The organism is Pseudonocardia sp. T1-2H (genome assembly GCF_038039215.1).
Lineage (GTDB): Bacteria > Actinomycetota > Actinomycetes > Mycobacteriales > Pseudonocardiaceae > Pseudonocardia.
In genome coordinates, this window is sequence record NZ_JBBPCL010000001.1 from 6,536,562 (window position 1) to 6,592,409 (window position 55,848).

A 55,848-nucleotide genomic window follows, 5' to 3' on the forward strand; every position below is an offset into this window, starting at 1 on the left:
GGCCGGCCTGGCGATCTCCGAGAAGGTCCGGCTGCGCGAGCCGATCTTCGCCGACGCGTTCCGGTTCCTCGCCGAGCAGACCACCACGGCGGTCCCGAAGCTGACGATCCCGTCGCCGAGCATGGTCCACTACCGGGGCGGGACCGCGGCGATCGACCGTGGCGTGTACCCGGACGTCGAGGAGTTCTGGAACGACCTCTCCGCCGCCTACGCGGACGAGGTGCGGGCCCTCGCGGAGCTCGGCTGCCGCTACCTCCAGCTCGACGACACCAGCCTCGCGTACCTCAACGACCCGGCCCAGCGCGCCGAGATGGCCCTGCGTAGTGACCCTGCCCGCCCGGACGACGCCGAGCACCAGCACCTGCGCTACATCCGGCAGATCAACGCGGCGATCGCGGACCGGCCGTCGGACCTGTTCGTGACCACGCACATGTGCCGCGGGAACTTCCGCTCCTCCTGGGCGGCCGAGGGCGGCTACGACTTCGTCGCCGAGGCGCTCTTCGGCGAGCTCGCCGTGGACGGCTTCTTCTGCGAGTTCGACGACGAGCGCTCCGGCGGGTTCGCCCCGCTGCGCTTCGTCCCGCCGGGCAAGCAGGTCGTCCTCGGGCTGGTGACGACGAAGAACGGCAGGCTGGAGGACGCGGACGCCCTCAAGCGCCGGATCGACGAGGCCGCGAAGTACGTGCCGCTGGAGCAGCTCTGCCTCTCCCCGCAGTGCGGCTTCTCCTCCACGGTCGAGGGCAACTCCCTCACCCTGGACGAGGAGATCGCGAAGCTGCGGCTGATCGTCGACGTGGCGCAGGACGTCTGGGGCTGACGCCCCCTGTGCGCGAACAACGTTGTTCCCGCGACGGTTTCCGCGCACGAGCGCGGCAGCGCAGGATTGCGGCGTTCGCTGAGGCGACGTTCCCGCGCACGAGCACCGGAGGTGCCCATGGAGGGACCCGCAGGCTGGGGGGTTCCGCTGTACAGGCGCGCGCTCGACGGCGTCCCGGCGGGCGCGTCCGTGCTCGACGTCGGCTGCGGGCCGGGCGCCTTCGCGGCGTTCGCGCTGGACCGGGGCCTGCACGTCACCGGGATCGACGAGGACCGGCGGGCCGTCGTCGCGGCCACCGCTGCGGTGCCGCGCGCGGAGTTCCGGGTCGGCGACGCGCACCAGCCGGGCTTCCCGGACGGGTCGTTCGACGTCGTCGCCTGCATCCAGGTCCTCGCCCACGTCACGAACCCGCTGAAGGTCCTGCGCGAGGCCGCCCGGGTGGCCGTGCCGGGAGGACGGATCGTCGCGACCGTCTGGGGCCGCGAGGAGGAGTGCGACGTCCGGGCCTTCGGGGACTCCCTCGCCGCGTTCCTGCCGCCCCGCGACGGCCGGCGCACGCCGGGCGGGCCGCCGCCGCTGACCGAGCCGGACCGGTTCCGCAAGATCGCCGGCCTGGCAGGACTGGACGTCGTCGCCCTCGACGAGGTGACCTGCGCGTTCGACTACCCGGACGAGGACGCGCTGCTGGGCCCGTTGCTGCTGTCCGACATCGGCCGCTACGCCGCGGGCCGTGCCGGACCCGCGGTCGTGCGGAAGACGGCAGCCGCCGGCCTCGCGCGCTTCCGCACGGAGACCGGCGGCTACCGGCTGAACAACCTGTTCCGGGTGCTGCAGGCGCGCCCGGAGGGGTCGTGAGCGGAAACCGTCGCCCTGGCAACGATTTCCGCGCACAGGCAGCGTCAGCTGCGTCCTGCCGCCGCCGCCGAGTAGCGGGTCTGCAACAGGGACTTGCAGTACTCGCCGTTGGTCTCGATCCCGACCCGCTGCAGCCGCGCGCGGCGCAGGTGCAGCGGGACCTGCTCCGTCGTCACCCGGCTGCCGTCGAGGTGCAGCAGCAGCGGGGCGTCGTCGTCGCAGGGCAGGCCGAGCCAGCGGCGACGCTCGCGGAGGCGGGTCAGCTCCTCCGACGGAGGCACCTCGCCGAGCGTGAGCTCCGCCAGCTTCTCCGGGAACACCCCGGCGTCCACCAGCGGCCGCGCGACCCGGTCCTGACCGGCCATCGCCGCCTTGGTGAGGAACGTGCGCCGCAGCTCGTCGAGCTCCGCCGTCGCCTCCCCGCCGAACGACCCGACGAAGCCCGCGTGGGCCGCGACCCCGCCGTTGATCTCGTCGGACGCGTGGTGATCGGCCAGGGTGACCGTCGCGTGCCGGACCCCGGGGACCGCGGACACCGCGTCGTAGGCGTCCGCGACCATCAGGAACGAGAAGTTGGGCGCGCAGAAGAACGTGGGCAGCCGCAACCCGACGGCGACGTCCCCGTCGGGGGAGACGGTGCACGACTCGACGAAGTCGAGGTCCGTGATGGGCTCGTCCAGCTCCGGGTCGAGCACCGTCTCCAAGGCCTTCCACACGGCCTGCCACTGCCTCGACTTCTCGGGGGCAGGCAGACCTGTCACGCCCGGGCTCCCGCCTTGTCCTCCACGAGCTCCTCGCCCGGCTGCATCGCCTCGTCCGCCGAGGTGGGCAGCTGGCACTCCGCCGGCACCGGGATGTCGTAGAGCTTGGCGGCGTTGAGGCCGAGGATCTTCTTCTTCGACGCCGTGGTGAGCCGCGGGTAGTCGGTGAAGGCGTCGTCGTCCGGCATCTGCCAGTCGACCAGGCCCTCGACCTGCCACTTCGGCACCCAGATGTTGTAGTCGCTGCCGAAGGTCATCTTGTCCTCGCCGACCCAGAACAGCAGCTCGCCCATGACCTTGGCGAAGAACTTCGGGCGGGCGTGCATCAGGCCGCCGACCACGACCGACAACCCCGCGTAGACGTTGGGCTCCTGCACCGCCATGAAGCAGAAGTCCTCGATGCGCGGCAGCCCCACGTGCTCGACGATGAAGTTGAGGTCCTGGAAGTCCGTCGCGGCGTGGTCGACGTCCGCGACGTCGAACGCGTCCTTGTCCAGCGGCCAGATCGTGGGGCCCTTGTGCACGTGGATGTTCTTGACCCCGAGCTCCTGCGCGGCCTGCAGGAAGTGGTACGCCTCGGGGTCGGTGAGCTTGTAGCCGCGCGAGTCGCCGTTCCACTCCGCGGTGTAGAGCTTCACGCCCTTGTGGTGGTACTTCGCGCAGTCGGCCTCGAGCTGCTTGAGCCCGGCGTCGCCCTCACGCGGGTCGAAGCGGCCGTTGACGATCAGCCGGTCACCCCACTTCTCGAGGAGCTGCGCGTTCTGGTCGACGGTGTTGAAGCCGTCCTTGTACCACTCCTTCAGGTACGTCGACTGGAAGATCGCGTAGTCGACGTGGCCCTCCTGGAACATGTCCCGGTCGAAGTCCTCGGGGCTGACCTTGAGGTAGTGCTCCCAGTCCCAGTGCGTCTCGGGCGGGCCCAGCTGGTGGTAGCCGTAGAAGCAGTCGATCCAGCCCTTGGCGAACTGCTCCTTGCCCTCGACCCAGTTCTCCTTCGACGCATCCCAGAAATGGCTGTGGGAGTCGACGATGAAGTACTTCTCTCCGTCTTTCTCGTACATGTGGTGGTGTCCTTCCGTTCAGCGCCAGTGCTGGTCAGGGACGTGCGACGAGATCAGGGAACGAGGATCGCGCGGCCGCGGACGCGGCCGGCGTCGAGGTCGTGCAGCGCGTCGAGCGCGGCATCGAGCGGGTACTGCTTCGTGTGCAGCGTGACCTTCCCGGCCTGGGCCAGGACCATCAGCTCGGCGAGGTCGTTGTAGGTGCCGACGATGTTGCCGATCACGTTCTTCTCGCCGGCCACGAAGTCCAGCGTCGGCGCGCGGAACTCGCCGCCGTAGCCGATGACGTACTGGTAGCCCGCCGGCGCGGTCATCTTCCAGGCGTCGAGCTCGGCGCCCTGCTCGGCGACGAAGTCGAAGACGACCTCGGCACCCTTGCCGTTCGTCAGGTCCAGGACTGCCTCGACGTGCGTCCCGTCGGCCTCGACGGTCTCGTCGGCCCCGATCTGCTTGGCCAGGTCCAGCGCGTCCGGGTTCTTGTCGACGACGATGATCCGGGTGCCGGTGATCGCGGCGAGGGACTGGATGCCGATGTGGCCGAGGCCGCCGGCGCCCTGCACCACCGCGGTGGTGCCCGGGTAGAGATGCGGGACGGCCTTGCGCACCGCGTGGTAGGCGGTGATGCCCGCGTCCGCCAGGGCGGCGACGTCGGCGGGATTGGTGTTCGGGTCGAGCTTCACGCAGGCCCGGGCGGTGGTGCGCAGGTACTCGGCCATGCCGCCGTCGTTGTTGGACAGGCCCGGGAAGAACGCGTTCTCGCACTGCATGTCCCGGCCCGCGCGGCAGGCGAGGCAGAGCCCGCAGCTGGGCTGCGGGTGCAGGATCACGGTGTCCCCGACGGCGACGTTGGAGACGCCCTCGCCGATGGCCTCGACCCAGCCCGCGTTCTCGTGGCCGATCACGTAGGGCAGCTCGGGATTCATGGCCTCGGCCCAGTCACCGTTGATGATGTGCAGGTCGGTGCGGCACACGCCCGCGCCCCCGACCTTCACGATGACGTCCAGCGGGCCCTGCAGGGTGGGTTCGGGGATGTCGTCGATCGTCGGATCGGAGTGGTACTCGTGCACCCGGACGGCTCTCACGTCCGCACCTCCTTCTCGCTCGGCACTGTCTTCTTCTCGCTCGGCACTGTCTTGGAAGCTCGGGACGGGTGTGCTCCCGGTCACGCTGATCACAATCCGGGCTGGCATGGCTCACAAGGCCGCTGATTCCGGTGAGCGAGAAAACGGGCATATCAGTCACCGAACTGAGGTGCGGGGGAGTCGGAAGCCGATCTCCCACGCCGGTGAAACGGGCGCTGAGCTGCGGGAACGGGTGAAGACCTGCGGATCTCGCGCTCGCCGCCCGAGGTGTCTCATCCTGCGACGCCCTGGCCTCCGGACAGGTTCCGGTCCGACGGGTGAGCCGAGGTTTCACGTGAAACATCGCGGAGCAATAGCTACTCGTGAGTAACATCGCGGCCATGGCAGACGACGCGAGCTGGGTGGCCGAGGCGATGGCGGCCTCCGTGCCCTGGGTGACGACGGCGGGGATCCAGTTCGGCGCGATCACCACCGAGAGCGCCGTGGCGACCCTCCCGGACCGGCCGGAGCAGCGCAACCACGTCGGCGGCCCGCACGCGGCCGTCCTCTTCGGCCTCGGGGAGACGGCCTCGGGGGCCGTCGGTCTGGCCGCGTTCGGATCCACGATGGACCGGGCGACGCCGCTCGTCGTCCGGTCGGACATCGGGTACGTGCGGCTGGCGAAGGGCCCGATCACGGCCGAGGCGGTGCTGGAGCGCCCGGCGGCGGAGGTGCTGGCCGAGCTCGACGCCGGGGTGCGGCCGGAGTTCACAGTCGGGGTGGTCCTGACCGACGGCGAGGGCAGGGAGACGACCCGGATGCGGGTGGTCTGGACGTTGCGTCCCCACCGAGGGTGAGGTTTCGCCGGAAATACCCCGGGTAGGACGAGGCGTCCCCCGGCGATCGTCGCTAGCGTCGCGCCAATGCGAACTGTCATCGCCGGAGGACACGGGAAGATCGCGCTGCGGCTCGCCACGCTGCTGGCCGGCCGTGGCGACGAGGTGGTGGGCGTGGTGCGCAACCCGGACCACCGCGAGGACGTCGAGGCCACCGGTGCCACGTGCGTCGTGCTGGACCTGGAGTTCGCCGGCGCCGAGGATCTTGCGCCGCACCTCGAGGGCGCGAACTCGGTGGTGTTCGCCGCGGGCGCGGGCCCGAACAGCGGCGCGGCGCGCAAGGACACCGTGGACCGGGCCGCCGCCGAGCTGCTCGCGGACGCCGCGGCGCAGGCCGGGGCGGGCCGCTACCTGCTGGTGTCCTCCACCGGGGTCGACGCCGAGCCGTCCGCCGACCGCGGCGACGTCTGGGCCGCCTACCTCAGGGCGAAGAAGGCTGCCGAGGAGGCGATCCGCGCCACCGATCTGGCCTGGACGATCCTGCGGCCCGGCCTGCTCACCGACGCCCCGGGCACCGGACGGGTGCTCCTCGCGCCGCCGCCGGTCGAGAAGGGCGAGATCAGCCGGGACGACACCGCGGCCGTCCTCGCGTGCCTGCTCGACACCCCGTACACCGCCGGGATGGTCCTCGAACTGCACGACGGGGACCAGGAGATCCACGAGGCGGTCGCGAGGCTGCGGCCGTGAGCTCCGCCGACGCCCGCCAGGAGTTCGACGTCGTGGTCCTCGGCGCCGGACCCGCCGGGGAGAACGTCGCCGACTACGCCCACCGGGCCGGACTCTCGACCGCGGTCGTCGAGTCCGCGCTGGTCGGCGGCGAGTGCTCGTTCTGGGCCTGCATCCCGTCGAAGGCGCTGCTCCGCACCCCCAACGCCGTCGCCGCCGCGCGCCGGCTGCCCGGGGTGAGGGCGGATTTCGACCCGTCGGCGGTGCTCGCCCGCCGGGACCGGTTCGTGCACGACTACGACGACTCCGGCCAGGCCGAGTGGCTCGGCGGAGCGGGGATCACCCTGGTCCGGGGCTGGGGCCGGCTCGCGGGGGAAAGGCCGTCGCCGTCGACACCGGGGACGGCACGCGGACGCTGACGGCGCGCCACGCCGTCGTCGTCGCGACCGGGAGCACGCCGGTCACGCCGCCGATCCCCGGCATCGACACCGTCCGGACCTGGGGATCACGGGACGCGACCGGGGCCAAGGAGGTCCCGCGCCGGCTCGGCGTGCTCGGCGGCGGGGTGGTCGGGGCCGAGATGGCGCAGGCGTTCGCCCGGCTCGGCTCCCAGGTGACGATCATGGTGCGCGGGGACCGGCTGCTCGCCTCCTACGAGCCGACGGCCGGGGAGCGGGTCGCCGAGGCGTTCCGCTCCGACGGCATCGACGTCCGGCTGGACCAGGGGCTCGACGCCGTCGCGAAGGCCGGGGACGCGATCGCCCTGACCCTCGGCGAGGAGACGATCGAGGTCGACGAACTGCTCGTCGCCACCGGGCGCAGGCCCAACAGCACGGACGTCGGCGTGGACACCGTCGGGCTGAAGCCCGGCGATGCCCTGACCACGGACGACTCCGGTCTGGTCCGGGGCGTCGACGGCGAGTGGCTCTACGCGGCCGGTGACGTCGCGGGCAAGGTCCCGCTCACGCACATGGGCAAGTACGAGGCCCGGATCGTGGCCGCCGCCCTCGCCGCCCGGGCCGGCGGGAGGCCCGTCGCCGAGGGCCCGTGGGGCGAGCACGCCGCCACGGCGGACCGCGTCGCCGTCCCGCAGGTGGTGTTCACCGATCCCGAGGTCGCCCACGTCGGGCGGACGGCCGAGCAGGCCCGCGCCGGGGGAGTCGTCGACGTCCGCACCGTGGAGATCGACATCGCGGTGGCCGGCTCGTCGCTGCACGCGGACGGCTACTCGGGCACGGCGGTGATGGTCGTCGACGGGACGCGGGAGCTCGTCATCGGCATGACGTTCGTCGGCCAGGACGTCGCCGAGCTGCTGCACTCCGCGACGATCGCGATCGTGGGCGAGGTGCCGCTGAACCGGTTGTGGCATGCGGTGCCGGCGTTCCCGACCATCAGCGAGGTGTGGTTGCGGCTGCTCGAGGCGTACCGGGCGGGTGATCACCGGAGCGGTCCGGCCTAGGGAGCGGTCTGGCTCAGCGCCGCGGCGAGACCGATCGTCACCGCCATCAGCGCGACCTCCAGCCCGGCCCACCTCAGCACCGGGAGGGTGCCGCTGCGGAGGCGCCGGCGGGCCAGCCCGCCGAGCGCGGCGAGGAGCGCCAGGCAGAGCGTCTTGGCCACCAGGAGCCGGCCGTAGCCACTGCTCAGCAGGTCGCCGAGGCTCGGGAGCCGGAGGAACGCGTTCACCAGGCCGGTGATCGTCAGCATGACCAGCGCGGCGGTCGCGATGCGGGAGAAGCGGGGCAACGCGCGCTCGAGCAGGAGGCCGTGGCGCGCGACGAGCACGAGCGTCGCGCCGAGCCCGCCGACCCACAGCGCCGCCGCACCCACGTGCAGCGCCACCATCACGACGGCGAGCTGGTGGTCCGGCGAGGAGCCGGTGTGCCCGGTGACGGCCGGGGTCAGCGTTCCCAGCAGCGCGACGACGAGCAGGACGCGCGGGGGCACCGCGTCCGGCCTCCGTAGCCGGACGACCACGCAGCCGAACACCGCGGCGGCGCAGAGCACGGTGAGCACCAGCCCGCGGCCTGCGGCGAGACGGGTCGCCCACAGCGTGACGTCGTCGGCGCCGAGCGATCCGACGGGGCGGCCATAGCCGTCCGCGGCCCGGAAGAGGATCGAGATCAGCGCCGTGACCAGCCAGAACCCGGCGACGGGCAGCATCGCCTGGTCCGCCCGGCGGACCACCGCGCCGCCGTCGCGGGCGTACCGGCCGGCCGTCGGCACCAGGATCCCGGTCAGGCTCAGGCCCACGCAGGCCACGGCCGCGGTCTCCATGGCCGATCGGCTCGCCAGGGCGCCGACCTCGATCGAGCCGGTGAGCGAGCCGACGGCGAAGGCGGCGACGAGCGCCGCGGCGACCGCGAGGCCCGCCCACACGACCGGCGCGAGCCGGTCGACGGCAGCGGGCCTCGTGGTCGAGCGGGTCATCCCTCGGAACCCCCGCGGCCGAGCCGCATGGCCACGACGACGCCGGCGGCCACCAGCACCACCGCACCGACGATCCACGGCCAGACGGGGGAGCCCCCGGAGCCGTTGTTCTGCTGGGCCACGGGCGCCGGCGAAGCCTCGGCCGGAGCCGGGGCGGCCGCCACCGCGCTCGACGCGGGCTGGGCGGCCGCCGGTCCGGGCGCGGTCAGGGTGAAGGCGATGCTCCCGCTGACCGGGTGCCCGTCGTCGGAGAGAACGCGGTAGCCGACCTGGTAGCGGCCGGCGGGCCCGAGCGGGTTCACCGCGACGCTCACGGTGTCCCCGTCGGCGAGGACCTCGCCGTTCTCGTAGTGCGTCTTCCCGTCCGGGCCGATCACCGTGAGCTCGTTGAAGCCCTGCTGCATGGTGTCGCTGAAGGTGACCGAGACCCTCGACGGGCCGGTGGCCAGGCTGGCCCCGTCCGCCGGGTCACTGCTCTCGAACTCCGCGTGCGCGAACGCCGGGGAGGCGCCGAGCAGGAGCGCCAGGGCCGCGACGAGGCCGACAGCCGCGCCGCGCAGGGTCGTGCGCATGCTCACTCCCGGCCTCCCGTCGTGGTGGTGGTCGGGCCGGTGGTGGTCGAGCGGCGGTTGCGCATAGCTGCGCCGCCGCCGAGCCCGAGGCCGAGCGCGCCGAGCAGCAGGCCGCCACCGCCCAGCCAGCGGGCGGTCGTGTCCGCGTCGCCGCTGCTCGCGGGGGTGGCGTCCGTGGCGTGCCCGTGGCCGCCGTCCGCGGCGGCCGGGGTCAGGGTGACGGTGGGCGCCGGGTGCTCCGGCTCCGCCGCGCCCGGCGCGGCCGTCTGGTCCCAGGCGACGACCTTGCCGTCGTCGTAGGTCTGGATGGCGGGCAGGACGAGGGTGGTCGTGTCGTCCGGCAGCGGGCCGACCGAGATCGGGAAGTCCACGAACTGCCCCGGACCGATCTTCGTGCCGGGCTGCGCGGTGAAGGTGACGGTGCTGACGGCCTTGGTGACCGTGGACTCGCCGCGCTGGATCGGCTTCGGCAGCGGGTTCGTCACGACCTCGGCCGTCCAGCCGGGCTGAGGGGTGGTCCGTGCCGAGCCGACCGGATGGTCCGCGGGGAAGGTGACCTGCAGCTTCACGGTGCCGGCGGTGTCCGACTCGTTGGGCACGCGCAGGCTGATGACGGTGTACCCGCCCTGGGTGGCGGTGCCCGGCTGGGCGGTGACGTGGGCGAGGGCGGGGGCGGCGCCGACGAGCAGCAGGCCCCCGGCCACGGTGGCGACGGCCGCGCCGCGGCCGAGATTCTTGATCATTTCTGAGGTGTCTCCGGGTGACGTCCGCGCACGCCGGGGACACCGGCGTCACGCGGGAGGGATGAGAGGGATCCGAGGACGGATCCGGACCGGAGGCCCACGGCGGAGCAGGGCGGACGTGACGGCCCGGGCCGTGTGCCCGACGACGCCGGCGGCCGGGACCGGCAGCGTGACCGGCGGGACGTCGACGGCGGGTGGGGCGAGCCGGCGCGGCAGCGCCCGGCGCAGACCCGCGAGAAGCAGGCCCAGCAGGACGTCGACGTCCCGGAGGAGCGCGGCCGTCACCAGGGTCGCGACGGCGTGCATGACCAGCATCGACGGGCCGGACGGGCCGGCGGCTTCCGGGTGATCGTGGCCGAGGACGACGAGCAGCTCGTGCAACGCGAACTGGCCGCCGCCGAGGACGAGCAGCAGGCCCACCGGGCCGCGCGTCCGCTCCGCGAGCCCGACCGTGGCCAGTGCCAGGAGCGGGCCGAGGACGACGAGCATTCCCAGATCGGGGAGGGTGCCGCCGCCCGCGAGGTGGCCCAGCGCCGCCAGGAACGTACCGAGCGACGCCAGCACGGCGCCCCGCATCACCGGGCCGGCCCAGGGGCCGGCCCCGGACGAGGAGCTCCGGGGTCGCATGACCCCAGACGGTAGCCGGTGGGGGATCCGGAGGAACCCCCTAACCCGAAGGGGTGGCCGCCTACCCCCGGATGCCGAGGTGATCCAGCAGTTCGATCTCGACGCGGTCCAGCTCGCCGGACACGGCCCGGAACGCGGTCCGGCGGCGGGCACCGGGCATCTGCTCGGCCGCCCGGATCGCGACGGCGAGGTCCGCCAGCCGCGGCCGGGTGTCCTGCGCGAACCGGCGGGCGGCGCCGGTGGCCCGGACGTCCTGGCCCGACTCCAGCTCGTCGAGCGCCTCGGCGATCCGCGAGATGCGGGCGTGCAGCGTCCCGCCGCGGCCGGTGTAGCGGCCCAGCTGGTCCGGCGGCACGCCGAGCCGGCGGGCCTTGTGCAGGTCCCAGCGCTCGCGCGCGACGCCCGCCCCGGCGATGGCGTAGGGCACCAGCAGGGGTGCGACGGCCTTGCCGACCCCGATCATCCGCTTGGCGCGGGCCGGGGTAGGCCTTCCGGACGGCCCTGCCGACGTCCTGGGAGGTCTGCGCGACCTCCGCGAGGCCCTCGGCCGCACCGGACTTCTTCTTCCGCAGTCCCATGTGCTGCCGTCCTCCTGGTCCGTCGTGCCGGCCTGCCGGGAACGGTCGGCGGGACCGTTCTCGGTGATCGCAGGCAGCTTAGGGGGCGGGGGAGGTGGTGGCAGGCGCGGAGGTTGTCGGTGGCGGTCTCTACCCTCATGCGTGTGACGGCGACGATCTCCGGGCGGGGTGACCCCCGGCCGTACCGGGCCGAGGGCCGGGCGGTCTTCCTGGACGCCTCGGCGATGACGCGTTGCCGTCGCCGCATCCATCTGGACAACGACCCGCAGGCGGCCTCCGAGCCGCGGGCCCTGCCGGACCCCGCCCTCGAGCAGCGCCGCGCGGACGCCGCCGAGCACCGCGCCCGGATCGCCGCCGAGCTGGCGGGTGCGCTCGGCGAGGGCTGGCACTCGGTGCCCGAGGGGGACCGCGCCTCGCGGATCGCGGCCACCGCGGAGTCGTCGAGGCCGGTGTCCCGGTCATCGGCAACGGCGCGCTGCCGCAGGACCCGGCGGGTCGTCGCGGCGCCGCGGAACTGCTCGTCCGGGTCCCGGGCGGGGGATACGCCCCGGTCATCGTCGTCCGGCACCGGGTCACCGATCCCGGTTCCGGTGCGTTCACCACGCCGTTGCGGGAGCCGTGGCCCGCCCTCGCCGCGCCGGACCCGGCGCGCAAGGTCCGGTCGCAGCCGCGGGACCTGCTGCGCCTCGCCCATCTCGTCCGGATGCTGCAGGCCGCGGGCTGGGCGCCGGCCGCTGACGTGCAGGGAAGCGACGTCGGCGGCGTCGTCGGCCTGGACGCGGACGTCGTCGTGTGGCACGACCTGCGGGCCGGGCACTGGCCGGGCCTGCGCAGCACGATGGACGAGTACGACGCCCGGTTCGTCGACCGGGAGGCCGTCGCCCGGGCCGCCGCCGAGGGCGGCCCCGCGCTGGCCGCGCCGTCTCGGGTGCTGGAGTGCCGCAGCTGCCCGTGGTGGCCCACCTGCGAGACCGTGCTCTCGCAGGCCCGGGACGTCAGCCTCGTCGTGCGGGGGAGACGGCCGTCGCGCTGCGCGAGGCGGGCATCCGGACGGTCGACGAGCTCGCCGCGCTGGACCCCACGGGCGAGCCGCCGGTGGTGCTGCCCGGCATGGCGTTCGCGGACACGGTCGCCCTGGCCCGGGGGTGGGGCCGCGGGCTCGCGGTCGTGCGCCGGGTGCCGCGGGTGCCCGTCCGGCGCGCGGACGTCGAGGTGGACGTGGACATGGAGAGCTTCGGGGAGTCGGGGGCGTACCTCTGGGGTGCGCTGCTGACGTTGCCGGGCGGGGTCCGCGAGGGGGACGACGTGCTGGGGCCCGAGGGCTACCGCTCGTTCGCCACCTGGGAACCGGTGCCCACCGAGGACGAGGCGCGCTCCTTCGCCGAGTTCTGGACATGGCTGTCCCGGGTGCGGGCGCGGGCCGCGGAGACCGGTCGCACGTTCGCCGCGTACTGCTACAACGAGCAGGCCGAGAACCGGTGGCTGCTGGGCTCCGCGCGGCGCTTCGCCGGGCGGCCGGGGATCCCGCCGATCGCGGAGGTCGAGGAGTTCATCGCCGCGGACTCGTGGGTGGACCTGTTCGCCGTCGTCAACGACTGGTTCCTGTGCGCGCAGGGGAAGGGCCTCAAGAAGGTCGCGCCCGTCGCGGGCTTCGCCTGGCGGGACCCCGAGGCCGGCGGGGAGAACTCGATGCGCTGGTACCGGGACGCCGTGGGGATGGACGGCGAGGAGCCGGACCCGGCGCAGCGGATGCGGCTGCTGGAGTACAACGCGGACGACGTGCACGCCACGCACGCGCTGCGGCACTGGATGTGCTCCCCGTCGATCGACGACGTCCCGCTCGCGTCCGAGCTCTGAGCCCGCGCGCGTCGGCCTCTGGGCGCGCCTCGGCGGCGCCGGAACCGACCGACCGGTAGCCCTCCGGACCGGCGCGTAACCTCGGGGGTATGGGGATGTTCGGGTTCGGACGTGACAAGACGTCGATGGTCGCCGCCGAGGACGCGCTTCCCGGGCGGTCCGCCCCGCTCGCGGTGCCGGAGACGCACTTCGTGAACGGCAACCGCCTGGTGCCGCCCTTCCCGGAGGGGCTGTCGACGGCGGTGTTCGGCATGGGCTGCTTCTGGGGCGCCGAGCGGAAGTTCTGGCAGACCGACGGGGTGTACTCGACGGCCGTCGGCTACGCGGGCGGCTACACCGAGAACCCCACCTACGAGGAGACCTGCACCAACCTGACCGGGCACGCCGAGGTCGTCCTCGTGAAGTTCGACCCGGCCCGGGTCAGCTACGAACAGCTGCTGAAGGTGTTCTGGGAGAACCACGACCCCACGCAGGGGATGCGCCAGGGCAACGACGTCGGCACGACGTACCGCTCCGCGCTCTACTACGTGGACGACGCCCAGCGCGAGCTCGCCGAGTCCACCGCGAAGGTCTACGGCGAGGCGCTGCGCGCGGCCGGCCGCGGGGAGATCACCACGGAGGTCGCCCCGCTGACGCAGTTCTACTACGCCGAGGACTACCACCAGCAGTACCTGGCGAAGGTGCCGAACGGCTACTGCGGCGCCGGCGGCACGGGCGTGAGCTGCCCGATCGGCACGGGCGTCGCCAGCCCCGAGGCCTGACCCGACGCCCGACCTGCCCGCCCGCCGACGCACGTTGGCGGTCCCGCGCACATGACGTGACCGGTGCGTGAGCACGTCGGCATCGGCGTGAGCGCGCGGACCTGGGCGTGAGCGCGGGTGCGGAGCATGATGGCGGCGTGGCGGTCCACTGGTGCACGGTCCCCGCGCCGAGGCCGGTCGGCGCGCTCACCCTCGTCGTGAGCGACGCGGGGCTCTGCCGTGTCGCGTTCGGCGACCGTCCCGACGCGGCGACGGCCGCGGCCACCAGGCTCGGCACCGAGGCCGTCGAGGACCCCGCGGGCACCGAACCCGCCCGCACCCAGGTGCTCGAGTACCTCGCGGGCGAGCGCCGGAGGTTCGACCTGCCGCTGGACTGGCGGCTCACCGCGGGCACCCCGCGCACCGTGCTGCAGACCCTGTTCGCGCACGTCGGGTACGGCTCCACCACCACCTACGCCGAGCTGCGCGGAGCTGCTCCGGCGCGTACGCCGGGCACGGCTACACCGCCGCCCGCGGCGTCGGGTCGATCATGGGCTCGAACCCGCTGCCGGTCGTCGTGCCGTGCCACCGGGTCACCGCCGCGGACGGGCCGGGCGGCTTCGGCGGGGGCCGCCCGACGAAGGAGTGGCTGCTCGCACTCGAGGGCGTCCTGACCCCGGCGTTCGACCTCGACCTGGGATGATCGCGCTGCTCGAGGCGGTGCGGACGCGGGATCCCGGGTTCGCGGTGCTACGCCGGGCCGTCCGGGTCGCCCTCGCGGCGTGCGTCGTGTTCTACCTCGGCCGGTACGTCCTCGACGACACCGTCTTCGCCGTCTACGCGGTGTTCGGCGTCGTCGCGCTCGGCGCGCTCTCCGACGTGTCGGGGCCGCCGCGGCACCGGACGAGGACGTTGCTCGGCTGCCTCGGCGTCGGCCTGGTGCTGGTGACGATCGGGACCCTCGTCGCGGCGAGCACAGCGGCCGCGGTCCTCGGGATGCTCGTCGTCGGCTTCCTGGTCGCGTTCGCCGGGGTGGGCGGACCGCGCTTCACCGGCGTCGCGAACGGGGTGCACCTGTTCTTCATCCTGCCGTGCTTCCCGCCCTACGCCCCGGACACGCTGCCGCAGCGGCTGCTCGGGCTGACCCTCGGCGTGCTCGCCCTGACCCTGGCGGACCGCTGGGTCCTCACCGACCCCGGGCCGCCCGGGTTCGCGCACCGGCTGCGCGAGGCGGCCGCGGCGGTCGGGGACCACCTCGACGCGCTCCTGACCGGCGACGACCGGCTGCCCGAGCGGCGCGCCGAGGCGCAGGGCCGGATCGAGCGGCTCCGGCTCAGTGCCCTGCCGCTCGGGGAGCGCCCGGCGGGCCCCGGAAGGAGGGACCGCGGGCTCACCCATGCCGCGGACGCGCTGCGGGCCGTCCACGGCCGGATCCTCGCCATCGCGGACACCGCGGGGACGCCGCCCACGCTGCCGGCCGATGTCGTCGTCGCCCTGGCCGCCGTGCGCCGCTCGCTGCTCGACGTCTGCGCCGCGCTCGGCGGCGTCGGCCCGCCTCCGGATCTGCGTCCCGTGGACCGGGCGATCGCCCGGGACGCCGCCGCCCGGCTCCGCCGGCTGACCGCCCCCGGCGGGGTCGCGGAACTGCTGCCGGACGCGCCGCTGCGGGTCGCGGCCCTCGAGGCGCTGCACGCCGAGCGCACCCTGGTGCTCGCCACCCGGGCCGCCGTGGGCGCGCCCCCGCCGCCCGAGGCCGCGGCGGACACCGGACCGGACGGCCCGTTCTGGTACGTCTGCGCCTCCGGGTGGAGCCTCTGGCGCCGGCGCCTGGCGACGCATCTCACGCTCCGCTCGGTGTACCTGCAGAACGCGGCCCGGCTCGCGATCGGGCTGGCGGTGGCGCGGTGGGTGGCCGGCGGGCTCGAGTTGCAGAACGGGTTCTGGGTGCTGCTCGCGACGCTCAGCCTGATGCGCACCTCGGTGACGGCGACCCGGGCCGCACTGGTTCCGGCCTTCGCCGGGACGCTCGCAGGCGCCGTCGTCGCGGCCGGGCTGCTCGCCGCGGCCGGGCCGGAAACCGTCGTCTACGCGATCGTCTTCCCGCTGCTGCTGGTGGCGGCGCTGGCCGGCGGGCCGCTGCTCGGGCCCGCCGTCGGCCAGGGCCTGTTCACGATCCTGGTGTCGGTGCTGTTCGCGCAGCTCTCCCCGGCGGGCTGGTCGCTCGCCGGGGTCCGGATACTCGACGTGGCGGTCGGCGGGATCGTCGGCGTCCTGATCGGGGTCGCGGTGTGGCCCAGCGGCGGGCGCCGGGAGGTCCGCCGCGCCGCGGCGCGTTGCCTCACGGTCGGGGCGGACGGGATCGAGCGCACCGCCGACCTCCTGACGGGCCGGCCGCGGGCCCGGGAGCACGACTCGCCGAGAGGGGTGGAGGAGTACCGCCTGCTGGTGCTCTTCGACGCGAGCTACGCCCAGTACCGCTCGGAGCCCCATCCACGCCGCGACGATCCGGTGGACTGGCTCGCCGTGCTCGGCGCCGCACACCGGCTGTACCGGGGATCGGCCGCCCTGCGCCGCCGGTTCGCCGACGCCGACCCGCTGCCCTGGCCGGTGGTCACGGCCGGGATGCGGGCCGCGGGACACGTGACGGCCGAGCGGTACCGGAGGGTGGCGTCCGCGCTGGCGGTCGACGAGCTGCCGGACCCCGGGCCCGATCCGGGGCCCGGGCTGCCGGAGTGGGTCCGCGTCGCCGCCGAGAAGTGCGACCAGGTCGACCACCCGGAGGCGATGCTCCGGGTGATCGACCTGTGGGGCTGGCTGAGCTGGCTCGCCGACGACCTGGCGCGGATCTCGGCCGGGGCCGGCGAGCGGTCAGCCCAGCACGGCCTGGATGTCGATGTCGATCCGTAGGGTCCGGCCGATGGCCAGGACGCCGGCCAGCACGGACTGGTTCCAGCTGATCGCGAAGTCGTCCCGGGAGATCTCGGTGGTCGCCGAGAACGCCGCGCGGGTCCCGCCCCAGAGATCCGGGCCGGTCCCGCGGTAGGTGACGTCCAGCGGGACCGCAGCGCTCACGCCCTTGAGGGTGAGCACGCCGTCGAGCCGCCAGTGCCGCGCGTCGATCCGGACGAGCCCGTCGCTCTTGTACGCGATCTCCGGGTACACGCCCGTGTCCAGGAAGTCCGCGGTGCGCAGGTGCGCGTCCCGCGTCTCGTCGTCCGAGTCCACGGACGCCGGATCGATCACGACCTCGACCGAGCTGTTCTCCAGCGGGTCCGCGACCTGGATCTGGCCGGCGAACTTGCGCAGCCGCCCGTGGATCCGGCTCAGCCCCAGGTGCAGGGCCGTGGCCTGGATGCTGGAGTGCTGGGGGTCGATCTGCCAGGTGCCCGGGGCCGGCAGCACGTCGCCGCCGACCTTGGGCAGTTCCAGCACGCCGAGCGAAGTGGCCCGGCCCTCGACCAGTGCGATCGTCCGAGCGGCGGGCTCGTGGCCCGCCGCCGCCGCGATCACCGTGTACGACCCGCCGGCCAGCCCGTCGAGGACGAACCCGCCGTCCTCCCGGCTGGACGCCCGGCCCTGCTGCACCCCGGTCGCGTCGACCGCGGTCAGCGTACCCCCGGTCACCGGCCAACCGTCGGGAGTCGTCAGACGCCCCGAAAGCTCACTCATCTCACTCCTCCTGCTATTCCCGTCTGGTCCGGTGCGCCCGCCGCGTTCGGCGCCGGGAACTCGACGTCCACGGAGGTCACCTCGCCGGCTCCCACCGTGACGATGCTCGCGACCGGCGCGTAACCGCTCGCCGTGAGCGTGTAGGCCCCGCCCTGCAGGTCCTCGAACGCGAAGCTGCCGTCCGGGGCGGTGACCGTGGACGCGACGACCGTTCCGCGCGCGTCGATCAGGGTGGCGAGCGCCTCGCCGACCCCGCGTCCGTCGCTGGCCGCGACGACCGTCCCGACGAGCCGGGCGCGGCGCGGCAGCACGACGTCCCGGTCGATCGTCGTCCCGCTGCTCAGCTCGACCGACTGCGCGACCGGCTGGAACGCCGGACCGGTGACCGTGAGCGTGTAGCGGCCCTCGGGCACCCCGGCCAGCGTGTAGCGGCCGGTCGCGTCCGGTGACCCGGTGGCCGCGACGTCGCCGCGCGCGTCGATCAGGGTGAGCAGGGCCGGCCCGACGGGCGTGCCGTCGGCGTCCCGGATCGTGCCACGCACGCCGCTGGTGCCGGCGAGCGGGACGTCGTGGCGGACCGGGCGGTCCGCGACGGCGACCATCGCGGCGTAGGGCTGGAACGTGCCGGAGGTGGCGACGACGAGGTAGGTCCCGCCCGTCGACACCGCGATCCGGTAGTTGCCCTCCCGGTCCGTGGTCGTGCGACCCTCCTGGCGGCCCGCCGGGTCCGTCAGGGTGACGACGGCGTCGGCGAGGCCGGTGCCGTCCGCGCGGTGCACGATTCCGGACACGGCCGGGCCCTCACCGCCGTGGAACCCGCCGTTGTGCGCCGCCGCGGACACCACGGGGATCGGGCCGGTGGCGGCCGACGGGTCCTCGAAGGGGCGCGTGCCGACCGGGCCGGTCTGCCCGGCCACGTGGGGCGCCTGCGGGGATCCGTCGCCGTTGAGTCCCGCGGACATGGCGTGCCGTCCTCTCGTTCCGTTGCCGTTCCATTCGTCGCCGTGCGCGGTGCCGTTCGCCGACCCGGCCGGCGGGTGCCCGTAGGCCGACGCCCCCGGAGGGGCACCGCCCCCGCCCACGGCCGCCCCGGCCGGCGCGGGCACGCGGTGCTGCTGCAGGGCCTCGACCGCGGCGCCGACGGTCGCCGGCGGCTCGGGCTGCTCGGCCTCCTCGGCCAGCCGGGCCTGGGCACCGGACATGGTGCGCAACGGGAGCTCCTTGATGAACAGGACCAGGACGAACGCCACGGCGAGCACGCACGCGACGATCAGGAAGGTCAGCGTCATCGACTCGGTGAACCCGACGAGGAAGGGGCGCGCGAGCCGCGCGTCGATCCGCTCCAGGAACGACGAGTCGTTCAGCACGCCGGTCGCGCTCGCGTCGCCGCTCTGCAGTGCACCGAGGATCTGCGCGTTGGCCGGGTTCGAGGTGACGGCGGGATCGGTCAGCGCGCCGTCGAACCCGGTCGTGGAGGCCGTCCGGAAGGCGCCGGAGATCTTGTCACCGACCGTGCTGAACAGGATCGACAGGAAGATCGCGGTGCCCAGGGTGCCGCCCATCTGGCGGAAGAACGTGGACGACGCGGTCGCGACGCCCATGTCCCGGGCGGGGACGGCGTTCTGCACGGCCAGCACGAGCGTCTGCATGCACAGCCCGAGGCCGAGGCCGAACAGCGCCATGTAGAGGTCGAGCTCCCAGAGCGGGATGTCCACGTCGACCAGGAAGTGCATCAGCAGCATCGCGCCGACCATGAACAGGGTGCCGACGATCGGGAAGATCTTGTACTTGCCGGTGCGCGAGGTGATCTGGCCGGAGACGATCGACGCGACCATGATCCCGCCGACCAGCGGCAGCATCAGGAACCCGGACTCGGTCGGGCTGGCCCCGTGCACGATCTGCAGGAACTGCGGCAGCAGCGCGATGCCGCCGAACATCCCCATTCCGATGACGACGCCGGCGACGCTGGACAGGCTGAACACGCCGTTGCGGAACAGCCGCAGCGGGAGCAGTGCGTCGTCGCCGTAGAAGCGCTCGGCCAGGATGAACAGGACCAGGCCGACCGCGCCGACGACATAGCAGGTGATCGAGCGTCCGGAGTCCCAGCCCCATTCGCGGCCCTGCTCGGCGACGATCAGCAGCGGCACGAGCCCGATGGCGAGCGCGACGGCCCCCGGCCAGTCGATGCGCGCCCTGCGCGGGGTGTGCGGCACGTTCAGCACCTTGGCGACGACGACCAGCGCCACCGCGCCGATCGGCACGTTCACCAGGAAGATCCAGCGCCAGCCGTCGATGCCGGCGATGGTGGCCTGGCCGGACAGCAGGCCGCCGATGACCGGCCCGAGCACGCTCGACGTGCCGAACACCGCGAGGATGTAGCCCTGGTACCGGGCCCGCTCCCGCGGCGGCACGATGTCGCCGAGGATCGTCAGGGCCAGGGCGAACAGGCCGCCGGCGCCGAGTCCCTGCACGGCGCGGAACGCCGCGAGCATGTACATCGACGTCGCGAACGTGCACAGGACCGATCCGACGAGGAAGATCGAGATCGCGAAGAGGAAGAGCGGCTTGCGGCCGTAGATGTCCGAGAGCTTCCCGTACAGCGGCGTGGAGATCGTGCCGGTGATCAGGAACGCCGTGGTGGCCCAGGCCTGCTGGCTCAGTCCGCCGAGGTCGTCGGCGATGGTGCGGATGGCCGTGGACACGACGGTCTGGTCGAGAGCGGCCAGGAACATGCCGAGGGCGAGCCCCACGAGGATCGTGACGATCTGCTTGTGCGAGAGCTCACCTCCCCGGTCCGTCTCCGGGGCCGGCCGTGGAACGGCGGCGGCGGTGGTCATCGGGTTCCCCCCTGCTCGTGGACTTGCAGATCGTTGACGAAGCGGCTCAGGAGCTCGGCCAGCTGCGCGCGGTGTTCCGGGGTCCACCCGGAGAGCGCGGTGGCGAGCTGCTCCGCGCGGCGGCGGCGTTCGAGGTCGAGGATCCGGGTGCCGTCGGTGGTGGTGGCGAGCAGCGTGGCGCGCCCGTCGCCCGGATCGGCCCGCCGCTCGACGAGCCCCGCCTTGACCAGGCCCGCGACCTGCCGGCTGATCGTGGACGGGTCCGCGCACATCGCCGCGGCGATCTCGCCGGAGCGCTGCGGGCCGTCGACGGCGAGGTGGGCGAGCACGGGGAACGCCGCACTCTCCAGCTCGGCCTCCGCGCGATGCGCGCCCCCCGCTTGACGAGGCGGATCAGCATGATCAGCGCGCGGGCGACGCGATCCGCGAGCGCGAGGTCCTCCTCGCCCGGACCGGGCGGCGGCGCGGTCAGCGCCGGGGTCCCACTCGCCATGGCAGCTCCTGATGATCTCTTTACCCTCGCTTTGCGTGTATCACGCAAGCAGTTGCTGGGCTCAACCATGCACCTGTGCCGTCGCTTCGGGCAACCCGAGAACGGGCCGGGTGCGGTGATGCCCACCACCGCGTTCGGGTGCCCCGGCCCCCGTGTGTCCCGCCGGTGACGATCGGGCGACGGGGCCGCGCCCACGGTGGTGGGGTGGCGTTCCCTTCGTGACACTCGTGCCGTGGCGGCGCACGAATCCGGGTCGAGTACCCGCTCCCGCAGGACCCGGACCGTGTTGCTCGTGGTCGGGGCGCTCGTGGTCGGGTCGCTCCTCGCGCTCGCGGGGATGGCCGTGTCCGGCCCGCCCCGGGCGGCACCCCGGTCGCGGTGCGGCTGATCGCCCTCAACGACCTGCACGGGAACCTGGAACCGCCCTCCGGGTCGTCCGGGCGGGTGGTCGACGCCGGCGGCGCTGACGTGGACGCGGGCGGCGCGGCCTTCCTCGCCACGCACGTCGCGCAGCTGCGCGCGCAGGTCCCCTCGGTCCTGCTCTCGGTGGGGGACAACGTGGGCGCCTCGCCCGTCGCGTCCGCGCTCTTCCACGACGAGCCGACGATCGACCTGCTGGACCAGCTGGGCGTCGCCGCGTCGACCGCCGGCAACCACGAGTTCGACGAGGGCTACGCCGAGCTACAGCGTATGCAGGCCGGCGGCTGCCACCCGACTGACGGCTGCGAGTTCCGCCCGGACTTCGCCGGCGCCACGTTCCCGATCCTCGGGGCCGACGTCGTGCGGGACTCCGGGGAACCCGCGCTGCCGGCGTCGACCGTCGTCGAGGTGGGCGGGGTGCGGATCGGCGTCATCGGTGCGACGTTGCGGGACCTGCCCACCGTCGTCTCGGCCGAGGGGGTGCGCGGGCTGAGGTTCACCGACGAGATCGAGGCGATCGACGCGGCGTCGGACGCCCTGACGGCGCGGGGCGTGAAGGCGCAGGTCGTGCTCCTCCACCAGGGCGACGAGGGTGCCGGCGGCGGCCCGTCGGAGTGTGCCGTGAAGCCGGACGGGCCCGGCTCGGCGATCGCCCGGGGGGTCTCCGCAGCGGTCGACGCCGTGTTCACCGCCCACACCCACCAGCAGTACGCCTGCTCCGTTCCCGACCCGGCCGGTGTGCAGCGCCCCCTGGTGCAGGGGCTGTCCTTCGGCCGGCTGCTGTCCGTCGTCGATCTCGCGGTGGACCCGGGGACCGGCGACGTCGTGCGGGCGGACACCCGGGCGCGCAACGAGATCGTGACCCGGGACGTGCCGCCGGACCCGGCCGTGGAGGCCCTGGTGGCCGAGGCCACGGCGAAGGCCGCGCCGATCGCGGACGAGCCCGTCGGCTCGCTCGCCGGGGACCTCGTGCGGGCCGCAGGACCGTCCGGCGAGTCCCCGCTGGGTGACGTCATCGCCGATGCCCAGCTCGAGGCCACGCGCGGGGCCGGGGCGCAGGTCGCGATCACGAACCCGGGCGGCATCCGGGCGGACCTGCAGGGCGGCACCGTCACCTACGGCCAGGCGTTCACCGTGCAGCCCTTCGGCAACATCATGCAGACGATCACGATGACCGGTGCGCAGCTCGACGCCGTCCTGGAGCAGCAGTGGCAGCAGCAGAGCCCGCGGATCCTGCAGATCTCCTCGACCTTGGCCTACACCTGGTCGCAGGCCGCGCCCGCGGGGGAGAAGGTCTCGGGCATCACGATCGGCGGCGTCGCGGTGGACCCGGCCGCCCGCTACCGGGTCTCGGTGAACAACTTCCTCGCCGCGGGCGGGGACAACTTCACCGTGTTCGCGCAGGGCACGGACCTCGTCGGCGGTCCGGTCGACCTCGACGCCCTGCTCGCCTTCCTCGCGGCGCACCCGAACCTGGCCCCGCCGCCCACCACCCGGATCACCACCGCCCCGTGACCCCGGCCCGCGGGTTACGGTCCGGGGGTGTCGACGTCGCCGGTGACCGAGAACGTCTTCGACCCGCGGATCTTCGCGCGCGGGGTCCCGCACGAGGCGCTGCGCCGGCTGCGTGAGGACGATCCGGTGTCCTGGCAGGAGGAGCACGAGGTCGGGATCTGGCCGGCCGGGCCGGGGTACTGGGCCGTCACCCGCTACGACGACGTCCGGCACGTCCTGCGCAGCCCGGCGGACTTCTCGTCCTCGCTCGGGGCCACGCAGATCCGCGATCCCGCGCCGGCGGACCTGCCGTTCATCCGCCGGATGATCCTCAACATGGACCCGCCCGAACAGGTCCGGCTGCGCACGCTGGTGACCGGCGCGTTCACCCGCCGGCGGCTGGAGCGGTTCGCCGGGACGGTCCGCGAGCGCGCCGCCGCGCTGCTCGACGCCGTGCTGGCCGACAGGCGCTGCGACCTCCCGCGCGACGTCACCGACGACCTCCCGCTGCAGAACCTCGCGGACCTGCTCGGCGTCCCCGCCGCGGACCGCGCGCTGCTGCTGGAGTGGACGAACCGGGTGATCGGCTACCAGGACCCGGAGCACGGCACGGTCCTCACCGACGCGGACGGCAGCCCGGTCAACCCGCGCTCGCCCGCCGCGCTGCAGGACATGTTCGACTACGCCGAGCACCTCGCCGAGGCGAAGCGCCGCGATCCCGGCGACGACGTGCTGACGGCGCTCGTCGAGGCCGAGGTCGACGGCGAGAAGCTCACCGACGCCGAGCTGAAGATGTTCTTCTTCCTGCTGGTCGTCGCCGGGAACGACACCGTCCGCAGCGCCCTGCCCGGGGGCGTCCTCGCCCTCGTCGAGCATCCGGCGGAGTACGCCCGGCTGCGGGCGGACCCGGCGCTGCTGCCCGGCGCGATCGAGGAGATGCTGCGCTGGCACCCGCCGGTGCTCACCTTCCGGCGCACCGCGACGAGGGACGTCGAGCTCGGCGGCCGGCGGATCGCCGCGGGGGACAAGGTCGTCGTCTACCACGTGTCCGCGCACTTCGACGAGCGCCGCTTCGCCGACCCGTTCCGCTTCGACCTCGCCCGGTCCCCGAACGACCACGTGGCGTTCGGCCAGGGGCCGCACCTCTGCCTCGGCGCGATGTTCGCCCGGATGCAGCTGCGCGCCTTCTTCACCGAGTTCCTGGCCCGGTTGCCGCAGGTGGAGCTCGACGGCGAGCCGCGCCGCCTCACGTCCAACTTCATCAACGGGATCACCCGGCTGCCCCTGCGCTGGTGACCGTCGGCCGACGCCCTAGTCTCGCCCGCACACGATCACGGGAGGATCCTGCGGTGACGAGGTACGGCAGGGCCGTCGTTCTGGCCCTCGGCGCCGGCGCACTGCTCGCCGGGTGCGCACAGCCCGGGCAGCTGGGGACGCCGCCGGCCACGGTGACGGTGACCGCCCCCGCCCCCGCCCCCGCCCCCGCGCCGGTGGCGGTCCCGGCACTGCCGGAGACGGTCCGCGGGACGATCGACGTCCCGGTACGCGTCCGGACGCCCGGTCCCGCCGAGTACTCGGTCCGGACGATCACGATGCAGCCCGGGGAGACCACCGGCTGGCAGCAGCACCCCGGGACCGAGACCACGGTCGTCGAGTCCGGGGCGGTGACCGTCCTCGAGGAGGACGCGTGCGATCCCCGGAACGTGGCCGCCGGCAGTGGCCTGTTCGTGGCCGACGCGGTGCCCCATGTGCTGCGCAACGACGGTCCGGAGCCGGCGCGGCTCGTCGTCGCCTACCTGCTGGCGCCCGGCGCGCCGGAGTCCTCCCCGGTCCCGCCCGCCTGCCCCGGGCAGTGATCTCCGGACCCGCACGTGGAGATCACCACGTGCGGCCGGTCTGTGGGACAGTTGCGCTGCGAACACCGGGTGGCGGCGGGGAGACATGGGCACGAAGACGGTCATCGGCGCGGACCAGCGCGAGTGGCAGGTCAAGCGCAACATCGAGTGGTCCACCCCGGCCACCGGGGACGAGTTCGAGCACGACGTCGACGGTGGGCGCGGTGCCGTCCTGATGATCCTCTCGTCGCTGTTCGTGATGTGGGTCGTCGTGTTCGCCTGGAAGCCCGCCGGCGTCAACGTCCCCTGGTTCTACATCCTGGTCTTCATCCTCGTCCTCGGGTTCTTCCCGGTGCGCTGGTACCTGCGCCGGCCCTGGACGATCAACGCCAAGACCCAGGGCAGCTACGAGGACGGGCTGCCCGCCGAGAACTGGACCGGGATGGTCCGCGGGATCGGCAAGGCCCGGGAGGAGATGCGCGTCGTCGTCCGCAGCCTGAAGACGCGGGCCACCCCGGGGCATGCGGACAGCCCGCTGCAGCCCGTGAACTAGGCGGCCCGATGCCCGAGTCGCCCGAGATCGAGGCGCTGGCCCACCATCTGCGCGAGAACGCGGTCTACCGCCCCGTCGCGCGCGTGGACGTGGCGAGCATGAGCGCCGTCAAGACGTTCGACCCGCCGGTGACCTCGCTGGTCGGTCGGGTGGTGACGGGCGCAGCGCGCTACGGGAAGTTCCTCTCCGTCGAGTTCGCCGACCGGCCCGGTGAGGAGCTGCACCTGGTCACCCACCTGTCCCGGGCGGGCTGGCTGCGGTGGCACGAGACGGCGTCGACCACGCCGCCGAAGCCCGGCCGCGGGCCGCTGGAGTTCCGGGTGCACCTGGACACGGTCGGCGGGCCCGGGTTCGACCTCACCGAGGCCGGCACGCAGAAGCGCCTCGCGGTCTACCTGGTCCGGGACCCGCAGGAGATCCCCGGGGTCGCGCGGCTCGGCCCGGACGCCCTGACCCTGGGCCGGGACCAGCTCGCCGAGCTGCTGGCCGGGCAGGGCGCCCGGCTCAAGACGCTGCTGGTGGACCAGAAGACGATCGCCGGGATCGGCAACGCCTACAGCGACGAGATCCTGCACACCGCGAAGCTCTCCCCCTTCGCCGTCGCCGGCCGGCTCCCGGAGGAGAAGATCGACGCGCTGGCCGTGGCGATGCACGCCGTCCTCACCGACGCGGTGGACCGCTCGGTCGGGCAGGGCGCGGCGACCCTGAAAGGGGAGAAGCGCTCCGGCCTGCGGGTGCACGCGCGGACCGGGCTGCCGTGCCCCGTCTGCGGCGACACCGTGCGGGAGGTCTCCTTCGCCGACCGGTCGTTCCAGTACTGTCCGACCTGTCAGACCGGCGGCAAGCCTCTCGCCGACCGGCGGTTGTCGCGGTTGGTGAGGTAGGACGGATCTTGGGAGAGCTGCTCGCCCCACCGGCAGTGCTGCTGCTCAGCCTGGGGGTGCTGGCGGTCGTCGTGACCGTCGCGCTGATCCTGATCCGCCGCGCCCGCCGCAACACCTTCGCCAGCCCGCTCGAGCGGGCCACCTTCGCCACGCTGCACACCGTCGCGCTCGCCGCGCCGGCCCTGCGCGAGGGCCTCTCGCACAACTCGGCGTCCTTCGCGCTGCCGTACCTGCGGACGCTGCTGGAGACCTGCGCGCTGAGCATGACCGACGGCCGTGGCGAGGTCCTGGCCTGGGACGGGGACGCGGACCAGCACAAGCCGGACGTCACCTCGCTCGCGGACCAGGTGATCTCCACCGGGCGCCAGCAGGTCATGTCGCACACGTCGATCGCCTGCCAGTACCCGGCGTGCGAGGTCCGCGGGATCGTCGTGGTGCCGCTGGAGAGCGACGGCGCGATCATCGGCACGCTGGCCGCGCTGACGACGTCGACGGCCGGCCCGGTGCTGCTGCGCGCCACCGCCGAGGTCGCGCGCTACGTCTCCAGCCAGCTCGAGCTCGCCGAGCTCGACCAGTCCCGGGCCCGGCTCAACCGGGCCGAGGTCCGGGCGCTGCGCGCGCAGATCTCCCCGCACTTCGTCTACAACGCGCTGACGACCATCGCCTCCTTCATCCGGACGGACCCGGTCCGCGCCCGTGAGCTGCTGATCGAGTTCGCGGACTTCACCCGCTACTCGTTCCGCACCGCGGGGGAGTACACGACGCTGTCCGACGAGCTGACGAACATCGAGCGCTACATCGCGCTGGAGAAGGCCCGGTTCGGCGACCGGCTCAACATCAAGCTGCAGATCGCGCCCGAGGTGCTCAACGTCGTCCTGCCGTTCCTGGCGCTGCAGCCGCTGGTGGAGAACGCGGTGCGGCACGGCTTGTCCGGCAAGCCCAACGGCGGCACGATCACGATCACCGCGGAGAACGCCGGCGCCGAGTGCGTGATCATCGTCGAGGACGACGGCGTCGGCATGGACCCGGCGCGCCTCACCGAGGACCTGGACGACGCCCACCTCTCCGGCGCGCACGTCGGCCTCGGAAACGTCGACGACCGGATGCGCTCCGCGTTCGGCGACGACTTCGGCCTGGTCGTGGACACGGCCGTCGGGGCGGGCATGAAGATCACCCTCCGGGTCCCGAAGTTCCGCGCCGGTATCCGCGTCTGAAGTGCGCCCGGTCGGGCCGCGTCGTGGCTCCACGACGCGGAAATGCACCCCGGTCGGGCCGCGTCGTGGCTCCATGACGCGGGGTGGGTCCCGCGTACCTTGGGCGCCATGGTGTCTTCACTGCAGGACCGGCTGACCTCGAAACTCCCCGGCAGGCTCGGGGAGCGGTCGGACAAGCCGGTCGTCTCGATGGTGCGGCTGCACGGGGTGATCAGCCCGCAGGCCGGGCCCGTCCCGCGCGCGGTGATCAACGCCCAGTCGACCGAGAAGGTCCTCGAGCGCGCGTTCGCGGTGGAGCGGCTCGCGGCGGTCGCGCTGCTGATCAACTCCCCGGGCGGGTCGCCCACGCAGTCCGCGCTCGTCGCGGACCGGATCCGGGGCCTCGCGCAGGAACACCAGGTGCCGGTCCTCGCCTTCTGTGAGGACGTCGCGGCCTCCGGCGGGTACTGGCTCGCGTGCGCGGCGGACGAGATCTACGCCCACCCGACGTCGATCGTCGGGTCGATCGGCGTGATCAGCCAGGGCTTCGGGCTGGAGGGCCTCATCCAGCGGTTCGGGATCGAGCGCCGGCTCTACACCGCGGGCGGCTCCAAGTCGCGGCTGGACCCGTTCCTCCCGGAGAGGCCGGAGGACGTCGAGTGGCTGCGCGGCCTGCAGGACCAGCTGCACGTGCTGTTCCAGGACTGGGTGACCGAGCGGCGCGGGGACCGGCTGAAGGAGGACGAGGACCTGTTCACCGGGGAGGTGTGGACGGGCGCCCGGGCGGTGGAGGTCGGTCTCGTCGACGGGCTCGGCACGCCCCGCGGCGTGCTCACCGAACGGTTTCCCGACGCCGAGCTCACGCCCGTGGAGGGACGTAAACCCCTCCTGGCCAGGCTCGGCCTGGGAGCACCGGCCGCCGCGCGCAGCCTGGCGGGCGTCGACTCGATGCTCGGCGTGGCCCAGGCTGCCGACATCAGAGCGACATGGGCACGCTACGGTCTGTAGCTTCGTCGGTGGTGGGCGGAAAACCGGTGGGTGAACCGTGAGGTGACACTTCCGGTGGGTAGCCGATCGGTCGCTGTTTGGTGCGGTGCTCTGGCATTGGGCCCGAATCACCGTCACCATGGTCGTCGGAGCCGGGGACGAGTTCGTCGAGAGTGTCGAGAACGACGTGGGGAGTCGTGCCCGGCCGGAGCACCGGGCACGCAGGATGAGGAGATCGTGGACAGCAACGACAGCTCCGGAGGTCTGGTCGTACTCGCGGTGGACGACGAGGAGCCCGCTCTCGAAGAGCTGGCCTTCCTGCTCGACGAGGACGCCCGGGTCGACGTGGTCCTGAAGGCCGGCAACGCGACGGAGGCACTGCGGATCCTGCACGAGCGGCCGAGCGCGGGGGACGCCTCGGCCGTGGCGCACGCGGCCCGCAACGGTGCGACGAACCCCGTCACCGGAACGGGCATCGCCGAGCGCACGGACGTCGACGTGGTGTTCCTCGACATCCGCATGCCGGGCCTGGACGGGCTCGAGCTCGCCCGGGTGTTCAGCTCGATGGCGCAGCCGCCGGAGGTGGTCTTCGTCACCGCGCACGACGACCGCGCGGTCGACGCCTACGAGGTCGGGGCCAAGGACTACCTGCTCAAGCCGCTGCGCTCGGAGCGGCTCGGTGCCGCCCTGGACCGCATCCTGGCCAACCGGGCCACCGTCGCGGCGGCCGAGCCGGCGCAGGAGCAGGGCAACGAGGACGAGGTGATCCCCGTCGAGCTGGCGGGCACCACGAAGCTCGTGCCGCGCTCCGCGGTGCGCTACGTCGAGGCGCAGGGGGACTACGCCCGCCTGCACACCACGGACGGCAGCCACCTGGTGCGGATCCCGCTCTCGGTGCTCGAGGACCGCTGGCGGGACGCCGGGTTCGTCCGCATCCACCGCTCGTTCCTGGTGGCGCTGCCGTTGGTCACCGAGCTGCGGCTGTCCGGATCCGGGTACGTGGTGCGGGTCGGGTCCGGCCAGGACACCGCCGAGCTGCCGGTCAGCCGCCGGCACACCCGTGAGCTGAAGGACCGGCTGGTCCGCGCGACGAAGCAGGCGTGGAGCCAGAGGTGAGCACGTCCGTCGACGGGCGGGCCGGAGGGGTCGGCCGCGCCGGTCCCGCCGGCCCGGCCCCGTCGGCGGACGACGGCCGGCCGCGCGGACGTGCGCCCGGCACGCCCCCGGACGGCCCGTCGGGGGACCCGCGTGCGGACCCGGACGACGACGTGGCGCGAAATCCCGTGGAGGACTCCGGCCCGATCTGGCTGCAGGAGCAGATCCGCCGCCGGATGGACGCCAACGCGGCCTCCGGCACGAACAACCGGCACGCCCGCGAGGACGACTCGACCGTGCAGTTCGGCGTCGAGGACCTGCTCGCGCGGGACCGCGAGGAGTACCCGGATCCCGAGGACGTGGCGTACCCGCCGGTCGCCGGGCTCGCGAGCCCGCTCCCGCCGGCCCCGATTTCGTCGGCCCCGATTTCGTCAGCACCGCTTCCGCCGGCCCTGCCCGACCCGCCGCCGGGGCCCGCCCCGCAGGTCCGGCCGTACCCGATGCCGGACACGGAGGTCCGCCACGACTCCGAGGGCGTCCGCTGGGAGCGGGTCACCCGTGGCAGGCCGGCCACTCCGCCGCGGGGGAACGGTGCGGTTCCCCCGGACCGATCGGCCCCGCACCCGGGGACACCGGGCCCCACAGCACGGGCCCCCGGAGCACCGGCTTCCCGACCACCGGCCCCCAGGGCCGGACCGCCCCCGAGACCGCCTGGCCGGGCCGCGACGGTGCCGGCTCCGTTCCGCCCGGCACCCTGCCGCCGGTCCCACCCGACCGGTTGCGGCCGGGCCCCGCCGCGTACGCGCCGCGGTCCGCCTCCGCGCCCATGCCGCTGTCCGGCACCGCCGCCCAGGTGCCCGCGGACCGGCTCGGCGGCGTGCCCGGACGCCTGCACGGCACCGATCCCGGCCGCCGGACCGCCCCGCCCCCGGACGACGAGGACCTCCACCTCGATCTGGACGACGCCGAGGACGGCCTGGTCTGGGTCCGCCCGGACCTCGACGAGTCCGCCTTCGCGAACACCGACCTGCAGCGGACCGACGTCGGCGTGATCCCCCCGGTCGCCGACGACCGGACCGCCGCCGCGAACGTCGTCGCGCCCCTGAAGGCCCCGGCAGCGGCCCCCTCCGGGCAGGCACCGTCGGACTCGGAGCTCGTCACCGGCCCGGCCCCCGCCGTCGCGCACAGCGGTACCGCGTCCGCCCCCGAGCAGCGCCGGCCCCTCGGTGCCCGGTCCCCCGCGGACGACGATCTCGCGAGCAAGCGCGTCCGCGTCGTCCTGTCCGAGCGCAAGGGCAACGCGCGGAGCGTGCGCACCGTCGTCGAGGTGCAGGAGGGGACCGCCGTCGGCGACCTGCTGCGCAGCAACCTCATCGGCAGCCAGCTGATCGTCGCCCTGCGCATCGGGGCGCTCGCGGTGATCGTGCTCGGGCTGCTCCCCGCCCTGTTCGCGGTGTTCCCGGAGATCGGGCAGATCGAGGTGCTCGGCATCCGGCTGCCGTGGCTGCTGCTCGGCGTGCTCGTCTACCCGTTCCTGCTGGGCCTGGGCTGGCTGCACACCCGCGCCGCCGAGAAGGTGGAGCAGAGCTTCGCCGACGACGTCCAGGACTGATCCGCCCCGTTGGACACGCCATCGCTCATCGCCCTGGTCGCGATCGCCCTCGTCGGGGTGGTCTCCGCCGTCATCGGGTCGCTCGGGGTCCGGGTCGCGCGCAGCACGTCGGACTTCCTGGTCGCCTCCCGCACGGTCGGCACGATCCCGAACGCGGCCGCGATCTCCGGGGAGTACCTCTCGGCCGCCACCTTCCTGGGCGTCGCCGGGCTCGTCCTGCGGGAGGGCACGGACGGCCTCTGGTACCCGATCGCCTTCACCGCGGGCTACCTCGCGCTGCTGCTGTTCGTCGCCGCCCCGCTGCGCCGCTCGGGCGCGTACACGGTTCCGGACTTCGCCGAGTCCCGGCTCGGGCCCGGCCCGCTGCGCGCGGTCTGCACGGCGTTCGTGCTGCTCATCGGCACGCTCTACCTGCTGCCGCAGCTCCAGGGCGCCGGATTGTCCCTCACCACGCTCACCGGCCTGCCGTCGTGGGCCGGGGTGCTGGGCGCCGGGGTGCTGGTGGTGCTCACGGTCGTCGCCGGCGGGATGCGCTCGATCACCTTCGTGCAGGCCTTCCAGTTCTGGCTCAAGCTCACCGCGCTCCTCGTGCCGACGGTCGTCGCGCTCGGCTTCTTCTTCGCCCACGACGGGGCGCTGGACCGGCCCACGGCCCCGGTCTTCCCGGCCGAGACCACCATCGACGTGCGCACCCCGGTCCGGCTGGAGGTCGCCGAGCCGGTGGAGCTGACGGCGACCGGGACCGTCGACGGCGTCCCGGTCGCCGCGCCGATCACCTGGGCCCCCGGTGTGCACGAGGTCGCCGCGGGGGCGACCCTGCGCTTCCCGGCCGGGGAGCCGGTCCCGGTCCCGGCCGGCTCGCCCAGCACGGACCGCGCCTGGCTGGACCCCCTGTCCGGGCCGGACGGCGAGCGGCTGCTGGAGATCTACTCGGTCCTGACCGCCGGCATCCTGGGCACGATGGGCCTGCCGCACGTGCTCGTCCGCTTCTACACGAACACGGACGGCCGCGCGGCGCGCCGGACCACCGTGGTCGTGCTGGCGATGATCGGCGGGACGTTCGTCCTGTCCGTGCTCCTGGGCCTGGTGTCCCGCCTGTTCACGCCCCAGCTGCTGGTCGACGGCCGGACGGACGGCGCCGTGCTGCTCGTGCCGACCGCGGTGCTCGGCGCGGGATGGCCGGGCTGGCTGCTCGGTGGGCTGGTCGCCGCGGGGGCGGCCGCGGCGTTCCTCTCGACGTCCTCGGGCCTGGTCGTGAGCCTGGCGGGCGTCCTGTTCACGGACGTGCTGCGCGGACGGTTCCGGGACTTCCGGTTCGCCGCCGTGCTCTCGGCCGTGCTGCCGATCGCGCTGGCCCTGTCCGTGACCCGGCTGGACTTCTCCCAGACCGTCCCGCTCGTGTTCGCCGTGGCGGCGTCCACGTTCTGCCCGATGCTCGTGCTGGGGATCTGGTGGCGCGGGCTCACGTCGGCCGGGGCCATCGCCGGGATGTGCGTCGGCGGCGTGACGTCGCTGGTCGGCGTCGTCTACACGCTGTTCCTCATCGACCGCGAGGGGATCCTCGGCGTCCTGCTGTCCCGGCCGGCCGCCGTCACCGCGCCGCTCGCGTTCCTCACGATGATCCTGGTCAGCAGGCGGACGCGGTCGCGCATCCCGCTCGACGCGAACCGCACGCTGCTCCGGTTGCACGCGCCGGAGCGTCTCGGCCTGGACCACGACCGGGCGGAGCAGCAGCCGTCGGCCGGGGCGCAGGCATGAGCGTCACGGCGATCGCGGCGCTGACGGCGATCCTGCTCGTCGCGCTCGCCTCGACGGTCATCGGCGCGATGGGGCACCGGGCGCGCCGGACGTCGGACTTCCTGGTCGCGTCCCGCACCGTCGGCGCGCGGACGAACGCCGGCGCGATCTCGGGCGAGTACCTCTCCGCGGCGTCGTTCCTCGGCATCGCGGGCCTGGTGCTCAAGGACGGCGTCGACGCGCTCTGGTACCCGGTCGGCTTCACCACGGGCTACCTGTCGCTGCTGCTCTTCGTCGCCGCGCCGCTGCGCCGCTCGGGTGCCTACACCGTGCCGGACTTCGCCGAGGTCCGGCTGCGTTCGCGCGGCGTCCGCCTGGTCTGCACGGTGTTCGTGCTGCTCATCGGCTGGCTCTACCTGCTCCCGCAGCTGCAGGGCGCCGGGCTCACCGTCACGACGGTGACCGGCCTGCCGGCGTGGATCGGCGAGATGGCCGCCGGGGTCATCATCGTGCTCACGGTGGCGCTGGGCGGGATGCGCTCGGTGACGTTCGTGCAGGCGTTCCAGTACTGGCTCAAGCTCACCGCGATCACCCTGCCGGCGCTCATCGCGCTGATCTTCTTCCTGCGCAGCGGGCACAGTTACGACCGGCCCGCGCCGCCCACGTTCGCGGACCGCACCACCGTCGACGTGCGCACCGACGTGACGCTGGAGGCGGGCCGGACGGTCACGGTCGTCGCCGACGGCCGGGTCGACGGCCGCGACGTCACCCCCGTCGAGCCGCAGACCTGGCTCGCGGGTACCCGGCACGACGTCGGCGCGCAGACGGACCTGACGTTCCCGGCGGGCTCGGCGGTGCCGGTCGTCGCGGGCGCGCCGGTCGCGGACGACGAGTGGCTGCTCCCGCTGTCCGGCGCGGACCCGCACCAGCTGCTCGGCATCTACTCGCTGATCGTCGCGACGTTCCTCGGCACGATGGGCCTGCCGCACGTCCTCGTCCGCTTCTACACGAACCCGGACGGCCGGGCCGCCCGGCGCAGCGCGGTCGTGGTCCTGGCCATGCTCGGCGTGTTCTACCTGCTGGTGACGCTGCTGGGCGCGCTGTCCCGGTTCTACACCCCGCAGCTGCTGGTCGGCGGGGAGACGGACGCGGCGGTGCTGCTGCTGCCCACCGCGGTGCTCGGCAGCGGCGCGGCCGGCGCGGTGCTCGGCGGGGTCGTGGCCGCGGGCGCATGGGCCGCGTTCCTGTCGACGTCCTCCGGTCTGCTGGTGAGCCTCGCCGGGGTACTGAGCACGGACGTCCTGCGCGGCCGGTGGCTCGGCGAGTTCAAGATCTCCAACTTCCGGATCGCGACCGTGCTGGCCGGCGCCGCACCCGTCGCGCTCGCGCTGGGCGTGACCAAGCTGGACTTCTCCGAGACCGTCGCCCTCGCGTTCGCCGTCGCCGCGTCGACGTTCTGCCCGCTGCTCGTCCTCGGCGTGTGGTGGCGGGGCCTGACGGCGAAGGGCGCCGTCGCCGGGCTGCTGACCGGCGGGATCGTCTCGGCGGGCGCGGTCGGCGCGAGCCTCGCCGGGTTCGTGGAGTCGGGTGCGCTGGGCGTCCTGCTCTACCGGCCCGCGATCGTCAGCGTGCCGCTCGCGTTCGCGGCCATGATCGTCGTCAGCCTGCTGACCGCGAAGGAGCGGCCCTCGGACGTCGACGCGGTGATGCTGCGCCTGCACGCCCCGGAACGCCTCGGGCTCAGCCGCGATGCGATGACCGGCCACGACGCGATCTCGGACCGTGACCGGGCGAAGCTCGACGAGCCCGCACCGGGCGACCGGTCCGCGGGTCCGGCCTGATCGTCGGCAGCGTTCCGTAACCGGTCGATGCCCATCCGGGTACCCTCCCGTGCCCGGCCGTGGCTGGGCGACCGTTCCCTCGTTCGCCACGTGGGGCCCGCCACACCGGGTTCCCGCGTCATGAGAAACGGGGATCGTCATGAGCACCACCGAGGAACGCAGGGAAGGCACCGTCTACGAACGGGTACAGGCCGGCTCGGAGTTCGCGGACCTCCGCCGCAGGCTGCGCCGCTTCGTCTTCCCGATGAGCGCGGCCTTCCTGGTCTGGTACCTCGCCTACGTCCTGCTGGCCTCCTACGCGCCGGAGCTCATGGCGACGAAGGTGCTCGGCAACGTCAACGTCGGGCTGGTCGTCGGGCTGGCGCAGTTCGTCTCGACGTTCGCCATCACCACGGTCTACGTCCGGTTCGCGAACCGGCACGTCGACCCGGCCGCGGAGCGCATCCGGCACCTGGTCGAGGGGCAGGTCCGATGACCACGGCTCAGCAGCAGGTCGGCAGCGTCGGCCTCAACATCGGTATCTTCGTCGCGTTCGTGCTGGTCACGCTGGTCTTCGTGTACCGGGCCAGCCGCAGCAACCGCACGGCGTCGGACTACTACGCCGCCGGGCGCTCCTTCACCGGCTCGCAGAACGGCATCGCGATCTCCGGGGACTACCTCTCCGCGGCGTCGTTCCTCGGCATCGCGGGCGCGATCGCCGTCAACGGCTACGACGGCTTCCTCTACTCGGTCGGCTTCCTCGTGGCCTGGCTGGTCGCGCTGCTGCTGGTCGCGGAGCTGCTGCGCAACACCGGCAAGTTCACGATGGGCGACGTCCTGAGCTTCCGGATGCGCCAGCGTCCGGTCCGGGCGGCGGCGGCGACGTCGACCCTGGTGGTGTCGTTCTTCTACCTGCTCGCGCAGATGGCAGGAGCCGGCGGCCTGATCGCCCTGCTGCTGCAGATCCCGAACTCGAACCGGCTCGGACAGAGCATCGTGATCGGCGTCGTCGGCGTCCTGATGATCGTCTACGTGCTGGTCGGCGGGATGAAGGGCACCACCTACGTCCAGATCATCAAGGCGGGGCTGCTGGTCGTCGGCGCCGCGGTGATGACCGCATGGGTGCTCGGCAAGTACGGGCTGGACTTCTCGGCGCTGCTCGGCGCGGCCGTCGACGCGTCACCGAAGGGCGAGGCGCTGCTCGCGCCGGGCCTGCAGTACACGAACAAGCTGGACTTCATCTCGCTCGGCCTGGCGCTGGTGCTCGGCACGGCCGGGCTGCCGCACATCCTGATGCGCTTCTACACGGTGCCCACGGCCAAGGAGGCCCGCAACTCCGTCGTCTGGGCGATCTGGCTGATCGGCATCTTCTACCTGTTCACGCTGGTCCTGGGCTACGGCGCCGCCGCGCTCGTCGGGCCGGAGGCGATCGCCGCCGCCCCCGGCGGGGTCAACTCGGCCGCCCCGCTGCTGGCGTTCCGGCTCGGTGGCGAGGTGCTGCTCGGGCTGATCTCGGCGATCGCGTTCGCCACGATCCTGGCGGTCGTCGCCGGGCTGACGATCACGGCGTCGGCCTCGTTCGCGCACGACGTCTACGCCAACCTGCTCAAGAAGGGCGAGGCGAGACCGCAGGACGAGGTTCGGGTCGCGCGGATGACGGCGCTGATCGTCGGCGTGGTCGCGATCGTCGGCGGGATCCTGGTCAACGGCATCAACGTCGCGTTCCTCGTGGCGCTCGCGTTCGCCGTCGCCGCGTCGGCGAACCTGCCGACGCTGCTGTACTCGCTGTTCTGGAAGCGGTTCAACACCATGGGCGCGCTGTTCAGCATCTACGGCGGCCTGGCCAGCTGCGTGCTGCTGATCGTCTTCTCGCCGGTCGTGTCCGGCCCGAAGAGCGTGATCCTGCCGAACGGCGGCTTCGATATCTTCCCGCTGGAGAACCCGGGCATCGTCTCGATCCCGCTGTCGTTCCTGCTCGGGATCGTCGGGACGTTCGTGGGGCGCCGGGAGCGGTTCGACACCGAGAAGTTCGCGGAGATGGAGGTCCGCTCCCTGACGGGCGCGGGCGCGGAGAAGGCGGTCTCGCACTAGCCCTCCCCGACCTGCAGGAAAGCCGTCTTCCCGCCGGATCCGGCGGGAAGACGGCTTTCCTGCCGTCCGGGGCCGCGTGCGCTCACGGCGGGCTGACGGGGGCGCGTGGCAGGATCGGGGTATGAGTGCTGTCCCGTCCGTGACCGTGGCCGACCTGCCCGCCGACGCCACGATGCTCGACGTCCGTGAGGCGGACGAGTGGGCCGCCGGCCGCGCGCCGACGTCGGTCCACCTGCCGATGTCCGAGCTCACCGCCCGGATCTCCGAGATCCCGGACGCCGAGCCCCTCTATGTCGTGTGCCGCTCCGGCGGCCGCTCCGCCCGCGTGGTCGCCTACCTCGCCGGGCAGGGCTACCCCGCGGTGAACGTCGACGGCGGGATGCAGGCCTGGGCCGGTCAGGGCCGGGCGGTCGTGGCGGACGAGGGCCGCGCCCCCGAGATCGTCTGACCCCGCCATGTCCGGCCCGAACCCGCCCGGGGCAGCCCGCCAGCCGGCCTGCTCGCGCTGCGGGCGCACCGCGCCGCCGGGCGCCGGGCCGTTCTGCCCGTACTGCGGGCGCTACCTCGCCGCGCTGGTGTGGGTGGCCGAGACACCGCCGTCGGCGCGGCGTCCGGTGCGCACGTCCCCGCGCCCGCCCTACGGGGGCCCGCCGCGCTACGCGTTCGTCCCGCGCTGGGGCTTCCCCCGGGGCCGTGGCGGACGAGCACGCCGCCCGCGCCGCCGAGCGCGATGCTGCGCGCCCGGGTCGCGCTGAGCCGGCTGGTGCCGCTGCTGTGGATCACCGCCGCCGTCGCGCTGGTCGCCGCCGGGGCCGAGACCTGGCGGTACTTCCTGCTGCTCGCGAGCCGCACGGACGCCCTGTCCACCACGGCCGTCCGCTGGTCGGACGGCTTGGTCCGCACCGCGGGGTGGGCCTCGGTCGCCGCGTTCGTGCCCTGCGGGCTGGTCCTCGTCACGTGGTCGCTGCACGCTCTGCAGGCCGCGGGGGACCGCACGGCCACCCGGCCCTCCCGCAGCCCGTTGACGGTCGTCCTGGGCTGGCTGGTGCCGGGGCCGAACCTGAGCGTGCCGGGCTCGCTGCTCGCGGAGATCGAGCACGCCGGGCTGGACCGCTCCCCGGACGAGCGGCCGCGGCCGTCCCGGCTGGTCCTTCTCTGGTGGGCCGTGTGGGCGCTGGGCGTGGTGCTGGGCGTCCTCACGCTGCTGTGGTCGTTGCGCACGGGCGCCCAGGCCCGCGCCGACGGCGTGGTGCTGCACGCGCTGGTGGACCTCACGGCGGTCGCGACGGCGGTGCTCACCCTGAAGGTCACCCGCCGGCTCACGGCGCTGCTCGCCCCGCCGACGGGGGAGCGACGGGAGATCCTGGTCGCGGTCAGGCCGCCGGCGGAACCCGTACCCGCATGACGCTCGTGGTCCTTTCGTTCCGCGTGGCGACACGGAGGGGCCACGAGTGCGGTGTCAGGTCGTCACCGGAAGGCACACCAGTCCCCGCATGACGAAGTCCGGCCGCCGTGGAGGCTCGCCCGCGAGCGTCAGGGCCGGCAGCCGCTCGCGCAGCGCCTCCAGCGCCGCCGCGACCTCGAGCCGGGCCAGCGGGGCGCCCAGGCAGTAGTGCACGCCCGCACCGAAGCCGAGGTGCGGGTTCGGGTTCCGGTCCAGGTCCAGGCGCCCGGGCTCGGCGAACACCGCCGGATCGTGCGCGGCGGCCCCCAGCAGGGCGGCGATCTTCGTCCCGGCGGGCACCGGGAACCCGGCCACCTCGACGTCGACGACCGCGGTCCGTTCGAACAGCTGCAGCGGCGCGTCGAACCGGATGAGCTCCTCGACGGCCGTCGGGGCCGTCGCGGGACCCAGCCGGGCCCATTCGTCGGGGCGGCGGAGCAGGGCGAGGACCCCGTTGCCGATCACGTTCACCGTGGCCTCGTGCCCGGCCATCAGCAGCAGCGCCGCGGTGCCGACGAGCTCGTCGGAGGAGAGGCGCGCCCCGTCCGCGGAGGCCTCGGCCAGCAGTCCGCTGACCAGGTCGTCCGACGGCGCCCGGCGGCGGAAGGCGGCGAGCTCGCGCAGTGCCCCGACGAACTCCGCGGACGCCTTCTCCGCCGCCGCCCGCCGGTCCTCGCCCGGATCGGGCTCGTACATCGTGACGATCGTGTTCGACCATCCTCGGAGCAGCGCGCGCTCCGGCCCCTCGACGCCCAGCAGTTCGGCGATCACCTCCACCGGCAGTGTCGCGGCGACGTGCTCGAGGAGGTCCGCCTCGCCGTCGTCGGCGACGCGGGCGGCCAGGTCGTCGACGAGCCGGGCGGCCAGCCTGCGCACCCGGGGCGCGAGCCGGGCGGTGTGCCCGCGCCCGAACGCCGCCGCGACGAGCCCGCGCAGCCGCGAGTGTCCGGGCCCCTCCCGTTCGAGGAGGGAGTTGCGGTGCAGCAGGTTGAAGGCGGTGAAGGAGTCCGCGGGCTCCGCGTCCGCCCAGATCCGGCCGAGGTCGCGGCGGCGCAGCACGGCGGAGCAGGCCGCGTGCGACACGGCGACCGGAATGCCGAGCCCCGGATGCGGGTGGACCTCGGCCTCGGCCCGCAGTCGCGCGAACGTCGGATACGGATCGGCCAGAAACGCGGGGTCAGCAGGGTCGAACGGCACCACTCCGCTACCTTTGCACCCCTGATGTCCAAGAAGAATCGCCACCGCACCGCCGCTGCCGCGGCCGACGGTGAGAACCCCCGCCGCCCCTGTCCGTGTGGTTCCGGCAAGCGCTACAAGGCGTGCCACGGAGCCGGCGACGACGTGATCGTCATCCGCCCGTTCGAGGGGCTGGCCGCGGAGCCGGACCTGGTCGCGATGCGGGAGTTCCTGCCGTCCGCGGTCGCGCCGCTGCCGTTGCGCACGAAGGGCGAGCGTCCGGTGCGGATCGCGTCCGTGCTGCCCGGCGCCTCCGCGGCGCTGGTCCGGCCGGACGGCGAGATCCTGCTCGGGATGCAGGTGCAGACCCGTTCCGGGGACCTCTCGGCGGACGTCGCCCGGGCGCTGCGCTGGGCCGAGCAGGCGGAGCCGGGGGAGGCGCTGTCCGTCGTCGGGCCCGGGGTCGGGGGCAGCGAGGTGGTGCGGCTGCAGGACCTGCTGATCGCGGACGCGCCGCTGGAGCCGGAGCTGTTCCCGGACTTCGCCTGGTGGATCGCCGAGGGCGTCGACGAGACGTCTCCCGAGGTCGCCGCGACCCTCGAGCGCGCCAATTCGGTGATCATGCCGACCGAGGCCGTCGCCGGGCCGGGCGTCCGCGCCGCCTACTGGGTGGACACGGGCGCGAAGGCGCACCTGCGCTGGGTGCGCCCCGAGCCGGAGGACGCGCTGATGGCGGCCCTGGCCCGGCTGCACGCGGCCGGCGCGCTGGAGCTCTCGGAGGGCAGCCGCTACGCCGGCGCGTTCCGGGCCCACGGCCTGCTCGTCCCGGTGTGGGACCTGGACCGGGAGCTGCACGCGAAGGAGTGGGCGGAGCCCGCCGCGGCCTTCGCGAAGCGCCTGGCGCAGGCCCTCGCCGACGAGACCCCGCTGACGACACAGGAGCGCGGCGCCCGGGACGCGATCGCCGGCAAGCAGGTCACCCTGCGCTGACCCGGCCGGAACGCACGAACGGCACTCTCGCGCGGTAGGTGTGCGCGAAAGCGCCGTTCGTGCAGGTCGAAGGGTGCGTCAGACGCGGCCCCCGGCGACCGGCGGCGCCGTGGTGTCCGTCCCGGCTGCCTTCTGCAGCTCGCGGTTCACGAAGTCCTCGATGTGGAACAGGTTGTCCCCGGCACGCTGGACGACGGTGAGCAGCGTCGACATGGACGCGACCTCCTCGACCTGCTCCTTCAGGAACCACTGCATGAACTGCTCGCCGAGGTAGTCGCCCTCGTCCCGGGCGGTCCGCGCGAGCGTGGTGATCTGCTCGGTGACCTGCTTCTCCTGGGCCAGCGCGAGCCGCACGACGTCCTCGACGCTCGCGAAGTCGTTGCGCACGTCGTCGACCCCGGGGATGGCGACGCGGGCGTCGGAGTCGAGCAGGTACTGGACCATGCTCATCGCGTGGTTCCGCTCCTCCAGCGCCTGGGCGTAGAAGTGCGCGGCGAGCTGGGGAAGATCCTCGTCGTCGAGCCACACCGCGACGGCGGCGTACTGCTGGCTCGCCGTGAACTCGTTGCGGATCTGGTCTCTGAGCAGAGCAAGGAACTTCGAGTCGGACACCCGGCGATGGTAGCCCCGAACCTTTTCTGGAACGGTTCCAGAACGGTGTGATGTGACGAGCGGCACTTCCCCAACCGATTGTCTGATCCATAACCTCCGGTCATGGGACTTCTCGACGGCAAGGTCGTCATCGTGACCGGTGCCGGGCGCGGCATCGGGCGCGGTGAGGCGCTCGAATGTGCGGCACAGGGTGCGGCGGTGGTGGTGGCGGAGTTCGACCCGGACGCGGGGGACACGGTCGCCAAGGAGATCGTCGGCGCGGGCGGCCGGGCCGTCGCCGTCGGCGGGGACGTGGCGGACGCCGGCGTCGCGAACTCGCTGGTCGAGGCGGCGGTAGAGGAGTTCGGCGGCCTCGACGCGCTGGTCAACAACGCGGGCATCCTGCGGGACCGCACGATCGCCAAGATGACCGACGACGACTGGGACGCCGTCGTCCGCGTCCACCTGCGGGGCCACTTCCTCCCCACGCGTGCCGCGGTGCAGTACTGGCGCGAGAACAAGCGGCCGGGCCACGTGGTGAGCACCGCGTCCACGTCCGGCCTGCTCGGCAACTTCGGCCAGACGAACTACGGCGCGGCCAAGGCGGGCATCGCGGCGTTCTCCACGATCGTGGCGATGGAGGGTGCCCGGGCCGGCATCACGTCGAACGCGATCGCCCCGACCGCCCTCACCCGGATGACGCTGGACCTGATGCCGGAGGAGTGGAAGCGACAGCGCGACGCCGAGCTGGAGCGGGGCGGGTTCGACTTCTTCGCGCCCGAGAACGTCGCGCCGCTCGTCGCCTACCTCTGCTCGGACGAGTCCAGCCACATCAGCGGCAAGGTCTTCGGCGTGCAGGGGGACAGCGTCGAGATCTTCCAGCCGTTCACCTCGGTCGCCGAGGTGACCAATGGCGGCCGGCGCTGGGAGCCGTCGGAGCTGGCCGGGCGGATCGACGGCCTGTTCACCGCCTCCGGCATCCAGCCCGGCCCGGAGAACATGATGGACCGCATGCGGTACAAGATCCTCTGACTCGCGACCCCGCGTTGTGGCCTGCACAACGCGGGTCTCCGTCACGAGATCCAGCCGGTGGGCAGCAGGGCGTAGCCGACGAAGGCCACGATGTCGATCAGCGCGTGCGCGCCGACGAGGGGCCAGAGCCGGTTCGTCCGCTGCCACACCCGGCCGAACACCAGCCCCATGACGACGTTGCCGACGAACCCGCCGAGCCCCTGGTAGAGGTGGTAGGCCCCGCGCAGCAGCGCGGACACCAGCACCGAGCGGTTCTCGGACCAGCCGAGCTGGCGGAACCGGGTGAGCAGGTACCCGATCATCACCAGCTCCTCCGCCCACGCGTTGGCCGCGGCGGAGAACAGGAGGACCGGGGTGCGCCACCAGACGTCGTCGAGGGTGCTGGGGGCCACGTCGAGGCTCACGCCGAGGGCCCGCGCCACGAGGTAGAGACCGAGCCCGGGGATGCCGATCAGCGCGGCGAGGCCGACGGCACCGGCGGCGTCCCGGCCGGGGTGCCGGGCGTCCAGTCCCACGCGGGCCAGCGCGATCCCGCCGCGCAGCAGCAGGTAGGCGCCCAGGGCGCCCCAGCCGACCAGCTGCAGGGCCCGCACCAGCTGGAGCGCGAGGTCCACCAGGCCCACCTGCGCGGCCGGCGCGTTGAGCGCGACCGACTGCTCGGACAGCGGGGTGGGCGACAGGAGCGAGTCCAGCAGCGACAGCGCGCTGCGGAGCGCGGAGAGCCCGAGGGTGACGGTCAGGACGACGAGGAGCTCGAGGACGAGCAGCCGGCGGCCGGCGCGGTCCCGCACGACGGCCACCGCGTCGGACGGCGCGGGCGCCAGCCATTCCCGTAGGGCCACGGTGCGACGCTACCCGGGGTCCTTCTTCTACAACGCGTAGGATGGCGCTCGTGCGACAGCTGGTGTTCTCCCCCGCTGGATCGTCTGGCACCTGCTCACCCTCGGTGCGATGGCGGCCTGCGTCTGGCTGTCCAAGTGGCAGTGGGACCGGGCGGGTTCGAACCTCGGCACCGCCGCCAACGTCGGCTACGGCCTGCAGTGGCCGTTCTTCGCCCTCTTCTTCGGCTACATGTGGTGGCGTTTCCTGCGCCTGGAGGTGCGCCGGCTCGAGGGCGAGGAGCCGGAGGAGCACGAGACGCCGGCGGTCCCGACGGCCGAGCCGCGCGCCCCGAAGGAGATCGACCCGGTTCCGCTCGCCCCGGAGACGACGGCCCCCGAGCCCCGCGCGAACGACGCCGCGACCACCGAGGACGACCGGGAACCCGCCCCCTGGGACCGCGGGCCCTCGCCCTTCACCCCGACCCCCGTGCCGGCCGCAAAACCCGTCACCGACGACGAGGACCCCCGGCTGGCCGCCTACAACCGGATGCTGGCGCAGCTCGCCGCCCGGGACCAGGAGACTTGATGTCGATCTCCCTCGCCCTGAAGGCCTACCGGATCGCCGCGTGGGTCACCGGTGTCGGGCTGCTGGTGCTCGTCTTCTACGCGATGCCGATGAAGTACTTCTTCGACACCCCGGGCCCGGTCGCCGTGGTCGGGATGTTGCACGGCTTCCTGTACATGATCTACATCGTGTGTGCGCTGCTGCTCGCCGAGCGCGCCCGGTTCACCCCGGTGTTCGCGCTGCTCGTGCTGGTCGCGGGCACGATCCCGATCTGCTCGTTCATCGCCGAGCGCAAGGTCACCCACCGCGTCCAGGACAGGCTCGCGGCCCAGAACCCCGCGAGCTGACCGGAGGCGGTCAGCCCGGCTCGTCCGCCACGTTCCCGACCTCGCGCGGGGACGCCGAGCGGAACGGGCACCCGACGAGCAGGCCGAGCTGCGTGCGCAGCTCCTCGACCGTCGTCACGTCGTGCTGCCACGCCAGCCGCACGTCGTGATCCCCCTGCGGGGTCTCCACGCGCAGCCGCAGGCCGCAGCGGTCCACCCCGAGCGGCCGGACCCGGGCGCCTCGGGTGGCGCGCAGCGGGGGCGGCAGGTGCCGGGCCAGGGCGTCGAAGACGTCCGGATGGGCCTCCTCGAGATGGCTCAGCCAGTGGTCCTCGAGCCGGCAGAACGGGTCCGGGCGGGCCGCGGCCAGGTCCACGGGGGCGAGCACCGCGCTGCCCTCGGCGTCCGCGAGGACCGCGGAGCCGGGGCTGAGCCGGACGAGGGTGGCGCCGTGCCCCAGGTCGAGCAGGCCGGGGTGCGGGACCACGTCGGCGACCTGCAGGGCGGCGCGGCGCGCGGATTCCGCGTCGGGCGCGTGCAGCCGGCCGGTGATCCACAGCAGGGCGCGGACGGGCTCCCGCAGGTCGACCGGGGCCCGGTCGGTCACCTCCAGCATCACCGGGAGCTCGCCGTCCTCGGCCTCCCGGATCCGGGCGAGCACCGGGGAGTCGTCGGCCAGCAGCAGCACCGCGGAACCGTCGGCGTGCAGGTGGTGCACGAGCGGCACGACGGGTTCCGGGGCGCCGGTCCCGACGAGGGCGGCGTGGCCGCCGCGGACCGCCACGCTGCGGGCACGTTCGGCGTCCGTCGGGGCCGGCGGACGCCGGAGTCGGGTGCCTCCCACGGTGATCACCTCCTGGTTAGGTGAGGCTAAGCTATAGCGGTCGTGGGCGGGCTGTCCAGGGCCACAGCGGTACCCGACCGAGGGCCGCACCCCCAGAAGGTTTAGCGTCGTGGCCGTGACGACCGTGCCCTCGGGTTCTCCCGCCGACCCGTGGCCGATCTCTTCGCTGCTGTCCGGGCTGATCGACGACACCAGCCTGCTGCAGCCCAGGATGGTCGCCCCGGGCGTCGACGCGGTGGTGGCCCGCTATCTCTCGGCCCGTGACGGCAGCTACGGCGGCCTCGTGGGGCGTCTGGTGTGCCCCGCGTCCCGGCTTCCCGCGCTGGTGACCGAGCTGGCCCGGTCCGCGCCCGCGCGTCCGGTCGATCTCGCGCTCGTCGTCGACACCGGGCTCGGCGCCGTGCCCAAGGCTCTGTCCACCGTGTTCTCCCGCTCCACGCTGCTCACCCCGCGCACGGTCGAGACCGCCGCGCCCCCGGACGTCGACGCCGTGTGGCTGGAGCGGGTCTCGGAGTTCGTGCCCGAGGACGTCACGCCCGTCGTCGAGCCGCGACGCCCGTTGGAGGGCACCGAGGAGGAGACGAACGCCTGGCTGGACGCGGTGCGCCGGGTCGCCGAGCACGGATGCGTGCCGAAGCTGCGGGCCGGCGGTCCGCGCGTCTCGGACGTGCCGACGATCGCCGACGTCGAGCGGTTCGTGGACGTCGCCGTCTCCGCCGGGCGCGGGTTCACCGCCGTGGGCCTGCGCGACGTCGTGCGGCCCGCCGCGGAGACCGCGCAGGACCGCAGCCGGCACGGGGTGCTGAATCTGCTGGTGGCGGTGGCCCGCGCGATCAGGGCCGGCGAGCCCGACGGGACCGTGATGGGCGCGCTGCACGAGACGGACGGGCCCACGCTCGCCGGCGAGCTCCAGCGGCTCCCGGCCCGGGGCGTCGAGAGTGTCCGCGGTCTGCTGGGCTGCTGCGGGCTCGACCCGGAGCCGGTTCCGATCAAGGACCTGGTCGCCCTGGGTCTCCTGGAGTAGAGGGACGCACCCGGCGCCGGCGAGCCCCCTCCGCCCCGCCGGGACGAGGTGCGCCCCGGCCCGTGTTTCGCGGAGCCGGGGAACCCGGTTCGGAAGTTCGGACGTTCGGGTGAGTGGCGTGCTCGAAGCAGACCAACCGGACGAGGGGAACCGGTGGCGGACCCCCTCATGGCCGTCGCTACAGTCGACCTTCGTGCCCCGAATCGGTTTCCTCGGCCCGCACGCCACCTTCACCGAACAGGCGCTCCGGTCCCTTCCGGAGTCCAGTGACGCGGAGCTCGTGCCCCTTGCCGGCAGCCCGGCCGTCCTCGCGGCGGTCCGCGACGGCTCCGTCGACGCGGGCTGCGTGCCGATCGAGAACAGCGTCGAGGGTGCCGTGCCGCCCGTGCTCGACGGCCTGGTCGACGACCCGCCGCTCGTCATCGTGAAGGAGGCGCTCGTCGCCGTCCGCTTCACACTGCTCGTCCGCCCCGGCACGACGCGGCAGGACATCCGCACCGTCGCCTCGCACCCGCACGGCATCGCGCAGACCCGCGGCTGGATCGCGGCGAACCTGCCGGACGCCGAGATGCGGACCTGCTCGTCCACCTCGGAGGGGGCCGCGCAGGTCGCCCGCGGCGAGGTCGACGCCGCGGTGTCCAGCCCGCTCGCCGCCACCCAGCACGGGCTCGACGTCCTGGCGGACGACATCGCGGACAACCCCGGCGCCGTGACCCGGTTCGTGCTGCTCACCCGGCCGTCGAAGCCCGCGCCGCCCACCGGACGGGACCGCACGACGCTCGCGGCCCGGACGGAGAACCGGCCGGGCTCGTTGCTCGAGCTGCTCACCGAGCTCGGGATGCGCGGGATCGACCTGACCCGCATCGAGTCCCGGCCGATCAAGGACCGGCACGCCGAGTACTGGTTCCACCTGGACTGCAGCGGGCACGTCGCGGAGCCGGCGATGGGGGAGGCGCTCGCCGCGCTGCACCGCCGCTGCGACGTGGTCCGCTTCCTGGGGTCCTACCCGCGCGCCGCCGGGACCGCCGGTGCCGCCGCAGGAGGCACCTCGCCGGCCTCGGGACCCGGGGCGGAGGAGTACGCCGCCGCCGAACGCTGGCTGGCCGATCTGAGGGACGGGGTGCGGACATGACGTTCTCGCCGTACGAGCCGGAGCGCGACGAGCTGCGCCTGGTCCTGGTGCGCCACGGCCAGACCGACGCGAACGTGGAGCGGATGCTGGACACGGTCCTGCCCGGCCACCCACTGAACGAGACGGGCCACGAGCAGGCCAGGACCGTCGCCGAGCTGCTCGCGGACTGGCCGGTCCGCGCGGTCTACGCGTCCCTCGCACAGCGCGCGCGACAGACCGCCGAGCCGATCGCGCGGGCGCTGGGGCTGGACGTCACCCCGGTCGAGGGCGTGCACGAGATCTTCTGCGGGGAGCTCGAGGGCCGCTCGGACAACCTCGCCCGCCGAGAGTTCGAGGAGGTCTACGAGGCCTGGTGGGGTGGGGACCTGGGCCGCTCGCTGCCCGGCGGCGAGTCGGCGAAGGAGCTCCGCGAGCGCTACCTGCCGGTCGTCGAGCGGATCGTGGAGCACGCCGAGGCGACCTACCCGGCCGGGTCGATGGTCGTGCTCGTCAGCCACGGCGCGGCGATGCGGCTGGCCGCGGGCGCGCTGCTCGGGGACACCGCGGAGACCAGCTACGTCCCGAACACCGGGCGGGTGGTGCTGCGCCGCGACGCCGGCACCGAGACGGGCTGGGCGCTCGAATGGTGGGACTCCGGGCCGACCCTCACCGGGGACGTGACGGCGGGGGCGCCACCCGAGACGCGCTGAGCCGGGTTCTCGGCACCCTCCCGGGCTCAGCCCCAGCCGAGGTCGTGGAGGGTGTCCTCGTCGATCCCGAAGTGGTGGGCGATCTCGTGCACGACGGTGACCGCGACCTCCTGGACGACGTCGTCCGCCGAGTCGCACACGTCCAGGATCGCCTCCCGGTAGATCGTGATCCGGTCCGGCAGGACGCCGCCGTAGTCACTGGTGCGCTCGGTGAGGGCGACGCCCGTGTACAGCCCGAGCAGCGACGGCTCCTCGTCGTTGCGGTCCTCGACCAGCACGACCACGTTGTCCATCGCCGCCGTCAGTCGGGGCGGCACGGTGTCGAGGGCGTCGGACACCAGCTCCTCGAACCGCTGCCGGCCCATCACGACGGGCACGGTCCGCCCTACGTCCCGACCGAGACGGGCGGCGACCCCGGGTCGGCCGCGGGCTCGGTGGTCGGGGCGGCGGGACCCGCCGGCGGCGGCACCGGGGCGGGGGGCTCGCCGCTCGGGGGCGCGGCGTCCGAGGGCGGGGCCTCGCCGCTGGGCGCGGTCGACGGGTCCGCGGGGGCGGGCGGGTTCGCGTCCGGCGAGTCGGTGGGCGGTGCGGGGACGCCCGGGGTGCCGCTGGCCGGCGGGGCGACCTGGTCGCTCACCGAGACCGACCCCTTGACCGGGCCGGTGACCGGGGCGAACCCGCTGCGGTCCGGCAGCAGGGCGGCCAGGTTGCAGTTGACCCGCCGGGTGCCCGCGTTCCAGGACTCCTCGGTGAGGTTGTCCCAGTAGACCGTCAGCTTCTTGTCCGTGATGACCTGCTGGCCTCCGGCGTACTCGCCGGCGATCCGCGAGCACTCGGGCTGCAGGAAGTTGTCCTGGTCCCCGACGGCCGGGAAGGCGTTCGGGAACTTACCGGCCAGGTCCACGATCCCGACGGTCTCGACGGCGTGCGGCGCGTCGCAGGAGACGGGGTCCCCGACGGTGCGGCCGTCGATCGCGAGGCAGGTGCCCGGCTCGTGGACGCCGGACTGGTCCTGGTCCGCGGCGCGGCCGGTCAGCGGGTACAGCGCGCCGGAGTGCGAGGCGCTCTGCAGGCCGCAGCGCAGCTCGCGGTTGCCGTCGTCCCACTTCTTCTGCGACGGCTTGAGCGCGCCGACGCGGTACCTGCCGTCCGGGTCGAACTTCCCGTTCAGGTAGCCCAGCACCACCGGGGTGCAGCGCTCGTTGACCAGCTGCTGCCAGGTGCGGTCGTCCGGGAGGCGCGGCTGGTCCGCCAGCTGCACGGTGCCGGCCTGCTCGAACAGGTGCGGCCGGGCACAGTCCACGACCGCGGTGTCCGCGGCGTCCTTGCGGGACCAGTTGAGGCAGGTGCCGGGGGACGTCGGGGGCGGCGGCGCCTCCTGGGCCTCGTCCGCTGCGGTGCCGGCCGGGGACGGCAGCGCCGCGAAGGACCCGAGGACCGGCACGGTGGCACCGGCGACGGTGTCCAGGGTGGCGACGCCGAGCATCGTCAGCGCGCCGATCAGGATCGCGGTCACGACCCGCTTCGACTGGCGCACGGACGGCAGGCCGCCGGGCGTGCGCGGGCTCTTCGCGGGCGGGCGGGTGGACCGGGTCGCGCCGCTGCGCGGGGCGCGCGGCTCCGCCGAGGAGCCCCGGGGGACGAGGAGCTCCGGGGAGCGCGGACCGGTCGGTCGTCCACGGCGGCGGCCCGGGTGGGCTGCTCGCCCGACGGCGTGAAGAGAGGGTCCATGGCGAGCGCCATCATGCCGTCCCCGGAAGAGGGACCCCGGATCGGTGCTGTGATCACTCGGTCATCGGTCGGGGAGGTGCTGCGAGACGTCGGAGGGGACCGTCGGGCGAACCGTGTGGGTGATGTTCGTCGCCGGGAGGTGGAGGCGCTCGACGAGCGGGGCCGTCCACACGGCCGAGCGGTACGTCGCGGTGCCCGGGCATACACGGTGTCTCAGGACGCCCCGCCCGGCAGGTCGAGGCTGATCGACCCGGGCACCGGCCCGGCATGGAGAGTCCGCGCTGCCGGGAGCGATATCGAGCCGAGATCCAATGAGGTGACGTCCGTCCGCCGGCGGCCTGTACCGTGCGCGCGAGGGGTGGTCGACTGATGAGCGAGAACGACGGCCGGGGCGGGTCCGGTCAGCCCGCCGAGGGTGCGGGCGCCGGGGACGAGCCGAGGACCGAGTCCGTCCCCTCGGCCGAGCCCGGCCGCGGTTCCGGCGACGAGCCCCAGAACGGCCCGCCGGCACGGCGCGGCCGGATGGAACGCCAGGACGCGAGCACCACCCCGCGCGAACCCACCCTCGCCGAGAAGCGCGCCCGCCTGCAGGCCGAGCGGCGCCGCCGGGACGAGGAGCGGGAGGCCGCCCTCAAGCAGGAGGCCTCGCACAAGAAGCGCAAGCGCATCCTGATCGGCGCCGGCGTCACCGTCGGCGTCGTCGCGCTGATCGCCGTCGGCTATGCCGTGACCGGCGACGACGAGACCACCGAGGCCCGCTGCACCGACGAGCACAACGTCGTCGTGGACGACAGCAACTGCGTCACCCCCGCGGCCGGCAACGGGGGCTACATCGCCGGCGGCGGCTTCTTCCCGATCTTCATCGGCGGCGGCGGCCGGCAGTACCACTACAACTACGGCGGCTCCGGCAACATCGGCCAGGTCGCCACCGGTGGCACCACGGTGCCGCCACGCACCGGCTCGGTCGCCACGCCGTCCGGCAAGTCGATCTCCCGCGGCGGGCTGGGCGTGAGCGGCGGGGGCTCCTCGTCCGGCGGGTCGTCCTCCGGCGGCAGCAGCAGCGGGAGCTGAGGCGTGCGCAGGGAACGAGGAGCCCCGCGGCCGGACTGGCAGCGGAAGGTCCGCGAGCAGGGGCTGGTCTACGACGCCCCGGGCCGCGGCGAGGGCGGTGTCTCGCGCCCGTACTGGGACGAGTCCGTCCACTACGTCTTCGACATGGACGAGATCCTGTCCCTCGAGGCGGACGTCGAGCTGCTGCACTCGATGTGCCTCGAGGCGGTGGACCACGTCGTCACCACCGAGCGGTACCGGGACTTCGCGCTGCCCGAATGGTGCTGGGAGGACGTCGCGAAGTCGTGGAAGCGGCACGACCCGCACGTCTACGGCCGGTTCGACCTGCGCTACGACGGCTCCGGGCCGGCGAAGATGCTCGAGTACAACGCGGACACCCCGACCACGCTGCTCGAGGCGTCGATCCTGCAGTGGTACTGGCTCAAGGACACCCATCCCGACGACGACCAGTGGAACTCCCTGCACGAGCAGCTCGTCGAGCGGTGGACGCGGATCAAGGACCTGCTGCCCGGCTCCGAGGTGCACTTCACCTGGTCCGGTGGGGACACCTCCGGCGAGGACCACGTGACCGTCGGGTACCTGCAGGAGACGGCGGCCGAGGCCGGCCTGGACACCGTCGGGCTGGCCATCGAGGACCTCGGCTGGGACGTGGACCTGGACCGGTTCGTCGACCTCGCCGAGTCGCCGATCTCGGCCGTCTTCAAGCTGTACCCGTGGGAGTGGATCCTGGGCGAGGACTTCGGCAAGCACGTCGTCCGGAGCCTGCCGGAGACGCTCTGGATCGAGCCCCTGTGGAAGACGCTGCTGTCCAACAAGGCGCTGCTCGCGGTGCTGTGGGAGATGTACCCCGGGCACCCGAACCTGCTGCCCGCGTACCTGCGTGACCCGGGCCTGCTCACCGAGTACGTGCGCAAACCCCTGCTGGGCCGGGAGGGTGCGAACGTGGACATCGTGGCGCCCGGCACGGCCGAGGTCTCCACGGGCGGCGTGTACGGCCAGGAGGGCTTCGTCTACCAGCTCTTCGACCCGCTGCCGCAGTTCGACGGGTTCCGCCCCGCCCTGGGCGCGTGGATCGTCGGCGACACCGCCGCCGGACTCGGCATCCGCGAGACCGTCGGCCTGGTGACCGACGACGGCGCGGCGTTCGTCCCGCACCGGATCCCCACCTGATCCCCCGCACGGTCCCTGACCCAGCTCCCCCCGCACCGCCTCCGGAGGCATCGAAGTGCTCACGACCCTTGCTCTCGCGCCGGGTTTCTTCTCGAACGTCGGCCGCGGGATCGGCGCGATCCTGCTCTACGCCGTCATCGGCCTGCTGCTGATGCTCCTCGGGTTCTGGGCGATCGACCTGACGACGCCCGGCAAGCTCAACCGGCTCGTCCGCGACGGCATGCCGAACGCGGTGATCGTCACCTCGGCCGGCATCGTCAGCATGGCGTTCATCGTGGTCACGGCCATCTGGGGCGCGTCCGGCGCGCTGGCCGAGGGCCTGCTCGCGTCGCTGATCTTCGGCCTCGTCGGGATCATCGCGCAGGTGGCGGGGGTCCGCGTGCTCGAGTGGATCACCGGCATCCGGATCGGGGCCGTCCTGGCGGACCCGGAGCGCCGCCCGGAGGCCTGGGTCGTCGCGGCCGCGCACGTCGCGCTGGGCCTGGTGGTCGCGGTCGCCATCATCTGACGCCGCCGGTGCCTCGGCTGCCGAGGCGTCCGGCCGGCGGGACCGGTCCGGGCCCCGGCCCGGTCAGGTGCGGGCGGGCTCCGGCGCGGCCGCCACGGCCACGCGCCCGCTCGCCGCGGGAGCCGTACGGGACGTCGCACGGTGCCGTACCGCCAGCACGACGATCCCGGCGGCGATCCCGATCGCGGTGGTGACCAGCCGGGCCGCCAGGAGCGCGCCGGTGTCGACGCCGCCCGATCCCGGGGTGCCGAGCAGCATCGCCAGTGGCGTGATGAACAGCAGCGCGATCCCGTAGTTGCGCATCACGAAGAGCTCGGCCCCGAGCTGGGCCACGACGATCGCGACGATGACGGCCCACGCCGGCAGGTCGAGAGCGAGCACCCCCGCGGCGACGACGAGGCCGGCGCACGTCCCGCCGATCCGGAGCAGGCCGCGGGCCAGGCGCTTCGTCGGGCCGGGGACCGAGAACGGCACGACCGCCGCGATCAGCGCCCAGTAGCCGTGGTCGAGGCCCGCGCCGGCGGTGAGCAGCCCGGCGAACGCGACCGCCAGGACGACGTCGACGAGGGTGCTGCGGGAGCCGCTGCCGCGCGCGAGCACGTCCCGGACCGGCACCACCCGCAGCGGGCCGCGCTGCCGGTCGTCGTGCCGGACGATGCCGCCGGCCGCGCCGACGAGCACCGAGAACGCGGCCGACGCCGCCGTGACCCCGACGGCGAGCAGGATCCCGGGCGCGTCGTGCGCGGGCATGGCGGACGAGGCCCCCGCCGCGAAGACGAAGAACATCGGGCCGGCCGGCTTCCAGCCGACGACCTCGGCGATCACGGCCATGACCGCCGTCAGCAGGACGAGCACGCCGAGGGCGCCCCAGGGTGCCCCCGGCAGGTGGGCGGCGAGCAGACCGATCCCGACGTTCGCGGTGAGCAGTGCGCCGATGAGCGCCTGCTGCCGGCTGCGGAGGGGGAACCGCAGGGACCGGCCGTAGAAGGCGGTGAACGCGCCGAAGCCGGCGAACCCGGCGAGCTCGAAGTGGCCCAGGAGCACGAGCAGGACGAGGGGCACGCCGACGGCGACGCCGCAGCGGAGCGCGGGACGGTGCGCACCGGCATGCGCCTCCCAGCGGATCAGCTCCTCGATCAGCCCATGTCGCACGAACGCATCCTTTCACCGGTGTAGTAAGCTGAGGATAGTTCACTGGTGAATGAAAGGTCCACCCATGCCTGCGGAACGTGATGCGATCGACGGGATCCGCGCGGACTGGGCCGCCCTGCGTCCCGACCTGGACACGGAGCCGATCGAGGTCCTCGGCCGGATCCTGCGGGCCGCCCGCGTCCTGCAGCAGGCGGCCGATGCCTGGCTGGAGTCGTCCGGGATCACCCGGAGCGAGTTCGACGTCCTCTCCCAGCTCCGCCGGGCCGGCCGGGGGCTGCGGCCCGGGGACCTGACGGCCGGGATCGTCGGCTCCCCGGCGGCCACCACCAAGCGGATCCACAAGCTCGTCGCCGCGGGCCTCGTCCTGCGCGCGCCCGATCCGGCCGACGGCCGCGCCGCCCTGGTCGAGCTGACGCCGGCGGGCGTCGAACTGGTGGACGAGGTCCTCCCGCGGCAGGTCGAGGCGGAGCGCCGGCTCGCGTCCGTCCTGGACGCCGACCAGCGCGCCCAGCTCGCCTCGCTGCTCCGGACCGCGCTCCTGGCCTGGGAGGCGCCGGCGTAGCGCCTCAGTCCAGGGCGGCGACGTCCGCCACCCGCGCCTCGGGATGCGGCATCGCGGCCATCTCCGACCGCACCTGCCGGGCCACCGAGGCCAGCTCGCCGTCGCGGGCCAGGGTCGTCAGGGCCTGCGCGGTGACCCTTCCGGTGAGCCCTGCGCCCCGGCGGGCGACGAGCTCGGCGTTGAGCCGGCGGTCCCCGGGCCCGGGCATCGCGAGCTGCGGGATCCCCGCGGCCAGGGCGCCGAGGGCGGTTCCGGCCCCGCCGTGGTGGACCACCGCCGCGCACACCGGCAGCACCTCGGCCAGCGGCACCCAGCCGACCGTCCGGACCCGCCCGTTCGCCCGGCGTTCCAGCCGCGGCTCCGGGCGGACCAGCACGATCTCCGCGTCGACCTCCCCGGCGACGGCCAGCGCCGCGGGCATCGGGTCCCCGCCCGGCCCGGGTACGGTGCTGCGGCTGACGAGGATGCGCGGCCGGTCCGACGGCGTGCGCAGCCAGGCCGGGACGACGCCCGAGCCGCCCGAGCGCGGCACCATCCGCATCGGCCGCCCGGTCCGCGGCCCGACGACGCTCGGCGGCGCGATCGTGAGGACGAACTCCGGGTCCGGCAGGCCCTCGTCGAAACCGTGCCGGCGCAGTGCCCGCTGCATCAGCCGGGAGCCCGCGGTGGCCCGGACCAGTGCCGGACCGTCGAAGAACGAGTTCTCCTGGAGCACGGCCGGGACGTCGTGCCGGGCGGCGGCGAGCGCCCCGGCGACGGCGAGCGGCTCGTGGATCACGACGTCCGGCCGCCACTGATCGACGACGGTCACCATCCCGTCCGCGAGCTCCTCGTTCAGTGCCCCGAACATCCGCGACACCATCCGGGTACCGGCGTTCCCGGCGAGCTCCGCGCGGGCGTCGAGCGGGTGGGCCAGCATGGTCCGCGCCGCGATCCGGCCGAACGAGGTCTCCCGCGCCACGTCGATGACCGGCAGCTCGCCGGTGTCCACGTTCAGCGCGTCCCCGCCGGTGGCGAGCAGCACGTCGTGCCCGGCCGTCCAGAGCGCCTCCGCCAGCGGCAGCATCGGGATCAGATGCCCGGCCAGCGGCGCGGACACCACGAGCACGCGCATGTGGGCGACTCTAGTGCGGCGCACGTAGTCTGGTGGACGTGATCAGGGACCGGCGGGAGCTGTAGTGCAGGCACCACGGCTCGTCGCGTCCGACGTCGACGGCACCCTCCTCGACGACGACGGTCGGGTCACCGCGCGCACCGGGCTGATCATCGGCCGGCTCGTCGCCGCCGGGACCGGGTTCGTGCTCGTCACCGGCCGTCCGCCGCGCTGGATCCCGCCGATCGCGTCGCAGGTCGGCGTCGTCCGGTACGCGGTGTGCGCGAACGGCGCGGTGCTCTACGACCTCGACGAGGACCGCGTGGTGTGGTCCCGCACGCTGCCTGCCGAGGCGCTGGCAGAGCTGGCCACCGCGGCCCGAGAGCTGCTGCCGGGGTCGACGCTGGCCGTCGAGCGGGTGGGGGAGGGCGCGTTCGACGCGGCCGCCGCGCAGTTCGCCGCGGAACCGGACTACGAGCACGCCTGGCCCGACGCGGACAACTCCAGCGAGGCCCGCGACGAGCTGCTCGCCCGGCCGGCGGTGAAGCTGCTGATCCGGCATCCGCGGATGACCAGCGACGCGATGATCGCCGCGCTCGAGCCGTCCGTCCAGGGCGTCGTCGACCTGACGTTCTCCCACCCCGGCGGCCTCGTCGAGGCGTCGCCGGCGGGGGTGACGAAGGCCACCGGGCTCGCCGAGGTGGCCGCCCGGCTGGAGGTCGCGGCCGCGGACGTCGTCGCGTTCGGGGACATGCCGAACGACCTGGAGATGCTGCGCTGGGCGGGGCACGGCGTGGCGATGGGCAACGCCCATCCGGCGTTGAAGGCGGTGGCGGACGAGGTCACCGCGTCGAACGTGGACGAGGGCCTCGCGCTGGTCCTCGAACGCTGGTTCTGATCCCCGGCCGGGCAGGCCCTCCGGGGGTGGCGGCGCTACCGCGTAGCATCACGGTCCGTATCCGTGCCTCGTATCGATGCACAGCCCGTATCCGCCCCGCAGATCGGCGTCGGCTGGTGACAGCCGTGCGCACTGGAGGCCTGCTCGTGGCCGAGCTGTCGAACACCACCGCCGGGACCCCCGTCCTCGACCCGTCGACGGACCTGCCGGCCCCCGACCCCGCGGGCGAGGTCGCGCTGCTCGCCGCGGTGCAGGGCGCCGTCGCCGCACCGCCGGTCGTCAGGGTCGCGCGCGGCATGTCGCACTTCGGCGAGCACGCCGCGGGCTGGCTCGCGATCGGCCTGGTCGGTGCCGCGGTGCACCGCAAGGACCCCGGCCGTCGACGCGAATGGCTCGGCTCCGCCGCCGCCGTCGCGCTCGCCCACGGCGCGTCGATCGGCGTGAAGCGCGTCGTACGCCGCCCGCGGCCGGACGACCCGTCCGTCCGTGTGCTCGTCGGCACCCCCAGCCGGCTGAGCTTCCCCTCGTCCCACGCTACGTCGACCACCGCGGCCGCCGTCCTCTACGGCGGGCTGCTGCGCACGCCGATCGGCCTGGTGACGGTGCCGTTGATGGCGCTGTCCCGGCTGGTGCTCGGCGTGCACT

General features: G+C 73.8%; 55 protein-coding genes and 3 pseudogenes (2 of these 58 running past the window's edge). 39 read left to right on the forward strand and 19 right to left on the reverse strand.

Going from position 1 to position 55,848, the window contains the following annotated elements; genetic code table 11:
- Positions 1-817, forward strand: partial view of a 5-methyltetrahydropteroyltriglutamate--homocysteine S-methyltransferase gene (locus WBK50_RS32245; RefSeq protein WP_341339157.1) — the 3' portion only. The gene continues 317 nt to the left of window position 1, outside the view; only the last 817 of its 1,134 coding nucleotides appear in the window; its start codon lies beyond the left edge, outside the window; it ends in the stop codon at positions 815-817.
- Between the two features lie 117 nt (positions 818-934).
- Positions 935-1,672 (forward strand): class I SAM-dependent methyltransferase, encoded by a 738-nt coding sequence (locus WBK50_RS32250; protein WP_341339158.1) that lies wholly within the window; start codon positions 935-937, stop codon positions 1,670-1,672.
- 44 nt (positions 1,673-1,716) lie between these two features.
- On the opposite strand, the gene WBK50_RS32255 is transcribed toward WBK50_RS32250, so the two are convergent.
- The 3 genes from WBK50_RS32255 to WBK50_RS32265 are packed head-to-tail and all read right to left on the reverse strand — an operon-like array spanning position 1,717 to position 4,576.
- The gene (locus tag WBK50_RS32255) at positions 1,717-2,433 is read right to left on the reverse strand and encodes an iron-sulfur cluster assembly protein (protein WP_341339159.1); all 717 of its coding nucleotides are present in this window, start codon (positions 2,431-2,433) and stop codon (positions 1,717-1,719) included.
- Positions 2,430-3,494, reverse strand: coding sequence for an amidohydrolase family protein (locus WBK50_RS32260; protein WP_341339160.1), 1,065 nt, complete (start codon positions 3,492-3,494; stop codon positions 2,430-2,432). The genes WBK50_RS32255 and WBK50_RS32260 overlap by 4 nt, the downstream gene beginning before the upstream one ends.
- Positions 3,495-3,547: 53 nt before the next feature.
- The gene (locus tag WBK50_RS32265; protein WP_341339161.1) at positions 3,548-4,576 is read right to left on the reverse strand and encodes an NAD(P)-dependent alcohol dehydrogenase; all 1,029 of its coding nucleotides are present in this window, start codon (positions 4,574-4,576) and stop codon (positions 3,548-3,550) included.
- A gap of 380 nt (positions 4,577-4,956) precedes the next feature.
- Between WBK50_RS32265 and WBK50_RS32270 the strand changes: the two genes are divergently transcribed.
- The 3 genes and pseudogenes from WBK50_RS32270 (at position 4,957) to WBK50_RS32280 (ending at position 7,576) form a co-directional block, all read left to right on the forward strand.
- Entirely contained in the window at positions 4,957-5,412 is a 456-nt protein-coding gene (locus tag WBK50_RS32270) for a DUF4442 domain-containing protein (protein ID WP_341339162.1), read from the forward strand.
- Between the two features lie 66 nt (positions 5,413-5,478).
- Entirely contained in the window at positions 5,479-6,138 is a 660-nt protein-coding gene (locus WBK50_RS32275) for an NAD(P)H-binding protein (RefSeq protein WP_341339163.1), read from the forward strand.
- A gap of 32 nt (positions 6,139-6,170) precedes the next feature.
- Positions 6,171-7,576, forward strand: a pseudogene (locus WBK50_RS32280) (dihydrolipoyl dehydrogenase family protein).
- Here the strand turns inward: WBK50_RS32280 and WBK50_RS32285 are convergent.
- The 5 genes from WBK50_RS32285 to WBK50_RS32305 all read right to left on the reverse strand — a co-directional run bounded on the left by WBK50_RS32285 (position 7,573) and on the right by WBK50_RS32305 (position 11,042).
- A complete protein-coding gene (locus tag WBK50_RS32285; protein WP_341339164.1) occupies positions 7,573-8,547 on the reverse strand; it encodes a copper resistance D family protein in 975 nt (324 codons plus the stop codon). The pseudogene WBK50_RS32280 and the gene WBK50_RS32285 sit on opposite strands and share 4 nt — an antisense overlap.
- Complete coding sequence (locus tag WBK50_RS32290; RefSeq protein WP_341339165.1) at positions 8,544-9,119, reverse strand: copper resistance CopC family protein; 576 nt, start codon at positions 9,117-9,119, stop codon at positions 8,544-8,546. Before WBK50_RS32290 ends, WBK50_RS32285 begins: the two co-directional genes overlap by 4 nt.
- Before the next feature lie 2 nt (positions 9,120-9,121).
- Positions 9,122-9,862, reverse strand: coding sequence for a YcnI family copper-binding membrane protein (locus WBK50_RS32295; RefSeq protein WP_341339166.1), 741 nt, complete (start codon positions 9,860-9,862; stop codon positions 9,122-9,124).
- Between the two features lie 48 nt (positions 9,863-9,910).
- Positions 9,911-10,489 (reverse strand): hypothetical protein, encoded by a 579-nt coding sequence (locus WBK50_RS32300; RefSeq protein WP_341339167.1) that lies wholly within the window; start codon positions 10,487-10,489, stop codon positions 9,911-9,913.
- Between the two features lie 61 nt (positions 10,490-10,550).
- A complete protein-coding gene (locus tag WBK50_RS32305; protein WP_341339168.1) occupies positions 10,551-11,042 on the reverse strand; it encodes a DUF6474 family protein in 492 nt (163 codons plus the stop codon).
- A gap of 249 nt (positions 11,043-11,291) precedes the next feature.
- On the opposite strand from WBK50_RS32305, the pseudogene WBK50_RS32310 reads away from it, so the two are divergent.
- The 5 genes and pseudogenes from WBK50_RS32310 (at position 11,292) to WBK50_RS32330 (ending at position 16,571) form a co-directional block, all read left to right on the forward strand.
- Positions 11,292-12,924, forward strand: a pseudogene (locus WBK50_RS32310) (TM0106 family RecB-like putative nuclease).
- Between the two features lie 95 nt (positions 12,925-13,019).
- Positions 13,020-13,685, forward strand: coding sequence for a peptide-methionine (S)-S-oxide reductase MsrA (msrA, locus tag WBK50_RS32315; protein ID WP_341339577.1), 666 nt, complete (start codon positions 13,020-13,022; stop codon positions 13,683-13,685).
- Between the two features lie 137 nt (positions 13,686-13,822).
- Positions 13,823-14,047 (forward strand): annotated as a pseudogene (locus tag WBK50_RS32320) (methylated-DNA--[protein]-cysteine S-methyltransferase); the annotation flags it as partial.
- 167 nt (positions 14,048-14,214) lie between these two features.
- Complete coding sequence (locus WBK50_RS32325; protein WP_341339169.1) at positions 14,215-14,367, forward strand: MGMT family protein; 153 nt, start codon at positions 14,215-14,217, stop codon at positions 14,365-14,367.
- Positions 14,364-16,571 (forward strand): FUSC family protein, encoded by a 2,208-nt coding sequence (locus tag WBK50_RS32330; protein WP_341339170.1) that lies wholly within the window; start codon positions 14,364-14,366, stop codon positions 16,569-16,571. Before WBK50_RS32325 ends, WBK50_RS32330 begins: the two co-directional genes overlap by 4 nt.
- On the opposite strand, the gene WBK50_RS32335 is transcribed toward WBK50_RS32330, so the two are convergent.
- From WBK50_RS32335 to WBK50_RS32345, 3 genes are read right to left on the reverse strand one after another with little or no spacing between them, the layout of a single operon-like run.
- Complete coding sequence (locus WBK50_RS32335) at positions 16,533-17,333, reverse strand: YceI family protein (RefSeq protein WP_341339171.1); 801 nt, start codon at positions 17,331-17,333, stop codon at positions 16,533-16,535. The genes WBK50_RS32330 and WBK50_RS32335 overlap by 39 nt on opposite strands.
- Positions 17,330-20,170, reverse strand: coding sequence for an MFS transporter (locus WBK50_RS32340; protein WP_341339172.1), 2,841 nt, complete (start codon positions 20,168-20,170; stop codon positions 17,330-17,332). Before WBK50_RS32340 ends, WBK50_RS32335 begins: the two co-directional genes overlap by 4 nt.
- The gene (locus WBK50_RS32345) at positions 20,167-20,679 is read right to left on the reverse strand and encodes a MarR family winged helix-turn-helix transcriptional regulator (RefSeq protein ID WP_341339578.1); all 513 of its coding nucleotides are present in this window, start codon (positions 20,677-20,679) and stop codon (positions 20,167-20,169) included. Before WBK50_RS32345 ends, WBK50_RS32340 begins: the two co-directional genes overlap by 4 nt.
- A gap of 362 nt (positions 20,680-21,041) precedes the next feature.
- Between WBK50_RS32345 and WBK50_RS32350 the strand changes: the two genes are divergently transcribed.
- The 16 genes from WBK50_RS32350 to WBK50_RS32425 all read left to right on the forward strand — a co-directional run bounded on the left by WBK50_RS32350 (position 21,042) and on the right by WBK50_RS32425 (position 37,789).
- Entirely contained in the window at positions 21,042-22,598 is a 1,557-nt protein-coding gene (locus WBK50_RS32350; protein ID WP_445942331.1) for a bifunctional metallophosphatase/5'-nucleotidase, read from the forward strand.
- A gap of 27 nt (positions 22,599-22,625) precedes the next feature.
- Entirely contained in the window at positions 22,626-23,873 is a 1,248-nt protein-coding gene (locus tag WBK50_RS32355; RefSeq protein WP_341339173.1) for a cytochrome P450, read from the forward strand.
- A 53-nt stretch (positions 23,874-23,926) separates the two neighbouring features.
- Positions 23,927-24,433 (forward strand): cupin domain-containing protein, encoded by a 507-nt coding sequence (locus WBK50_RS32360; RefSeq protein ID WP_341339174.1) that lies wholly within the window; start codon positions 23,927-23,929, stop codon positions 24,431-24,433.
- An 85-nt stretch (positions 24,434-24,518) separates the two neighbouring features.
- Positions 24,519-24,965, forward strand: coding sequence for a hypothetical protein (locus WBK50_RS32365; RefSeq protein WP_341339175.1), 447 nt, complete (start codon positions 24,519-24,521; stop codon positions 24,963-24,965).
- An 8-nt stretch (positions 24,966-24,973) separates the two neighbouring features.
- Positions 24,974-25,849 carry a DNA-formamidopyrimidine glycosylase family protein gene (locus tag WBK50_RS32370; protein ID WP_341339176.1) on the forward strand — a complete coding sequence of 292 codons (876 nt, stop codon included), beginning with the start codon at positions 24,974-24,976 and terminating at the stop codon, positions 25,847-25,849.
- An 8-nt stretch (positions 25,850-25,857) separates the two neighbouring features.
- Positions 25,858-27,063: a sensor histidine kinase gene (locus tag WBK50_RS32375; RefSeq protein ID WP_341339177.1), complete on the forward strand. Its 1,206-nt coding sequence runs from the start codon at positions 25,858-25,860 to the stop codon at positions 27,061-27,063.
- Positions 27,064-27,171: 108 nt separating this feature from the next.
- Positions 27,172-28,050, forward strand: coding sequence for a S49 family peptidase (locus WBK50_RS32380; RefSeq protein ID WP_341339178.1), 879 nt, complete (start codon positions 27,172-27,174; stop codon positions 28,048-28,050).
- 216 nt (positions 28,051-28,266) lie between these two features.
- The gene (locus WBK50_RS32385; protein ID WP_341339179.1) at positions 28,267-29,145 is read left to right on the forward strand and encodes a LytR/AlgR family response regulator transcription factor; all 879 of its coding nucleotides are present in this window, start codon (positions 28,267-28,269) and stop codon (positions 29,143-29,145) included.
- An 805-nt stretch (positions 29,146-29,950) separates the two neighbouring features.
- Positions 29,951-30,736, forward strand: a complete 786-nt coding sequence (locus tag WBK50_RS32390; RefSeq protein ID WP_341339180.1) for a hypothetical protein — start codon at positions 29,951-29,953, stop codon at positions 30,734-30,736.
- A 9-nt stretch (positions 30,737-30,745) separates the two neighbouring features.
- Complete coding sequence (locus WBK50_RS32395; RefSeq protein ID WP_341339181.1) at positions 30,746-32,494, forward strand: sodium/solute symporter; 1,749 nt, start codon at positions 30,746-30,748, stop codon at positions 32,492-32,494.
- Positions 32,491-34,314 carry a sodium/solute symporter gene (locus WBK50_RS32400; protein ID WP_341339182.1) on the forward strand — a complete coding sequence of 608 codons (1,824 nt, stop codon included), beginning with the start codon at positions 32,491-32,493 and terminating at the stop codon, positions 34,312-34,314. The genes WBK50_RS32395 and WBK50_RS32400 overlap by 4 nt, the downstream gene beginning before the upstream one ends.
- Before the next feature lie 139 nt (positions 34,315-34,453).
- Entirely contained in the window at positions 34,454-34,789 is a 336-nt protein-coding gene (locus WBK50_RS32405; protein ID WP_341339183.1) for a DUF485 domain-containing protein, read from the forward strand.
- Complete coding sequence (locus WBK50_RS32410; RefSeq protein ID WP_341339184.1) at positions 34,786-36,384, forward strand: solute symporter family protein; 1,599 nt, start codon at positions 34,786-34,788, stop codon at positions 36,382-36,384. Before WBK50_RS32405 ends, WBK50_RS32410 begins: the two co-directional genes overlap by 4 nt.
- Before the next feature lie 121 nt (positions 36,385-36,505).
- A complete protein-coding gene (locus tag WBK50_RS32415) occupies positions 36,506-36,832 on the forward strand; it encodes a rhodanese-like domain-containing protein (RefSeq protein ID WP_341339185.1) in 327 nt (108 codons plus the stop codon).
- Positions 36,833-36,839: 7 nt separating this feature from the next.
- Positions 36,840-37,139: a hypothetical protein gene (locus WBK50_RS32420; protein WP_341339186.1), complete on the forward strand. Its 300-nt coding sequence runs from the start codon at positions 36,840-36,842 to the stop codon at positions 37,137-37,139.
- A complete protein-coding gene (locus WBK50_RS32425; RefSeq protein WP_341339187.1) occupies positions 37,115-37,789 on the forward strand; it encodes a DUF4328 domain-containing protein in 675 nt (224 codons plus the stop codon). Before WBK50_RS32420 ends, WBK50_RS32425 begins: the two co-directional genes overlap by 25 nt.
- 54 nt (positions 37,790-37,843) lie before the next feature.
- Here WBK50_RS32425 and WBK50_RS32430 read toward each other — a convergent pair whose 3' ends face one another.
- On the reverse strand, positions 37,844-39,025 hold the full coding sequence (locus tag WBK50_RS32430) for a cytochrome P450 (protein ID WP_341339579.1): 1,182 nt from the start codon (positions 39,023-39,025) through the stop codon (positions 37,844-37,846).
- Positions 39,026-39,049: 24 nt separating this feature from the next.
- Between WBK50_RS32430 and WBK50_RS32435 the strand changes: the two genes are divergently transcribed.
- Positions 39,050-39,994 carry a DUF5926 family protein gene (locus WBK50_RS32435; protein WP_341339188.1) on the forward strand — a complete coding sequence of 315 codons (945 nt, stop codon included), beginning with the start codon at positions 39,050-39,052 and terminating at the stop codon, positions 39,992-39,994.
- Between the two features lie 78 nt (positions 39,995-40,072).
- Here WBK50_RS32435 and WBK50_RS32440 read toward each other — a convergent pair whose 3' ends face one another.
- Positions 40,073-40,606 (reverse strand): ferritin, encoded by a 534-nt coding sequence (locus WBK50_RS32440; RefSeq protein ID WP_341339189.1) that lies wholly within the window; start codon positions 40,604-40,606, stop codon positions 40,073-40,075.
- Positions 40,607-40,708: 102 nt separating this feature from the next.
- On the opposite strand from WBK50_RS32440, the gene WBK50_RS32445 reads away from it, so the two are divergent.
- On the forward strand, positions 40,709-41,617 hold the full coding sequence (locus tag WBK50_RS32445) for an SDR family NAD(P)-dependent oxidoreductase (RefSeq protein ID WP_341339190.1): 909 nt from the start codon (positions 40,709-40,711) through the stop codon (positions 41,615-41,617).
- A gap of 41 nt (positions 41,618-41,658) precedes the next feature.
- Here the strand turns inward: WBK50_RS32445 and WBK50_RS32450 are convergent, their stop codons facing one another.
- Positions 41,659-42,459, reverse strand: coding sequence for a CPBP family intramembrane glutamic endopeptidase (locus WBK50_RS32450; protein ID WP_341339191.1), 801 nt, complete (start codon positions 42,457-42,459; stop codon positions 41,659-41,661).
- 109 nt (positions 42,460-42,568) lie between these two features.
- On the opposite strand from WBK50_RS32450, the gene WBK50_RS32455 reads away from it, so the two are divergent.
- Both WBK50_RS32455 and WBK50_RS32460 read left to right on the forward strand, forming a co-directional pair.
- Positions 42,569-43,024: a hypothetical protein gene (locus tag WBK50_RS32455; RefSeq protein WP_341339192.1), complete on the forward strand. Its 456-nt coding sequence runs from the start codon at positions 42,569-42,571 to the stop codon at positions 43,022-43,024.
- On the forward strand, positions 43,024-43,350 hold the full coding sequence (locus WBK50_RS32460; RefSeq protein ID WP_341339193.1) for a DUF3817 domain-containing protein: 327 nt from the start codon (positions 43,024-43,026) through the stop codon (positions 43,348-43,350). The genes WBK50_RS32455 and WBK50_RS32460 overlap by 1 nt, the downstream gene beginning before the upstream one ends.
- A 10-nt stretch (positions 43,351-43,360) precedes the next feature.
- On the opposite strand, the gene WBK50_RS32465 is transcribed toward WBK50_RS32460, so the two are convergent.
- Positions 43,361-44,173 (reverse strand): DUF2470 domain-containing protein, encoded by an 813-nt coding sequence (locus WBK50_RS32465; RefSeq protein WP_341339194.1) that lies wholly within the window; start codon positions 44,171-44,173, stop codon positions 43,361-43,363.
- Positions 44,174-44,288: 115 nt separating this feature from the next.
- Here WBK50_RS32465 and WBK50_RS32470 point away from each other — a divergent pair, with 115 nt between their 5' ends.
- From WBK50_RS32470 to WBK50_RS32480, 3 genes are all read left to right on the forward strand, one after another.
- Positions 44,289-45,197, forward strand: coding sequence for a hypothetical protein (locus WBK50_RS32470; protein WP_341339195.1), 909 nt, complete (start codon positions 44,289-44,291; stop codon positions 45,195-45,197).
- A 193-nt stretch (positions 45,198-45,390) separates the two neighbouring features.
- Positions 45,391-46,329, forward strand: coding sequence for a prephenate dehydratase (gene pheA, locus WBK50_RS32475; protein WP_341339196.1), 939 nt, complete (start codon positions 45,391-45,393; stop codon positions 46,327-46,329).
- A complete protein-coding gene (locus WBK50_RS32480) occupies positions 46,326-47,018 on the forward strand; it encodes a histidine phosphatase family protein (RefSeq protein WP_341339197.1) in 693 nt (230 codons plus the stop codon). Before pheA ends, WBK50_RS32480 begins: the two co-directional genes overlap by 4 nt.
- Positions 47,019-47,044: 26 nt before the next feature.
- On the opposite strand, the gene WBK50_RS32485 is transcribed toward WBK50_RS32480, so the two are convergent.
- Positions 47,045-47,395, reverse strand: coding sequence for a metallopeptidase family protein (locus tag WBK50_RS32485; RefSeq protein ID WP_341339198.1), 351 nt, complete (start codon positions 47,393-47,395; stop codon positions 47,045-47,047).
- Positions 47,396-47,403: 8 nt separating this feature from the next.
- A complete protein-coding gene (locus WBK50_RS32490; protein ID WP_341339199.1) occupies positions 47,404-48,555 on the reverse strand; it encodes a septum formation family protein in 1,152 nt (383 codons plus the stop codon).
- Positions 48,556-49,118: 563 nt separating this feature from the next.
- On the opposite strand from WBK50_RS32490, the gene WBK50_RS32495 reads away from it, so the two are divergent.
- From WBK50_RS32495 to WBK50_RS32505, 3 genes are read left to right on the forward strand one after another with little or no spacing between them, the layout of a single operon-like run.
- Positions 49,119-49,820 (forward strand): hypothetical protein, encoded by a 702-nt coding sequence (locus WBK50_RS32495; RefSeq protein WP_341339200.1) that lies wholly within the window; start codon positions 49,119-49,121, stop codon positions 49,818-49,820.
- Between the two features lie 3 nt (positions 49,821-49,823).
- The gene (locus WBK50_RS32500; RefSeq protein WP_341339201.1) at positions 49,824-50,990 is read left to right on the forward strand and encodes a glutathionylspermidine synthase family protein; all 1,167 of its coding nucleotides are present in this window, start codon (positions 49,824-49,826) and stop codon (positions 50,988-50,990) included.
- A 55-nt stretch (positions 50,991-51,045) separates the two neighbouring features.
- A complete protein-coding gene (locus WBK50_RS32505; RefSeq protein WP_341339202.1) occupies positions 51,046-51,498 on the forward strand; it encodes a DUF350 domain-containing protein in 453 nt (150 codons plus the stop codon).
- Positions 51,499-51,561: 63 nt separating this feature from the next.
- On the opposite strand, the gene WBK50_RS32510 is transcribed toward WBK50_RS32505, so the two are convergent.
- The gene (locus WBK50_RS32510; protein ID WP_341339203.1) at positions 51,562-52,650 is read right to left on the reverse strand and encodes an FUSC family protein; all 1,089 of its coding nucleotides are present in this window, start codon (positions 52,648-52,650) and stop codon (positions 51,562-51,564) included.
- A gap of 64 nt (positions 52,651-52,714) precedes the next feature.
- On the opposite strand from WBK50_RS32510, the gene WBK50_RS32515 reads away from it, so the two are divergent.
- Positions 52,715-53,212 (forward strand): MarR family winged helix-turn-helix transcriptional regulator, encoded by a 498-nt coding sequence (locus WBK50_RS32515; RefSeq protein ID WP_341339204.1) that lies wholly within the window; start codon positions 52,715-52,717, stop codon positions 53,210-53,212.
- Positions 53,213-53,216: 4 nt separating this feature from the next.
- Here WBK50_RS32515 and WBK50_RS32520 read toward each other — a convergent pair whose 3' ends face one another.
- On the reverse strand, positions 53,217-54,326 hold the full coding sequence (locus WBK50_RS32520; RefSeq protein ID WP_341339205.1) for a nucleotide disphospho-sugar-binding domain-containing protein: 1,110 nt from the start codon (positions 54,324-54,326) through the stop codon (positions 53,217-53,219).
- 64 nt (positions 54,327-54,390) lie between these two features.
- Between WBK50_RS32520 and WBK50_RS32525 the strand changes: the two genes are divergently transcribed.
- Positions 54,391-55,203, forward strand: coding sequence for an HAD family hydrolase (locus WBK50_RS32525; protein WP_341339206.1), 813 nt, complete (start codon positions 54,391-54,393; stop codon positions 55,201-55,203).
- A gap of 203 nt (positions 55,204-55,406) precedes the next feature.
- Positions 55,407-55,848: the 5' portion of a phosphatase PAP2 family protein gene (locus WBK50_RS32530; RefSeq protein WP_341339580.1), read on the forward strand. It continues 104 nt past the right edge of the window; only the first 442 of its 546 coding nucleotides appear in the window; its start codon is at positions 55,407-55,409; the stop codon falls past the right edge of the window.

Coding starts and splice junctions, on each gene's coding strand:
- WBK50_RS32250 (WP_341339158.1), top strand. CDS start 935: ATGGAGGGACCCGCAGGCTGGGGGGTTCCGCTGTACAGGCGCGCGCTC.
- WBK50_RS32260 (WP_341339160.1), bottom strand. CDS start 3,494: ATGTACGAGAAAGACGGAGAGAAGTACTTCATCGTCGACTCCCACAGC.
- WBK50_RS32270 (WP_341339162.1), top strand. CDS start 4,957: ATGGCAGACGACGCGAGCTGGGTGGCCGAGGCGATGGCGGCCTCCGTG.
- WBK50_RS32275 (WP_341339163.1), top strand. CDS start 5,479: ATGCGAACTGTCATCGCCGGAGGACACGGGAAGATCGCGCTGCGGCTC.
- WBK50_RS32285 (WP_341339164.1), bottom strand. CDS start 8,547: ATGACCCGCTCGACCACGAGGCCCGCTGCCGTCGACCGGCTCGCGCCG.
- WBK50_RS32290 (WP_341339165.1), bottom strand. CDS start 9,119: ATGCGCACGACCCTGCGCGGCGCGGCTGTCGGCCTCGTCGCGGCCCTG.
- WBK50_RS32295 (WP_341339166.1), bottom strand. CDS start 9,862: ATGATCAAGAATCTCGGCCGCGGCGCGGCCGTCGCCACCGTGGCCGGG.
- WBK50_RS32300 (WP_341339167.1), bottom strand. CDS start 10,489: ATGCGACCCCGGAGCTCCTCGTCCGGGGCCGGCCCCTGGGCCGGCCCG.
- msrA (WP_341339577.1), top strand. CDS start 13,020: ATGTTCGGGTTCGGACGTGACAAGACGTCGATGGTCGCCGCCGAGGAC.
- WBK50_RS32325 (WP_341339169.1), top strand. CDS start 14,215: ATGGGCTCGAACCCGCTGCCGGTCGTCGTGCCGTGCCACCGGGTCACC.
- WBK50_RS32330 (WP_341339170.1), top strand. CDS start 14,364: ATGATCGCGCTGCTCGAGGCGGTGCGGACGCGGGATCCCGGGTTCGCG.
- WBK50_RS32335 (WP_341339171.1), bottom strand. CDS start 17,333: ATGAGTGAGCTTTCGGGGCGTCTGACGACTCCCGACGGTTGGCCGGTG.
- WBK50_RS32340 (WP_341339172.1), bottom strand. CDS start 20,170: ATGACCACCGCCGCCGCCGTTCCACGGCCGGCCCCGGAGACGGACCGG.
- WBK50_RS32365 (WP_341339175.1), top strand. CDS start 24,519: ATGGGCACGAAGACGGTCATCGGCGCGGACCAGCGCGAGTGGCAGGTC.
- WBK50_RS32370 (WP_341339176.1), top strand. CDS start 24,974: ATGCCCGAGTCGCCCGAGATCGAGGCGCTGGCCCACCATCTGCGCGAG.
- WBK50_RS32380 (WP_341339178.1), top strand. CDS start 27,172: ATGGTGTCTTCACTGCAGGACCGGCTGACCTCGAAACTCCCCGGCAGG.
- WBK50_RS32390 (WP_341339180.1), top strand. CDS start 29,951: ATGCCGCTGTCCGGCACCGCCGCCCAGGTGCCCGCGGACCGGCTCGGC.
- WBK50_RS32400 (WP_341339182.1), top strand. CDS start 32,491: ATGAGCGTCACGGCGATCGCGGCGCTGACGGCGATCCTGCTCGTCGCG.
- WBK50_RS32405 (WP_341339183.1), top strand. CDS start 34,454: ATGAGCACCACCGAGGAACGCAGGGAAGGCACCGTCTACGAACGGGTA.
- WBK50_RS32410 (WP_341339184.1), top strand. CDS start 34,786: ATGACCACGGCTCAGCAGCAGGTCGGCAGCGTCGGCCTCAACATCGGT.
- WBK50_RS32415 (WP_341339185.1), top strand. CDS start 36,506: ATGAGTGCTGTCCCGTCCGTGACCGTGGCCGACCTGCCCGCCGACGCC.
- WBK50_RS32420 (WP_341339186.1), top strand. CDS start 36,840: ATGTCCGGCCCGAACCCGCCCGGGGCAGCCCGCCAGCCGGCCTGCTCG.
- WBK50_RS32425 (WP_341339187.1), top strand. CDS start 37,115: ATGCTGCGCGCCCGGGTCGCGCTGAGCCGGCTGGTGCCGCTGCTGTGG.
- WBK50_RS32435 (WP_341339188.1), top strand. CDS start 39,050: ATGTCCAAGAAGAATCGCCACCGCACCGCCGCTGCCGCGGCCGACGGT.
- WBK50_RS32445 (WP_341339190.1), top strand. CDS start 40,709: ATGGGACTTCTCGACGGCAAGGTCGTCATCGTGACCGGTGCCGGGCGC.
- WBK50_RS32455 (WP_341339192.1), top strand. CDS start 42,569: ATGGCGGCCTGCGTCTGGCTGTCCAAGTGGCAGTGGGACCGGGCGGGT.
- WBK50_RS32460 (WP_341339193.1), top strand. CDS start 43,024: ATGTCGATCTCCCTCGCCCTGAAGGCCTACCGGATCGCCGCGTGGGTC.
- WBK50_RS32480 (WP_341339197.1), top strand. CDS start 46,326: ATGACGTTCTCGCCGTACGAGCCGGAGCGCGACGAGCTGCGCCTGGTC.
- WBK50_RS32495 (WP_341339200.1), top strand. CDS start 49,119: ATGAGCGAGAACGACGGCCGGGGCGGGTCCGGTCAGCCCGCCGAGGGT.
- WBK50_RS32515 (WP_341339204.1), top strand. CDS start 52,715: ATGCCTGCGGAACGTGATGCGATCGACGGGATCCGCGCGGACTGGGCC.
- WBK50_RS32520 (WP_341339205.1), bottom strand. CDS start 54,326: ATGCGCGTGCTCGTGGTGTCCGCGCCGCTGGCCGGGCATCTGATCCCG.